52 protein-coding genes (2 of these 52 only partly in view) are annotated in these 56956 nt (G+C 69.7%); 20 read left to right on the top strand and 32 right to left on the bottom strand.

Translation table 11 applies throughout. The annotated features are described in order from the left end of the window. Both IEY63_RS14305 and IEY63_RS14310 read right to left on the bottom strand, forming a co-directional pair. Positions 1–687, bottom strand: the beginning of a protein-coding gene (locus tag IEY63_RS14305; RefSeq protein WP_189069677.1) for a sensor domain-containing diguanylate cyclase. The gene continues 828 nt to the left of window position 1, outside the view; 687 of the gene's 1515 nt are visible here — the first part of the coding sequence; its start codon is at positions 685–687; its stop codon lies off the left edge, out of view. A gap of 147 nt (positions 688–834) precedes the next feature. After that, on the bottom strand, positions 835–1932 hold the full coding sequence (locus tag IEY63_RS14310; protein ID WP_229784728.1) for an EAL domain-containing protein: 1098 nt from the start codon (positions 1930–1932) through the stop codon (positions 835–837). Between the two features lie 890 nt (positions 1933–2822). Here IEY63_RS14310 and IEY63_RS14315 point away from each other — a divergent pair. The 4 genes from IEY63_RS14315 (at position 2823) to IEY63_RS14330 (ending at position 9032) form a co-directional block, all read left to right on the top strand. Beyond that, positions 2823–4322, top strand: coding sequence for a sensor domain-containing diguanylate cyclase (locus tag IEY63_RS14315; protein WP_189069678.1), 1500 nt, complete (start codon positions 2823–2825; stop codon positions 4320–4322). 679 nt (positions 4323–5001) lie between these two features. After that, positions 5002–5967 carry a LysR family transcriptional regulator gene (locus IEY63_RS14320; protein ID WP_189069679.1) on the top strand — a complete coding sequence of 322 codons (966 nt, stop codon included), beginning with the start codon at positions 5002–5004 and terminating at the stop codon, positions 5965–5967. Positions 5968–6602: 635 nt separating this feature from the next. Next, positions 6603–6749 (top strand): hypothetical protein, encoded by a 147-nt coding sequence (locus tag IEY63_RS14325; RefSeq protein WP_189069680.1) that lies wholly within the window; start codon positions 6603–6605, stop codon positions 6747–6749. 279 nt (positions 6750–7028) lie between these two features. After that, positions 7029–9032 (top strand): NHL repeat-containing protein, encoded by a 2004-nt coding sequence (locus IEY63_RS14330; RefSeq protein ID WP_189069681.1) that lies wholly within the window; start codon positions 7029–7031, stop codon positions 9030–9032. Positions 9033–9127: 95 nt separating this feature from the next. On the opposite strand, the gene IEY63_RS14335 is transcribed toward IEY63_RS14330, so the two are convergent. Further along, positions 9128–10312: a hypothetical protein gene (locus tag IEY63_RS14335; protein WP_189069682.1), complete on the bottom strand. Its 1185-nt coding sequence runs from the start codon at positions 10310–10312 to the stop codon at positions 9128–9130. A gap of 383 nt (positions 10313–10695) precedes the next feature. Between IEY63_RS14335 and IEY63_RS14340 the strand changes: the two genes are divergently transcribed. Then, a complete protein-coding gene (locus tag IEY63_RS14340; protein WP_189069683.1) occupies positions 10696–11415 on the top strand; it encodes a VIT1/CCC1 transporter family protein in 720 nt (239 codons plus the stop codon). 38 nt (positions 11416–11453) lie between these two features. Here the strand turns inward: IEY63_RS14340 and IEY63_RS14345 are convergent, their stop codons facing one another. The 3 genes from IEY63_RS14345 to IEY63_RS14355 form a co-directional block, all read right to left on the bottom strand. Continuing rightward, entirely contained in the window at positions 11454–12005 is a 552-nt protein-coding gene (locus IEY63_RS14345) for a phosphatase PAP2 family protein (RefSeq protein WP_189069684.1), read from the bottom strand. A gap of 116 nt (positions 12006–12121) precedes the next feature. Next, complete coding sequence (locus IEY63_RS14350) at positions 12122–12319, bottom strand: hypothetical protein (RefSeq protein ID WP_189069685.1); 198 nt, start codon at positions 12317–12319, stop codon at positions 12122–12124. A gap of 212 nt (positions 12320–12531) precedes the next feature. Further along, entirely contained in the window at positions 12532–14208 is a 1677-nt protein-coding gene (locus IEY63_RS14355; protein WP_189069686.1) for a glycoside hydrolase family 13 protein, read from the bottom strand. Positions 14209–14539: 331 nt separating this feature from the next. On the opposite strand from IEY63_RS14355, the gene IEY63_RS14360 reads away from it, so the two are divergent. Next, a complete protein-coding gene (locus IEY63_RS14360) occupies positions 14540–15985 on the top strand; it encodes an eCIS core domain-containing protein (RefSeq protein ID WP_189069687.1) in 1446 nt (481 codons plus the stop codon). Positions 15986–16051: 66 nt separating this feature from the next. Here IEY63_RS14360 and IEY63_RS14365 read toward each other — a convergent pair whose 3' ends face one another. The 5 genes from IEY63_RS14365 to IEY63_RS14385 form a co-directional block, all read right to left on the bottom strand. Further along, positions 16052–16747: an ankyrin repeat domain-containing protein gene (locus tag IEY63_RS14365; protein WP_189069688.1), complete on the bottom strand. Its 696-nt coding sequence runs from the start codon at positions 16745–16747 to the stop codon at positions 16052–16054. A gap of 17 nt (positions 16748–16764) precedes the next feature. Then, complete coding sequence (locus IEY63_RS14370) at positions 16765–17259, bottom strand: GlcG/HbpS family heme-binding protein (RefSeq protein ID WP_189069689.1); 495 nt, start codon at positions 17257–17259, stop codon at positions 16765–16767. 66 nt (positions 17260–17325) lie between these two features. Beyond that, positions 17326–17961 carry a response regulator transcription factor gene (locus IEY63_RS14375; RefSeq protein ID WP_189069690.1) on the bottom strand — a complete coding sequence of 212 codons (636 nt, stop codon included), beginning with the start codon at positions 17959–17961 and terminating at the stop codon, positions 17326–17328. Further along, a complete protein-coding gene (locus tag IEY63_RS14380) occupies positions 17945–19798 on the bottom strand; it encodes an ATP-binding protein (RefSeq protein ID WP_189069691.1) in 1854 nt (617 codons plus the stop codon). Before IEY63_RS14380 ends, IEY63_RS14375 begins: the two co-directional genes overlap by 17 nt. An 87-nt stretch (positions 19799–19885) precedes the next feature. Further along, positions 19886–21115 carry an MFS transporter gene (locus tag IEY63_RS14385; protein WP_189069692.1) on the bottom strand — a complete coding sequence of 410 codons (1230 nt, stop codon included), beginning with the start codon at positions 21113–21115 and terminating at the stop codon, positions 19886–19888. A 74-nt stretch (positions 21116–21189) separates the two neighbouring features. Here IEY63_RS14385 and IEY63_RS14390 point away from each other — a divergent pair, with 74 nt between their 5' ends. Then, entirely contained in the window at positions 21190–21816 is a 627-nt protein-coding gene (locus IEY63_RS14390) for a helix-turn-helix domain-containing protein (protein ID WP_189069693.1), read from the top strand. Between the two features lie 160 nt (positions 21817–21976). Next, positions 21977–22978 carry an asparaginase gene (locus IEY63_RS14395; protein WP_189069694.1) on the top strand — a complete coding sequence of 334 codons (1002 nt, stop codon included), beginning with the start codon at positions 21977–21979 and terminating at the stop codon, positions 22976–22978. A gap of 188 nt (positions 22979–23166) precedes the next feature. Here the strand turns inward: IEY63_RS14395 and IEY63_RS14400 are convergent, their stop codons facing one another. Beyond that, entirely contained in the window at positions 23167–23922 is a 756-nt protein-coding gene (locus IEY63_RS14400) for an AraC family transcriptional regulator (RefSeq protein WP_189069695.1), read from the bottom strand. A gap of 165 nt (positions 23923–24087) precedes the next feature. Between IEY63_RS14400 and IEY63_RS14405 the strand changes: the two genes are divergently transcribed. The 10 genes from IEY63_RS14405 (at position 24088) to IEY63_RS14450 (ending at position 34696) form a co-directional block, all read left to right on the top strand. Next, positions 24088–25071: a proline racemase family protein gene (locus IEY63_RS14405; RefSeq protein WP_189069696.1), complete on the top strand. Its 984-nt coding sequence runs from the start codon at positions 24088–24090 to the stop codon at positions 25069–25071. Next, the gene (locus IEY63_RS14410; protein ID WP_189069697.1) at positions 25068–26174 is read left to right on the top strand and encodes an NAD(P)/FAD-dependent oxidoreductase; all 1107 of its coding nucleotides are present in this window, start codon (positions 25068–25070) and stop codon (positions 26172–26174) included. Before IEY63_RS14405 ends, IEY63_RS14410 begins: the two co-directional genes overlap by 4 nt. Further along, complete coding sequence (locus IEY63_RS14415; protein ID WP_189069698.1) at positions 26167–26421, top strand: 2Fe-2S iron-sulfur cluster-binding protein; 255 nt, start codon at positions 26167–26169, stop codon at positions 26419–26421. The genes IEY63_RS14410 and IEY63_RS14415 overlap by 8 nt, the downstream gene beginning before the upstream one ends. Then, positions 26411–27751, top strand: coding sequence for an FAD-dependent oxidoreductase (locus tag IEY63_RS14420; protein WP_189069699.1), 1341 nt, complete (start codon positions 26411–26413; stop codon positions 27749–27751). The genes IEY63_RS14415 and IEY63_RS14420 overlap by 11 nt, the downstream gene beginning before the upstream one ends. Then, positions 27748–28653 (top strand): dihydrodipicolinate synthase family protein, encoded by a 906-nt coding sequence (locus tag IEY63_RS14425; protein ID WP_189069700.1) that lies wholly within the window; start codon positions 27748–27750, stop codon positions 28651–28653. The genes IEY63_RS14420 and IEY63_RS14425 overlap by 4 nt, the downstream gene beginning before the upstream one ends. After that, the gene (locus tag IEY63_RS14430) at positions 28650–30203 is read left to right on the top strand and encodes an aldehyde dehydrogenase (NADP(+)) (RefSeq protein ID WP_189069701.1); all 1554 of its coding nucleotides are present in this window, start codon (positions 28650–28652) and stop codon (positions 30201–30203) included. The genes IEY63_RS14425 and IEY63_RS14430 overlap by 4 nt, the downstream gene beginning before the upstream one ends. Further along, positions 30200–31342: a branched-chain amino acid ABC transporter substrate-binding protein gene (locus tag IEY63_RS14435; protein WP_189069702.1), complete on the top strand. Its 1143-nt coding sequence runs from the start codon at positions 30200–30202 to the stop codon at positions 31340–31342. Before IEY63_RS14430 ends, IEY63_RS14435 begins: the two co-directional genes overlap by 4 nt. A 97-nt stretch (positions 31343–31439) precedes the next feature. Continuing rightward, positions 31440–31628, top strand: coding sequence for a hypothetical protein (locus IEY63_RS14440; RefSeq protein ID WP_189069703.1), 189 nt, complete (start codon positions 31440–31442; stop codon positions 31626–31628). A gap of 294 nt (positions 31629–31922) precedes the next feature. After that, the gene (locus IEY63_RS14445) at positions 31923–33323 is read left to right on the top strand and encodes a sensor domain-containing diguanylate cyclase (protein ID WP_189069704.1); all 1401 of its coding nucleotides are present in this window, start codon (positions 31923–31925) and stop codon (positions 33321–33323) included. Positions 33324–33670: 347 nt separating this feature from the next. Beyond that, on the top strand, positions 33671–34696 hold the full coding sequence (locus IEY63_RS14450) for a LacI family DNA-binding transcriptional regulator (protein ID WP_189069705.1): 1026 nt from the start codon (positions 33671–33673) through the stop codon (positions 34694–34696). A 137-nt stretch (positions 34697–34833) separates the two neighbouring features. Here IEY63_RS14450 and IEY63_RS22470 read toward each other — a convergent pair whose 3' ends face one another. The 8 genes from IEY63_RS22470 to IEY63_RS14485 all read right to left on the bottom strand — a co-directional run bounded on the left by IEY63_RS22470 (position 34834) and on the right by IEY63_RS14485 (position 43645). Beyond that, positions 34834–34962, bottom strand: a complete 129-nt coding sequence (locus tag IEY63_RS22470; RefSeq protein ID WP_268239664.1) for a hypothetical protein — start codon at positions 34960–34962, stop codon at positions 34834–34836. A 177-nt stretch (positions 34963–35139) separates the two neighbouring features. Then, the gene (gene araA / locus IEY63_RS14455) at positions 35140–36648 is read right to left on the bottom strand and encodes an L-arabinose isomerase (RefSeq protein ID WP_189069706.1); all 1509 of its coding nucleotides are present in this window, start codon (positions 36646–36648) and stop codon (positions 35140–35142) included. A gap of 12 nt (positions 36649–36660) precedes the next feature. After that, positions 36661–37308 (bottom strand): L-ribulose-5-phosphate 4-epimerase, encoded by a 648-nt coding sequence (locus IEY63_RS14460; protein WP_189069707.1) that lies wholly within the window; start codon positions 37306–37308, stop codon positions 36661–36663. Then, on the bottom strand, positions 37305–38990 hold the full coding sequence (araB, locus tag IEY63_RS14465) for a ribulokinase (RefSeq protein WP_189069708.1): 1686 nt from the start codon (positions 38988–38990) through the stop codon (positions 37305–37307). Before araB ends, IEY63_RS14460 begins: the two co-directional genes overlap by 4 nt. A gap of 83 nt (positions 38991–39073) precedes the next feature. Continuing rightward, complete coding sequence (locus IEY63_RS14470; RefSeq protein ID WP_189069709.1) at positions 39074–40057, bottom strand: ABC transporter permease; 984 nt, start codon at positions 40055–40057, stop codon at positions 39074–39076. A gap of 2 nt (positions 40058–40059) precedes the next feature. Continuing rightward, entirely contained in the window at positions 40060–41034 is a 975-nt protein-coding gene (locus tag IEY63_RS14475) for an ABC transporter permease (protein ID WP_189069710.1), read from the bottom strand. Further along, on the bottom strand, positions 41021–42565 hold the full coding sequence (locus IEY63_RS14480; protein ID WP_189069711.1) for a sugar ABC transporter ATP-binding protein: 1545 nt from the start codon (positions 42563–42565) through the stop codon (positions 41021–41023). Before IEY63_RS14480 ends, IEY63_RS14475 begins: the two co-directional genes overlap by 14 nt. Before the next feature lie 111 nt (positions 42566–42676). Then, positions 42677–43645: an ABC transporter substrate-binding protein gene (locus tag IEY63_RS14485; protein WP_189069712.1), complete on the bottom strand. Its 969-nt coding sequence runs from the start codon at positions 43643–43645 to the stop codon at positions 42677–42679. 865 nt (positions 43646–44510) lie between these two features. On the opposite strand from IEY63_RS14485, the gene IEY63_RS14490 reads away from it, so the two are divergent. After that, positions 44511–45101 carry an HD-GYP domain-containing protein gene (locus IEY63_RS14490; protein WP_189069713.1) on the top strand — a complete coding sequence of 197 codons (591 nt, stop codon included), beginning with the start codon at positions 44511–44513 and terminating at the stop codon, positions 45099–45101. A 377-nt stretch (positions 45102–45478) separates the two neighbouring features. Here the strand turns inward: IEY63_RS14490 and IEY63_RS14495 are convergent, their stop codons facing one another. The 3 genes from IEY63_RS14495 to IEY63_RS14505 all read right to left on the bottom strand — a co-directional run bounded on the left by IEY63_RS14495 (position 45479) and on the right by IEY63_RS14505 (position 47156). Next, the gene (locus IEY63_RS14495; protein WP_189069714.1) at positions 45479–45649 is read right to left on the bottom strand and encodes a hypothetical protein; all 171 of its coding nucleotides are present in this window, start codon (positions 45647–45649) and stop codon (positions 45479–45481) included. A gap of 45 nt (positions 45650–45694) precedes the next feature. Further along, the gene (locus IEY63_RS14500) at positions 45695–46117 is read right to left on the bottom strand and encodes a response regulator (protein WP_189069715.1); all 423 of its coding nucleotides are present in this window, start codon (positions 46115–46117) and stop codon (positions 45695–45697) included. A gap of 586 nt (positions 46118–46703) precedes the next feature. Next, complete coding sequence (locus IEY63_RS14505) at positions 46704–47156, bottom strand: response regulator (RefSeq protein WP_189069716.1); 453 nt, start codon at positions 47154–47156, stop codon at positions 46704–46706. A 129-nt stretch (positions 47157–47285) separates the two neighbouring features. On the opposite strand from IEY63_RS14505, the gene IEY63_RS14510 reads away from it, so the two are divergent. Then, positions 47286–47720 (top strand): response regulator, encoded by a 435-nt coding sequence (locus tag IEY63_RS14510; protein WP_189069717.1) that lies wholly within the window; start codon positions 47286–47288, stop codon positions 47718–47720. 176 nt (positions 47721–47896) lie between these two features. Here IEY63_RS14510 and IEY63_RS14515 read toward each other — a convergent pair whose 3' ends face one another. The 9 genes from IEY63_RS14515 to IEY63_RS22270 form a co-directional block, all read right to left on the bottom strand. After that, complete coding sequence (locus tag IEY63_RS14515; protein WP_189069718.1) at positions 47897–50197, bottom strand: ribonuclease H-like domain-containing protein; 2301 nt, start codon at positions 50195–50197, stop codon at positions 47897–47899. A 364-nt stretch (positions 50198–50561) separates the two neighbouring features. Beyond that, positions 50562–51212, bottom strand: a complete 651-nt coding sequence (locus IEY63_RS14520) for an alpha/beta hydrolase (protein ID WP_189069719.1) — start codon at positions 51210–51212, stop codon at positions 50562–50564. Continuing rightward, on the bottom strand, positions 51209–52084 hold the full coding sequence (locus IEY63_RS14525) for a VOC family protein (RefSeq protein WP_189069720.1): 876 nt from the start codon (positions 52082–52084) through the stop codon (positions 51209–51211). Before IEY63_RS14525 ends, IEY63_RS14520 begins: the two co-directional genes overlap by 4 nt. 81 nt (positions 52085–52165) lie before the next feature. Next, on the bottom strand, positions 52166–52600 hold the full coding sequence (locus IEY63_RS14530) for a DoxX family protein (protein WP_189069721.1): 435 nt from the start codon (positions 52598–52600) through the stop codon (positions 52166–52168). A 66-nt stretch (positions 52601–52666) separates the two neighbouring features. Beyond that, positions 52667–53110, bottom strand: a complete 444-nt coding sequence (locus IEY63_RS14535) for a MarR family winged helix-turn-helix transcriptional regulator (protein ID WP_189069722.1) — start codon at positions 53108–53110, stop codon at positions 52667–52669. A gap of 462 nt (positions 53111–53572) precedes the next feature. Further along, positions 53573–54247, bottom strand: coding sequence for a DUF4956 domain-containing protein (locus tag IEY63_RS14540; protein WP_189069723.1), 675 nt, complete (start codon positions 54245–54247; stop codon positions 53573–53575). Continuing rightward, positions 54220–55059, bottom strand: a complete 840-nt coding sequence (locus tag IEY63_RS14545; protein WP_189069724.1) for a polyphosphate polymerase domain-containing protein — start codon at positions 55057–55059, stop codon at positions 54220–54222. The genes IEY63_RS14540 and IEY63_RS14545 overlap by 28 nt, the downstream gene beginning before the upstream one ends. After that, positions 55056–56378, bottom strand: coding sequence for a CotH kinase family protein (locus IEY63_RS14550; RefSeq protein ID WP_189069725.1), 1323 nt, complete (start codon positions 56376–56378; stop codon positions 55056–55058). The genes IEY63_RS14545 and IEY63_RS14550 overlap by 4 nt, the downstream gene beginning before the upstream one ends. Before the next feature lie 430 nt (positions 56379–56808). Further along, positions 56809–56956 carry the 3' portion of a Rossmann-fold NAD(P)-binding domain-containing protein gene (locus tag IEY63_RS22270; RefSeq protein ID WP_229784729.1) on the bottom strand. The gene runs 116 nt beyond the window's last position, so only the last 148 of its 264 coding nucleotides appear in the window; its start codon lies off the right edge, out of view — the gene reads right to left on this strand; its stop codon occupies positions 56809–56811.

Below are 56956 nucleotides of genomic sequence, written 5' to 3' on the forward strand. Positions count from 1 at the left end.
CCAGGTCAGCAGGAACGTGTAATCCGCTTCCGTGGCTTCACTGATCAGGCTCGCGGCAGAGAGTGTGGCTTGCTCGGGGTCCAGGTCCAGGTCCATCAGGCGGCTGACGCCCTCCAGAATCCGCGCCTGATCCAGGGTGCGGCGTAGTTCCGCCGCCTGCTGCTGCTGCGCGTTGGCGTGCTGCTCTGCGTCCAGCAGCTGCCGCCGCAGTTCCAGCATCTGCATGGCAAGCGCCGCGAGGTCCTGCAGGGCCAGCAGGTCCTCCTGGTCAAGCGTCCGGGGTTCGGGGTCCACCACGCACAGTGAGCCGATGCGCTGCCCGGCCGGGGTGGTCAGGGGCGCGCCCGCGTACAGGCGAATGTGCGGCTCCCCGACGACCATGGGATTGTCCTGGAACCGGGGGTCGGCGGTGGCGTTCTCGATCACCGTGGGTTCGTCCTGAAGGATCGTCCAGGCGCAGAATGACGAGGGACGGGGCGCGGTGCTGTCGGTCATGCCGTACACGGATTTGCCCCACTGTCGGTGCTGATCCACCAGGTTCAGGATGGCCACCGGGGTCCGCAGGACGCGCGCGGCGAGGCGGGTGATACGGTCAAAATCCTCTTCTGGCGCGCTGTCAAGAATCTGGTACCGGGCCAGGTCCAGCAGGCGGCGGTACTCGTCAGGCGGAAGGGGGGCACCCGTCATCCCTGCACGGTACGCTGCGCCATCTGACATGGCCCGTACGAAACCCCACATCAAGGCCCGGCGGTCGGCGCAACCGTCCCGCCATACAGGTGGGTCCCTCAGCACCTTCACCTCTGCCCTGAGGGCCCAGCGATTCGGACCCTCCGCTTAGGTTGACGGCCAGATGGAGCGGCAGTCCGGGTGGAGGCCCTGCGCGGTCGGTGCCGGGCGGCCCAGGAAGTACCCCTGCGCGTAATCGGCGCCCAGTTCCCGCACCAGGTTGAGTTCCCGGGCCGTCTCGACGCCCTCGGCCACCACGCGGATGCCCAGGTCGTGCGCGTACCGGATCAGCGCCAGGATCAGCGCCAGGCGCGGGTCGCCGCCGTGCAGATCGCGGATGAGCATCCGGTCGAGTTTCACCACGTCGGGTCGCAGCTGCGCCAGGAACGTCAGGCTGGTGTGCCCGGCGCCCAGGTCATCCAGCGCGACCTGGGCGCCCTCGGCGCGGTAGCGGTCCAGAATGCGGCCCAGCAGGTGAAGGTCAGGGAAGGCCTCGCTTTCCGTGACCTCGAACAGCAGGTGACTGAAGTCCGCGCCGACCTCCCGGCAGGTCTGGAAGGTGGTCTGCAGGCAGACGTCCGGGTTATATACGACGCCCGGGGCAAAGTTGATGAACAGCACCTCGCCGGGCTGCAGCAGGGGGTACGCCTGCCGGATCGCGCCGCGGCGGGCCAGCGCATCGAACGCGCGCCCCTGCCCGTGCGCGGCGGCGGCGTCCAGCAGGGGTCCAGCGCCGACCAGGGCGCCGTTGTGGTGGGCGCGGACGAGCGCCTCGTAGCCGTAGACCTGTCCACTGCGCAGATCAGCAATAGGTTGTAGGTGGAACTGCAACTGTTCAGAGGCGGGGAAGAACCAGTCGGCGTCAAGCCGCTGCGCCCAGCGCTCTAGTGGCGCGAGCTGCCACACGTCCGGCTGGGCGCCGGGAGCGGCGTAGGGCACGGCGTGCAGTTCGGCGCGCTCGACGGACGAGAACGGTTCAAGCAGGGCGTGCAGGAGGGACGCGGTGACCTGCGGCAGCCAAATGCTGTTCGGAAGCGGCTCGTGAGGAATGGCGCTGGCGGCGAGATGCAGGGCCAGGCGACGGCGCACGTGCACGGACGGTGAATGAATGAGCATCCCACTCAGGTCACCGCCGGGCGCCGGGTGCAGGTTCAGGCACTCGCAGGCGACCGCCGCGCGGGGCGTTGATGGGCGGAAGGTGGACATGACTCTGACTGAACGATAACGGCTGAGCGGCCCAGTCATGAGCTGTATGAAGGAATTCCCTTCATATCGAAGGAAGGCCCGCGGGGGAGGATAGATCTGTCTGGGCTGTGCCCAGCCCCGATTCGACGGTGATCATCCCGTCCTCGCCGACCGTGAGCCCGGTGGTGTCAGTCCAGCGCTGGCCCGTGGACCCCGAGGGCCGCCGGGATGGACCGGCACCACTGGGCTCTCCCGGCTTTTCTCTGCACCGCTCTGCCGCAGCGGGCAGGGTGAAGTGAAAGGCGCTGCCCTGGTCGGGCGCGGACTGCACTTGCATATGGCCGCCGTGGTGTTCCAGATTTTTACAGCCGACGGCCGGGCCGATGTCGTTCCTGTCGTACTGCCCATGGGTATGAGGCCGCTGGAAGATCGTGCAGATGCGCGAGATAGGCGCGTGAGCGGTTCCATCCCGATGCCCGTATCGGACACCTTGAACGGCCCCCGGTCGCCACGGCGGTGACCGCCTGCGCCCGCAGGTCAGTGCGGCCCGTCATGGGTCACCCCTGGAGTGGTCAGGGTGAAGATCAGCTGCTCGTGTCAGAGCCACCGCTCAACGCCGCTGGACGCGGATGGACACACCTGTCGCATGAAGGCCCAGCATCACCCGCCCTTGTCTCTGAGACGGCCACGGGCGCAGCTCAACGCCAGGGGTCAGGGACCGGACCAGCACCGAACGTGCCGCCGCCTGCACAGGAGTGGATCGGTGGGGTCAGGACGTGAATGCGGTCCCGTCCGTCACGCCCATGGGCAGCCCGGTGACCCGGATCCGCAGGGTGGAAATCCACGCGGCCCCAGCTCATCCATGAATCTGCATTCAGCTGAGGGAGCGGCGCAGCGACTATGCTGAACTGGTGTCTTTGACTCCTCCTGCGCAGGATGAAGCGGCGCGCCTCCGTGAACTGGCCCGGTATCAGGTGCTGGACACGGACCGTGAGGAGTCATTCGACCGGTTCACGCGCCTCGCGGCGCGTCTGCTGCGCACGCCAGTCGCCCTCATCAATTTCGTGGACGAGCACCGCCAGTGGAGTAAATCCATGGTCGGCCCAGGGGTCAGTGAGGTGCCCCGGTCACAGTCGTTCTGCGCCTGGACGATCCAGGGCGACGCGCCCTTCGTGGTCGAGGCCGCGCCAACCGACCCGCGTTTCGCGGCCAACCCGCTGGTGCTGGGGGCGCCCCACGTGCACATGTACGCCGGGGCGCCCCTGATCACCCCGTCCGGGTACCGCATTGGCGCGCTGTGCGTCACCGATTCGCGGGCGCATCCGCTGTCCAGTGAGGACCTGCACGCGCTTCAGGATCTCGCAGCGCTGGTCATGCAGGAACTGGAGGCGCGGCGGGAGCGGCTGGACGCCGCGTTCACCGGGGGCGCGCCGCTGGAGGACCTCCCCCAGACGCTCGCCCACCTGCGGGTCGTGGAGGGCATCGGGCGCCTCCTGGACGTGGACCTGCCCTTCGACGATCTCCTTGAGGCGTGCGCGGCGCTGGTCAGCGAGGCCGTCGAGGCGGATTTCACGGCGGTGCTCGTCCCGCACGGTGAAGGGCTCGCCGTGCGGGTCCCGCAGACCGCGCACCTGTTCTCCAGCGAGGTTGAAGAGGCGGCAGCCACGCTGCTGAGCGGGTCAGCGGGGGTGCTGGGCTCAGTAGGCCAGCGGGCGGAGCCCCTGTACCTGGAGGCGTACGCGGATCAGCCGCGCGCCGTCCCCGCACTCGTGGCGGCGGGCGTGCAGCAGGTGGCGTACATACCGCTGGGAGACGGTGCGCAGCGGCCGCTGCTGCTGGTCATGCGCCTGGCCGGGAATCCCGTGACGACGTGGCGCGCGCCGGACCGGGCCCTGCTGGAGGTCACGGCCCGGACCATCGGGCACGCGCTGCGCCGGCAGTCCGCGCTGAACCGGGCGCACGCCCAGGCGCGTGAGGACGGCCTCACCGGCGTCCTGAACCGCCGAGCATTCAGTGAGGACGTCCTGGAAGCCGCCCACCACGGCCCAGGCGTGCATCTGGCCGTGATTGACCTGGACGGCCTCAAGAGCGTAAACGATCACGAAGGGCACGCGCAGGGGGACCGGCTGCTGCAGGTCTTCGCGCAGGCGCTGCACGCTGAGGTTGCCAGCCGCGGGCAGGTCTACCGGCTGGGCGGCGATGAGTTCGCCGTGCTCAGCGGCGTGAGCGTGGACGCCCTGCTGGCGTGCGTGCAGGTGGCCGCGCACGCGGCGCGGCGGGCCGTGCAGAGCGCCGTGAGTGCCAGCGTCGGCGTGGCCTCCTGGGCCGAAGCGGGGAGTGCCGACGCGCTGCTCCGGCTGGCCGACACCCGCATGTATGACATGAAACGCCTGCGGAACCCACCCAGCTGACCGCCAAATCCCACCAGGACCGCCCATGACTTACTGGGTCAACGTGACGTGAGCCCAAGAATGGCCAGTCGGGCCGCCCGGACTCAGGCTGACCAGCGGCGCGTCAGGCTCGGGCATTCCCGCAGGTGACGTCCAGTGGGGCGGCCGTCCGGGCGCTGGTCAGGTGGGACGCTGCCCGGACGGCCGCATTCCCGATCTCGGCGAGCCGGGGCCGGCGCCGCAGCGCGACACCCTGCCCGAGCTTCGCCTCGAACGCCGCGCGTCATGGCCTTAGCCGCGCGCCGTGCTCCTCGAACACCTCGTCCACACTGGGCGTATCCAGCAAACCGGTAGAGCGCAGGCAAGCGCACGCCATGCGGCCCCACCTCCAGCGTGAACTGATGCAGGAAGGTCCCCGTCACCGCGCACGCCAGGCCGCATCCACCATGGCTCGACACAGGCCGCCCCCGGCGTGATCTTTCACGTCACAGCGGAGCGCGCCGGTATCATCCGCCGGGCCGCGGCCGTGGCCGTCACGACCTGCGCGGTCAGGGCACGCCGGAGCGGATACGGGACGTCCGACAGGGGCATCGCGGTGAGCGGCACGCCCTGTGTGTCCTCCAAACCCACCGCACGTCTGCTTTTGCCGCGCTGGCGTGTTCCGTCCCCAAAGAGGTCATCCTGCGCTCTAGGATGACGCATGGACCCCTCCGCGCTCTGGCTGAACGAGCACTCACCGCTACTCCGGACTCCGTTGACGGCGCTGCTCGTCGTGGCAGAGGTCGGCAGCTTCAGTGACGCGGCCGAACGGCTGGGCATGGCACAGTCCACGCTCAGTTACGCCGTCCGGCAGGCCGAGGAGGCCCTCGGCGTCGTGATCTTCGAGCGGGGCAGGCACGGCGCGCGCCTGACACCCGCCGGGCAGGCTGTCATGGTGCAGGCCCGGCACGCGGCGCTGGCCGTGCAGGCCATGCACCTGAGCGCGAACGGCCAGCTCAGCGGGACCCTCCGGATTGCCTCGTGCCGGAGCGTTCTGCGCCACCTGATCACGCCGGCCCTCCAGCCGTTCAGTGCGCGTTACCCGCAGGTCAACGTCGAACTGACCGACACCCGAGGTGAGCATGACGAGGTGGCGCACTTGGTCAGCAGCGGCCAGGTGCACCTCGGCCTGGGCCGCCTGCCGATGCCCGCCAGCCTGGTCACCACACCCGTGCTGGGTGACGAGTACCTGCTGGTCAGCGCTGCGAACTCGGCCCCCATGCGCACCTGGGACGATCTACAGGCCGCCCGATTCATTGTCTGCGAGGAAGACTGCGCGCCACACGTGGCCGCACACATCGCCCGCCACGCCACCGCACCCGTACCCGCCGTGCGGCTCCACGATGCCAACGTCGCCCTCGGCATGGTCGCCGCCGGACAGGGCTACACGATCCTGAGCCGACTGGTGGTCACGCCCCTCCTCAGAGGCCTCAGAACCACGCCCCTTCCCGTTCCACTCTGGCGAACCACCGGTCTGGTCACCACGCCAGCCGGCGCGCAGCACCCCCTGGTGACCGCGTTCCAGGATCAGGTCCTGCATCCTGAGGGGCTCAGGACCCGCCTGGGGCCCCTGGCGCGTCTCCTCACCATTCCGGAGCGCCTGACCGCACGGGTTCCGGTTCCCTGAAACGAGCTGAACCGTACAAGAGTCCGGGACTTGGTGACTGAACCCTCCACGCATCGCCCTTCGGCTGGGTGCAGCGGAGCGGACCGGCCTGACCCTGAGGCGGCGACTTAATTGGACTCCGGTGTGCCGCCTCAGACCGTCACCCGTCCGGTCCATCTCAGCGTGTTGTCGGGGGCCATCCAGACAGGGCACGGCGCGCAGGGTGACATCCTCAGGTGCGTGGGGGTGTCGAGAGCGTGACGGGTTTCCCGTCGCGGCGTAGCCTGAAGCCCTGCCCAAATCGGGGTTTGGGGCCGGTCTGGTCTGCCCAGCCCTGGGGGACTCCCGACCCTGGGTTGGCGTGGGCAGGATGGAGGACTTGAGTAGTGCAGATTGGGCGCCGAAACTGCGTGGCGGGCGCCCGGATATGGACAGAGGTGCGTGCCAGTCAGCCCCGGGCGCAGTACTTGGGGCGAGAGGCTGGAGCAGCCCCGTGGGCCTCAAACCTCATCTTGCGAGGGGGGTGACGCAGACACTCTGGAGAGAAACGCGGTCTGGGAGCGGCGTGACCATCCGGGATAGGCCCCGACCCCCCGTTCATGAATGTGAAGTTTTTGACAAAGGGGTACGCTGCCTGACGTGACCCAACCTCCAACGTGCAGCCCGCCCGCCCGCCCGCCCGCGTCACGCCTCAGCGGTACGTGGCCCCTCAACTGACGCCACTGGGGCGCTGGGCGACCGTCACCCTCATTCAGAGCGTCCCCATCACCGGGCAGTTCTTCACCCCCAGGGACCACCAGTGAACCTGCGCTCCCTCGGTCTGGCCGCCCTCAGCCTCACCCTCTCAGCCTGTTCCCCCGCCCGCTCCACCGCGCCCACGCCCACAGCCCCCGTCGTCACCGCCCCCACCGCGCCCGTCCCCCTGGGCCGCATGGAAGTCAGCTTCACGGGCATCGGCACGCAGCTGTACGCCACCAGCGTCCGCGCCCTTGGCCCTGCCCTGCGCGCGCAGGCGTTCAGCAACGTCGCCCAGGGCCACCAGCAAGAGCAGCTTCGACGTCGGCACCGCCGCCACTGGCGGCATGCGCTACCTCTCCGCCACGTACGACGTCCGCAATGCCAGTGCAGACGGCGCCACCGCCAGCCCGGCGGCGCGCAGCAACCTGACCTTCGTGGCCGTGGACGCCAGCGCGCCCGCGACGATCAGCGGGACCGCGGTGAGTAACTTCAAGCGCTTCGACGGGTCCGCGGCCGACGCGAGCCTCGCGCCGAAGATCGTGCCCACGGTCGGCATGACGCTCACGAACGGCGTGCCCAGCGTGAACGCCTCGCAGGCGGACCTGCAGGCACTCAGCAGCAGCGAGGTCACGGCTCTGGGCGTGCCCAGCGGCGCGCGGGACGTGTTCCAGTACGGGTTCGTGGTGCGGAACAAGAGTGGGACGGGGCGGACGCTGCCGGCCAATCCCGGCCCGAGTCAATTCGACGGGCTGATCACGTTCGCGGTGAAACTGCCGCTGCAGGCGAACGCGGCGAATGACCCGTACAGTTTCTCACTGGTGTTCGAGGTGTACGCGGACAGCGCCAACCGGGTGACGCGGGTGTCGGAGGAGACGGTGGCGGCCGCGCAGAGTCGCGCGGCGGCCCTGGGCGCCACCCTCGTCGACGCCGACACCATCTGCACCGTCCGCACTGCCTCGACGAACACGCTCTATGGCCTGGGCGTCAGTTTGACCGCACCTGGCGGCCGGGACGTCTGCTTCGGAAGCGGGAGTGGCCAGGTGCTCACGGCCGTCACCCCGTTACAGGACGTCATCCGGGCGATGGTGCTGCAGCCGGACGGGAAGATCGTCGTCACCGGCACCAGCAACCAGGGGACTGGGCCCACTGCGCCGAACAACAACACGGACGTCGCTGTCGCGCGTTACCTGCCAGACGGCACCCTGGACGCGACCTTCGGCACCGGCGGCACCTTCTCTACTCCGGTAGGAGCGGGAGCGAGTGTCGATACGCCGCAGGCTATCGTTCGCCAGCCGGACGGGAAGTTCGTGATCGCGGGCTCGACCACCAACGCGGGCGGCACCACCGGTACGGACATGTTCCTCATCCGGCTCCTGCCGAACGGCGGTCTGGACTCCTCCTTCGGCACGGCTGGGAAGGTTGTGATCAATGCCGGGACAGCCGCAATCAACAACTTTGCGTTTGGACTGGATCAGCAGTCGGACGGCAAGCTGATCATCGTGGGCTACACGATGGAAGGTACCGCTGCGACCGGCTACGACATCGTCCTGGGCCGCTATTCGAAGGATGGCGCGCCGGACGCCACATTTGGAAGCAATGGGCTTGTCCTGACCTCTATCACGACGAACGGACCCAGTGGGGACCGGGCGCAGGATCTTCAGGTGCTCCCGGACGACACGATCATCGTGGTCGGCACCACCACCCCGGCGGGCACCACCGGAGATACCAACGGCAACGACACCGTACTCCTGAAATACCGCGCCAACGGAACACTCGACACCAGTTTTGGGGGAAACGGGACGGGGTACTCGGTCACGCCGATTGGACCGAACCGGGACGCCAGTGGCGTGCAGACCGCCAGCAACGACATCGCCAATGCACTGGTGGTCCAGCCGGACGGCTCCACGGTCGTGGTCGGCGGCTCCAACAATCTGGGCACCACGACGGGACAGGACATCAGCGTGGTGAAATTCACGGCCGCTGGCGTTCTGGATACCACCTTCGGGAGCGGCGGCAAAGTCTTCGTGCCCATGGTGGCCGGTAGCGTACTGGACGTCGCCAACGCCGTCCAACGGCAACCGGATGGGAAGCTGGTCGTGAGCGGCACCTCGCAGAACACGGGCAGTTCCACCGGACAGGACTTTGCCCTGCTGCGACTCAACGTGAATGGCACGCTGGACACTACCTTCGCCGGAACCGGCAAAGAACTGCTGGCAGTCGGAGCGGGGACCGCGTCCGACCTCGCGAGCGCACTGGTCATTCAACCCAATGGCCGCATCGTGCTCGGCGGTCAGAGCCTGGAAGCCACCAACAACACCAACTTCGCCCTGGTCCGCGTTCAGCCGTAGGCCCTATAGACCAGGGGACCGGCACTGTGGGCGCCGGTCCCCTGGAGGTCCTAGACAGATAGGACGTCACACTGCGTCGCCGTCCTGTATGACCTTCAGTTCGTGGCTCGGCGGAGTTGCAGGCGGTACGTTCCGCTAATGTCCTCCCGCCAGGCGACGATCAGCTGACCCGCGCGGTCTACGACCACGGCCGGGGACCGCGCGTCCCGGTTCGGGTTCAGATTGAGTGGCCCGGTTTGCGTCCAGCTCTGACCGGTCCAGCGGGCCAGGTGGATCTGGCCGGTGCCAGCGTGATCCTCCACCCACGCGAGGACCGGGCGCCCGGCGCGGTCCAGGGTCAGCGTGGGTGAGGACGCGAAGGCGGTGCTGACCGCGCCGCCTAGGAACACCCAGCGGCTACCAGTCCATGACGCGGCGAACAGCGTGTCCTGCCCGCTCTGGTCTTCCAGCCAGGCCAGCGTCACCTGGTTCGCGGGTCCGAGGGCCAGGCGGGGCGCCGTGACGTACCGCCCGGCGTGCCGGCTGACGGGGGAGCCGAGAATCTCCCAGGTGCCGCCAATGTCCCGCTGGACCACCACCTGACCGCTGTCGATCGGGCCCTGCACCCACGCGGTCGTGACCTGCTGCGCGGCACCCAGCGCCAGGGTGGGTTGCCGGACGTCGCCCCGCGTGCTGTTAAGGACGGGGCTGCGGGACCAGCTGCCGTCCTGCCAGCGGCGCAGCGTGAGGGCCGTGCCGGTGCCCTGGCGGGCGTTCTCCCCCCACAGCAGGACGGGCGCGCCTGCCTGGGCGCCCACGGCGCGCATCTTCGCGGCCTGCGGTGAACTGATCCCCAGGTAACGGTCCTTCCAGTTCGTCCACCCGGTTCCGTTCCAGGCGCGGAAGACGACTACGTCGTTGTCGCCGTAATTTTCATTCCAGGCCAGGACGGGCGTGCCCGCCGCGTCTAACGTGAGGTTCAGGTTCGCGGCCGGGCGGGGCTGATCGTAGTTGAGCACGCCGCCCATGGGCGTCCACTCCTGCGCGTTCCACTGCCAGGCCTGCACTGTGCGGGCCATGAAGGTGCCCCGGCCGCTGCGTGCCGCGCCGGCGTCGGTGATCAGCGCCAATGTCACTGGTCCGGTCGGATCAGCTGCGAGCTGCACGTCGCGGATGGACGCACCGGTCGGGAGGCGCGGGGGCGTGAGGACGTCCAGGCCAGCCCAGCCGCCCGCAGCAGCGCGGGGCAGGCCGATCAGGAGGACGAGGATGAACAGCGGCATGTTTCGGGGTCGTGGCATCGTACCTTCCTTCCGCCGAGTTGAGCGTGCCTGCATTGTCCAGCCTGGGCCTGTGTCCAGCAACGCGGCTGGCCGATGGAAAGCGCCGGTTCAATCGGCCCGGTGAATAGAACTGGGCTGCCCGGACAAGTGAACGGTCCACGACCGGGGCTCAGGCTGTAGCTGCACCGTGTGCTGCCTGAAGATCACCGGCCAGCGCAGCCAGCCGTTCGCATGGGCTGAGCGGTGTGAGTGGTGTTCCTGTGAGGGGTCCGCGCACTTCAGGGTTCTGACCGGCGTCCCTGGATTGAAGCGTGAAGTGGCGCTCCGGGTCGCCTCACCCAGTTCGTGGGCCCGCCGGGTCACGCTCAGGGCGAGACGTCACTGACGTGAAGGAGTGTCACATGTACCGAGCGGTCAGCACGCACAAGGAACTGCACTTTACCGGCTCTGAACGGGTCCAGGACATCGTGATCGGCATGAGTGACGGTCTCACCGTGCCGTTCGCGCTGGCCGCCGGGCTTTCCGGAGCGGTCGCCAGTGGGCACGTGGTCCTCGTGGCCGGCATCGCGGAGATGGCCGCGGGCAGTATCGCCATGGGCCTGGGCGGGTACCTCGCGGCGCGCAGCGAGCACGAATCGTACGTGGCGGAACGCGCCCGCGAGGTGCGGGAAATCACGGAGAAGCGGGAACTTGAGATTGAGGAGGTGCGGGATGTGTTCCGCGCCTATGGCCTGGACGGCGCGGCCGTGGAATCCGCGACGCAGGCCATCATCAGCCGGCCGGACACCTGGGTCAACTTCATGATGAAAGAGGAACTGGGCCTTGAGGAACCGGACCCAAAACGGGCGCTTCAGTCGGCCTTCACCATCGGCTTGGCGTACATCGCGGGGGGTGTTATTCCCCTGGCACCCTACGCGCTTCAGCTGTCCCTGCAACAGGCGCTGCTGGTTTCGGTGGTGCTGACCCTGATCGCGCTGTTCGTGTTCGGGGCGCTGAAAGGTCGGTTCACCGGAGCGCCGGTGTGGCGCAGCGCCGTGCAGACGATGCTGGTGGGTGCCGCGGCGTCCGGCGCGGCTTTCCTGATCGCGCGGGCCGTCTCCGGGCTGGGGCCTGGCGCCTGAAGTTCCGGCCGACCGGAAGCCGTCACCGCGTCAAGTCATCAGCGTGGCATGAGCGTTCCCCGGCGCAGCGGCAGGAGGGGCGCGGTCCACCCGCCACTCAGGGGGACGAGGTGCGCCGCGAGGACACTCAGGCCCGCAATGACGACGCTGCCCAGAACGTCCAGGGTGTGGTGCGCGCCGACTCCCAGGCGGCCAGCAGCAATCGCCACGGTTCCCACGGCGAACCCCGGCCACCACCGGCCGAGCCACGCGGCCCATCCGGTCAGGAGTGCCGCGACCAGCACGTGATCGCTGGGGAAACCATTGTCGGTCGCGGCGTGCGTCAGGGGAACGTAGTGCTCAGCCAGGAAGGGGCGGGGGTCGTGAACGGCGTGCCCCAGCAGGAGCGTCAGCAGGACGGCCAGCGTGCCGGACAGGCCGATGCGCACGGCAGTGCCCCGGGTCAGGTTCGCGCGCCGAACGATGAGCAGCGCGGCGAACGCAGCCGCGAGGAGCGCGATCAGATCCGCGGCCAGCACCACCATCACCTGCCTCAGTACCGGGGATTGAAGGGCGGCGTGATGCGCGGCCTGCTGGATCGGATCGGTCATGACCGGAGTCTGCACCTCCGCGGCGCCCCAGCCCATCCCCTAAAAGGAGCAGGCCAGGCGGACCGGCGAGGGCGCTGGGAAACCAGTGGCGACAGGGCGAAGGCGGCGCGGCCGTGCTACGGGCGACTCATCTCGCCGTACAGGTGATCAATGCAGTCATCGATGCTGACGAAATACCGCCGCTCGCCCCGCGCGCCGTCCTTCACGGATGCCCGCCACTGGTCATGGTGTACGCCGGGTTCATGCCAGATGCGCAGGATGAGCACACGGTCCGGTGCTACAGGGAGGTCGGGGCCGACTGGATTCTGGGTCATCGTGTCTCCTTGGGCACCCCGGAGCCGGGTTGCGCCGGAGTGCCGCTGACGCTACCCGGGCCACCGTGACCCGCCGATGATGCCCGCCCCATGACCCAGGAACCGCGCGGCGCCCGTGCCTGAAGCGTGGGTACCGGGTGGCGTTCCGTCGGTGTGGCGTCAGGCCGGACTGGGCCGGCGAGGTCCGCCTGACTGATGACCTCGGCCAGCGGTCATGACGTGGTGCGCTGCTGGTAGACCCGCGCCTCGAACGGCTGGAGGGCCGCCGTGGCGTCCGCGCCGTAGTTGCTGATGAGCAGCTGCGCGTCACCTCGCAGGGGCAGGCCGCCGGGCCAGGGTCCGGGCTCGTCACTGAAGTGCAGGACGGTCAGGATTTCCGTGTCGCCCAGCGTGCGGGTGTACGCGTACACGGACGGATGATCCTCCAGAAGGACGTCGTACCGGCCGTCCACGAGGGCCGCCTGCGCCCGCCGCAGCCGGATCAGGGCGTGGTAGTACCAGTACACGGACTGCGGGTCGCGCTGCGCGGCCTCGGCGTTGATCTGCGGGAAGTTCGGGTTGAGCGGCATCCAGGGAACGCCCGTGGTGAAACCGCCGTTCGCCGAGGCGTTCCAGGGAAAGGGCGTGCGGGCGTTGTCACGGCTCTTGCGCCAGATCATGCCCATCACGTCCGCCTCGCTCAGGTCCCGCTCGAACCGGGCCTCGCGGTAGAAGTTCAGGGTGTCCACGTCCCGGTAGTCGTCGATGGAGTCAAAGTGCACGTTGGTCATGCCCAGCTCATCACCCTGGTAGATGTACGGCGTGCCCTGCAACGTGAACAACAGCGTGGCCAGCAGCTTGGCGGACTGAACCCGGTACGGGCCGTCGTTCCCGAAGCGCGACACCATGCGCGGCACGTCATGGTTGGAGAGGTACAGGCTGTTCCAGCCCTGCCCGTGCAGTTCACGCTGCCACCGCCCAAGCAGGTCCCGCAGTTCCGTCAGCGTCCAGGGCCGGGACGTCCAGCGGGGCGCCCAGTGGGTCCGGTCGGTGTCCAGGCGCATGTGGTCAAACTGGAAGATCATGCTGAGCGTCCCGCGTTCCGGGTGCGTGAACTCCGTCGCCTGCACGGGATCCACGCCGGGCGTCTCACCGACGGTCAGCAGGTCGTGGTGCGACAGGACCTCGCGTTTCATCTCCTGGAGGTACTGCTGGAGGTCCGGGCCGTTGAGGAAGTGTTCCTCCGCGATGGGGTACGGCGTGTGGGCGCCGGTCACGTCCGGGAAGTCCGGATTCTTGGAGAGCATGTTGATGGTGTCCATGCGGAACCCGTCGACGCCCAGATCCAGCCAGAAGCGCATCATGTCGAACACGGCCTCCCGCACGGGCGGATGCGACCAGTTCAGGTCCGGCTGTTCAGGCGCGAAGAGGTGCAGGTAGTACTGCCCCGTCTGCTCATCCAGCGTCCAGGCGGACCCGCCGAAGTGAGACCCCCAGTTGTTGGGCGGACCGCCGCCCTCCGCCGGGGGCCGCCAGATGTAGTAGTCGCGGTACGGGTTGTCCCTGGAGGAGCGGGCCTGCTGAAACCACGCGTGCTGGTCACTGGTGTGGTTGACCACCAAGTCCATGATCAGCTTCAGGCCGCGCGCGTGCGCGCCGTCCAACAGGGCCCGGAAGTCATCCATCGTGCCGAATTCCGGCATGATCGCGCGGTAGTCGCTGATGTCGTACCCGTTGTCCACGTTCGGCGAGGCGTAGACCGGGCAGAGCCACAGCACGTCCGCGCCAAGTTCGGCGACATAGTCAAGCTGCTCGGTAATGCCGCGCAGGTCGCCGACCCCGTCGCCGGTGGTGTCCTTGAAGCTGCGCGGGTAGATCTGATAGACGACGCTCTGTTTCCACCAGCTCATGGGCTTCCTCCAGAACCGGGTGCTGGTCCGGCCGGCACGTGCGCCGGAACGCGGAGTCCGGCGCACGCCGGTGAGGTGGATCGTAGCAGGTGCGTGCCGCCCGCAGGACCGGACTCAGACTGCACCCTGAGGCTGAGCCGCGCGGGGAAGACAGGGCCGGGTTGTTCAGGCCAACGCGCGCGAGGAGGCCCGAGTGCCCGGGCCAGAATGAATGCTTCACGGGCTGAAGAGCGACGCTCCGGATACCGTCAGGTGAGAGAGACGGCCCCCGACCGGAAGGGGAAGGACACGGACCGCCGATCAGGACGCGCGGCGCTGGGCGCACGCGGCCGTGCAGCGGCAGGTCGCGCAGGAGGAAGCGGCGCTGGCCGCCTCGGCGCATCAGGGTGTGGTGCAGCGCGTCCAGGCCCGGCAGGGACTCGGCGAGCCGTTGCCGGTCGCTGTAAGGCGGCACCTGGAACTGGGTCTGAATGCCGATCTGTCCCGCGTGAGGGTGCACACGGACCGGGAAGCGGCGGCCCTTGCGGCGCGGGTTCAGGCGCGGGCGTTCACCAGCGGCCCGGACATCTACTTCGCGGCGAACACGTACGACCCAGGCAGCCGCGCGGGCCTCACGCTCATCGCGCATGAGGCGGCGCATGTGGTTCAGCAGCAGCAGGGCCGGGTCGCGGCCGGTCTGGACCCGGACGCTGCGCTGGAAACCGAGGCCGAGCAGCAGGGTGAACGCCTGGGCCACGCGGTGAACGCCGCGCCGCCCACTGCGCCGCTGTCGGACGCTGCGCCAGCAGGAGCGTCCGCCCACGCCATTCCGGGCGCCGCCGTCCAGCGCGTGATCGGCAAGAGCCTCAAACCGAAGCCGCCGTTCCCCACCAGACCGCTCCGCGACGCCTTCATGAACCGCCGGACCGTCAAGAGCCGGCCGCCAGGCGCGCCCATGTACTTCAACAGCGAGTACAAGGCGCTGCTGCAGGGCCTGCACCGGAAGCAGACGCGCTACACGGTCATCCAGGCCCTGGCGAAGGCGGACCGGCGGTACGTGGCCAAGCACGGGAACGCGCGCATCAAGGCGCAGAATGCTGGCACGCGCATCACCACGCACCAGGCCCTGATCACCAAGTTCCAGAACAACGGGTACGCGACCGGCACGCTCCAGAACAAACTGGTCACCAAGCAGCACGGCAGCGCCGTCGACGCCCTGCTGGGCATGGTGCCGTTCACGGATCAGGACCTCGTGAACGTCTCCAAGGTGGGCGACATGTACAGCAACTTCACCACGCACTTCAACAAGGTGCACGCCCCGGCCATGATCCGCACCGCCAGCGCCTGCATCGACGTCAACCACGCCATGGTGACTGCTGATACCTCCGCGTCCGGGAAGTTCTCCGTGTCCACCAAGGGATCGGTCTTCGAGAGTTTCGTGGACAAGACCGTGCTCGGCGGGTACGGCCGGGTCAGCATCACCAGGCAGCTCACCATGCACGCCAGTCGCGATTCGGACAGCTATGACGCCGCCACGCGCACCCTGTACGACGCCAAGTTCTACGACTCCGTCATGGGCAAGAGTACCAACAACCACCAGTACGACGACTACGAACTGATCCTCAGTCAAGGTCTCGACGCGGACGGCGGCGAGCCGATCGACCACGTGTGCTACGTCTTTCCCGATCAGGCCGCGGCGCAGCTCAACGTGGGCCTGAATAAGGTCGTGAAGGTGGGCAAGGACATCCAGGTGGCCTACGTCCGCGCGGGCCAGAACCCCGTCCTGGTTCACGTCTGAGGGGCGCTGGCGCGGACGCCTGGACGGGCACCACCTGCCTCTCCCGCGGGCGAGTGGCGTGGCCGCTCAGGGAGCGCTGAGCAGTCGGATCATCTCGCGGTACCCGGCGCGCTGCGCATGCTGGAGTGGCGTCACGCCCTCCGGGTCCGCCAGCGTGCGGTCCGCGCCGTGCGCGAGCAGGGCCCGCACGATGGCCGTATGCGCGGGGCCCCCGTCGCCGAGGATCACGGCTTCCAGCAGGGCCGTCCAGCCCAGGTTGTTCACGTGATTCACGTCGATGCGGGTCGTGGCCAGGAGTTCCCGGACGTAGTCGAGGTGACCACGGTCCGCCGCAGGGATCAGGGCCGTGCCGCCGAAGCGGTTCGTGCGGGTCAGGTCGGGATGGGCCTTCAGGATCTCCCGCAGCATCGCGACGCTGCCGGTTTCCCCGGTGATCAGCAGGGCGTTGTTCCGGGCGTTGTCCTGGCGGTCCGGGTCGGCCCCGGCGGCCACCAGCACGCGCGCTGCGGCCACGTGATCACCGGCGGCTGCGGCGGTCAGGGCGGTGCGGCCGCTGGCGTCGGCCGCGTCGGGACTGGCGCCGGCCGCCAGCAGCGCCGCCACGCGCCGCGCGTCACCCGCCCCGGCCGCCGCGAGCAGTTGAGCGTTCAGATTGGACACGGACTGGACCTCCTTGGGGGGCCGCGTGCCGCCCGCATGAGCGGCGTGGGGCGGTGCGGCCAGGGTGACCAGCAGGACGGTCAGCGCAGCAGCCCTGAACATGACGTGCCGCGCCCCGTTTACTGGCCCAGCAGGGTCTTGAGGGCGTCCGCGGCGCACTTCTCGTCAATCAGGCCGCTGGGAGCGCCGCCGACGCCGATGGCGCCCACCACGGCGCTGTTCACGCGCACCGGCACGCCCCCGGCCAGCAGGAGGTACCCGGGAATGTCCGCCAGGCCCGGATTGGCCGCCAGCCCCTTGGCCATCTCGCTGGTTAGGTTGCGGCCACTGGCGCTGGTGAAGGCCTTGCCGAAGCTCGCGCCGACCGTGTGCGGCCCGGCCAGTTCAGCGCGGGCCACGGCGAGGGTCACGCCGGAGCGGTCCACGACGGTGGCGGTCACGTGGTACCCGGCCGCGGCGCAGTTCGCCACGGTCTGGGTGGCCAGTTTCACGGCCGTGTCCAGGCTCAGGGTCGCGACCTGCACGGTGGGTGTGGTCGCCAGTTGAACCGGCGTGGGCGCCTGCTGAGCGGCGGCGGACGTGACGAGCAGGGCGGCCAGGGTGACGTGTTTCATGCCGTCATGCTGGCAGCCTGACGGCCGGGACGCCATTCGGGCCTTTCCGGAGGGACCTCCGTACAATTACGGAGCTCCGCGGGGTTCAGGGTCCGTGACCGGCAGGTACGTGCGCATCAGGTCCGCCAAGGACTGCACCTCCAGTTTCTCGAACAGGCTCGCGCGGTGCGTTTCGACCGTGCGGGCACCGATGCCCAGCACGCGGGCACTCTGCTTGCTGGTCTGCCCGGCCATCAGGCCGCCCAGCACCTCGCGTTCCCGCTCGGTCAGGCGGGCCAGCCGGGCGCGGGCTGGACCGAGCGCCTCCGCCTGCGCCCGGCGCTGCTGATGCTGATGCAGGGCCCGCTGCACCGCTTCGAGCAGCGCCGTCTCGTCCACGGGTTTCTCCAGGAAGTCCACCGCGCCCTGCTGGAAGGCCCGGCGGCACAGGTCCACGTTGCCGTGCCCGGTCAGAATGATGACGGGCAGGTCCACGCCCCGCGCCACAAGCTGCTCCTGAAGCTGCAGGCCACTCACGTGCGGCATGCGGATATCGAGCAGCAGGCAGCCCACGTCCTGCGGCGTCAGGCTGTCCTGGAGCGCCACGCCGTCCGCGAAGGCCTGCACCGGCAGGCCCACGGTGCTGAGCAGGAAGCTCAGCGCGTCCCGCACACCCGCGTCGTCATCCACGAGGTACACGGTCGGTTCAGGAGTCCGGGTCACCGGTCCATTGTGGCAGCGTGAGCGTGAAGCGCGCGCCGCCCGCCACCGCGTTCTCGCCGCTCAGGTCCCCGCCCATGCCCTGGGCCAGCGTCTGCGAGAGGGACAGGCCCAGCCCCAGCCCCTCCCGCTTGCTCGTCTGGAACGGCTGGAAGAGGTTCGCCAGCGCGGCCCCGGTCAGCCCCGCGCCGCTGTCCTGCACGGTCAGTGCCCAGCTGGTCTCTGCCGACCTGACACGCAGGCTCAGGTGGCGCCTCGGCACCCCCGCCATGGCCTCCAGCGCGTTGCGCACCAGATTGAGCAGGATCTGCTCCACCTGCACCGGGTCACCCGTCACGAACGCCGCGGTGGGCAGCGGGGCGTCCACCTGAACGTCCAGGCGGGTCAGGTCCGCCTGGCAGAGGGTCAGGATGTTCCGCGCCGCCTGCACCAGATCCACCTTCACCCGCTGCGCCGGCGCGCGCCGCACCAGCGTGCGCAGCCGCGCGATGATCTCCGCGGACCGCTGCGCCTGGGTCACCATGCCCTGCACCGCCTGGCGCGCCCGCGTCAGGTCCGGCTCCGCCTGATTCAGCAGCCGCAGGCTGGCCTGACCGTAACTCACGATCGCCGTCAGCGGCTGGTTCAGCTCGTGGGCCAGTCCGGCACTCATCTCCCCGAGCGTCGACAGGCGCGACACGTGTGTCAGCGTCGCCTCGTGCTCCCGCACGCGCCGCTCCCCGGCGTCCAGTTGCGCCAGCATGCGCTGCTGGAGCGGCCCCACCTCGCGCAGCGTCAGCACCCGGCCCAGCAGGTGCCCGCCCTCCCCGGTCAGAGGCGTCAGGCCGCCCTCGACCAGGACCCGCTGCGCGCCGCGTTGCAGGGCCGTGCCGTCTGGCAGGGCCACGGCCGCCCGGGCCTGCCAGAATCCCGCTGCGTCGAACGGCGCCTGCGACAACGTGGCCTGAAACTGGGCCGCGCTCCCGATGGCCTGACCCACCTGCAGGCCATCCAGAATGCGCCGCGCCGCCGGGTTCGCCTGCACGACCACGCCGCCCGCGTCCAGCACCACGATGCCGTCCGTGCTGGCCTGCACGATGCCCTGCGCGCGGCGCCGCTCGTCCAGCAGCGTCCGTTCACTGCGCGCCCGGACGATCAGGGCCCGCGCCAGCCCCCACGCGAGCAGGGCCGTGACGGCCACCCACGCCAGCAGCTCCCCCCAGGGCCAGACGGTCCAGGCGTACGCCCGTTCAAAACGGACCGGGAAGGGCTCGAGTGCCGTCCCGAGCCGCTTGTCCACGCTGAAAGCCCACGCGGCGTGCCGCACCGGCGCGGCCTGCCCCAGCACGAGCGCGCCACCGTCCGGGCGGAACAGCTGAACCGTCAGCGGCTCCTCGGGCAGGTCCCGGGCCGGCAGCAGGGCGCCCGCATTCACCCACACGCGCGCGCGCCCCAGGCTCAGGGCGTACCGCGCGCCGCTGCCCGCAGGCCAGTGCACCGACGGGCCGGGCGACGGTGAGAACGGCAGGAGCGGCAGGGCCGCCCGGCCCGGCGCGACCAGCTGACAGCCGGCCGCCGCGCAGGACTCCACCGCCACGATCTGCCGGTACGGACGGATGAGGGTCTGCACGGACCCCCGGAGCGTCCCAGCCGGCAGGTCCTGAGTCAGAAGGGCCGACACGGCGTGCAGCACCGTTTCCTGCTGCTCCATCCGCTGCGACAGCACCCGGTGCAGAACGCGGGCATCCAGATCGAACGCCGCCCGCAGGGCCGCGCGCTGCCCGCTGACCAGCCCCCAGGCGCCCAGCGCCGTGACCGCCAGCCACAGGGGCAGCGTCCACATCCAGACCGGCCGGGGCATGCCGCCCAGGGTACCGGTTCTTCCAGCGCCGCGCCGATACCGTCCAGGGCTGTCCGGCCCGGGGCGGCGCGTCCAGTCCCCGGTGCATCACGGCCGCAGGTCCAGATGAACACCACGCGCTGGACGTTCCGCACAGGCCGCCCAGAGCCACAGCGCGCAGCCCAGCCCCTGCGCCACCCCGGCCACGCCGAACCACACGGGTAGCGGCGCGCGGTCCAGCAGCGGCGCGACCAGCAGCAGACTCAGCGGCATGCCCACGGTCGACACCATGCCCAGCACACTGAACACCCGCCCCAGGAACGCCTGCGGCACCAGCTCCTGCATCAGCGTCTGAAACGGCGTGTTGATCAGACCAAACCCGAACCCCAGCGCCCCGGCCGCCGGGAGCAGCGCCGCAGGCTGCGGCAACGCCCACATCAGCCCGTACGCGCCCGCCGTCACCGCCAGGCCCACCGTGATCAGCCGCCGCGAGTCCAGGCGCGTGGCCAGCAGCGCCACCAGCGCCCCGGCCGCCATCACGCCCACACTTTCCAGCACCAGGAACGTCCCGTACCCCGCCGCCGTCCCGCCGCCCCCGGCGAACAGCTTCGGCAGGGCCGCCGTGACCGGCGCCAGCCCCGCGTTCAGCAGCAGGGCGATCACCGGCGCCAGCGTCAGCGTGCGCGAGCGGCCCATCACCCGCAAGCCGGCGCTCACCTCCGAGAGCAGGCCCGCTGGCCGCTCCGCCGCGCCCGGCGCCGCCCGGTCCGGCAGGGTCACCAGGCCCATCAGGGCGGCCATCAGCAGGAAACTCACGCCGTCCAGCAGGATCGCCAGCGGCGGGGACCAGCGCGTGACAATCCACCCGCCCGTCAGGCTGCCCAGCAGCCACGCCCCGCGACTCACACTGCTGAGCACCGCATTCGCACGTGCCAGCGCGCCAGCCGGCACCAGCAGGGGCACGGCGGCGCTGCTGGCCGGCGCCGCAAACAGGCCCACCAGGCCCGTCAGGACCGCCACGCCATTGATCAGCGCGAGCGGCACCTCACCCCACCGCAGCGCCGCGGCGCCCACACCCAGTTGCAGCGCCCCACGGATCAGGTCCGACGCGATGACCGGCCCCCGCAGATTCCAGCGGTCCACCAGCGCCCCCGCCAGCGGCATCAGCAGGTTCGGCAGGAGCGAACACGCCAGCGTCACGGCCATCTGCCCGGCCGAACCGGTCTGATGCAGCACCAGGAAACTGAGGGCCAGGCCGGCCACGGCGCTGCCGAACTGAGACTGGGCGGTCCCGATCAGCCAGACGGTGAAACTACGGTTCCAGAGAGAGCTGGGCATGCCGGCCAGTGTGCCGACGCCCCAACCTGAAAAAACACCGCACATTTCAGGTTGACGCGCCCTACAGTGACCGCGTGACACCGCATGAAGTGGCCACGTCCCGTCAGGCAGCCCTGCTGCTGCGCCCAGACCTGCGGCCCCTCCTGAACTACCTGATGCAGGACGCCCGCAGCGCCGCGGACGTCGCCCGGCACCTGAACCTCACGCTGGCGCAGGCGTCCTACCAGGTGAGCAAGCTGCACGCCGCCGACGTGGCCACCATCGAGCGGATCGACGCGCGGGCCGGACGACCCGTGAAACGCTACCGCGTGCAGCCCCGGTGGTTCATTCCCTACGACGTGACCGCCGAGGACACGCTGGACGGCTTCTGGCTCACGCAGATCAGCCCGCGCATGGAACGCATCTCCAGTTTCGCAGCCGCACAGCTGCGCGCCCACTCGCCCTCCTGGGGCCTGTGGCTCTCCGGGCACAGCGGTCAGAGTCACCTCGAAATCGGTGACGCCGGCGGACCCGCCCGCAGCATCTTCGAAGGAGACGAACCCCTGATGCTGACCATCGCAGGCCTGCGCCTGACCGAACCGAACGCCCGGCGCCTGAAACGCCTGCTGCTGGACCTGCTCGCCGAGGGCAGCGCCCTCGAAACGCCCGGCGCCACCCCCTACACCCTCAGCCTGATGCTCGTCCAGGGCAGCGCGGAGTAAGCAGAGACGCAGGATTATGAGGCAAACCGGCTGGACAGGGTGAACGCCGCACTTCACCACAGCAGCCTGTGCCGTATGTAAAGCCATCTCGGCCCTGCTGAACGCGCGGCGGGCCTCTGCATCTGAGGTGCGGCGGGTGCGTGGGCCGTAGGCTGAGGGCATGATTCAACTTGATCACGCTGGGACGCCCGGCGCAGTGACCTACCGCCGCGGGGGCCTGGACGAGAGCCGGCACGAGATTCATGTGGCCGTGGTGACCCCGGGCGGGCAGCTGCTCGGAGCCTGCGGTGACCCTGCGCTGGTCACGTTCCCGCGCAGTACGAGTAAGCCGGTGCAGGCCCTGCCGCTGGCCCTGGCCGCCCCGGACCTGCCGGCGGATGAACTGGCGATCGCGTGCGCCAGTCACGCCGGAACCCCGGCGCACCTGGAGGTGGTGACGCGCCTGCTGGCCCGTTCGGGCAGTCGCGTGGAGGACCTGCGCTGCGGCACTCACCCGCCCTTCGACGCCCATGCCGCGGCCGAGTTGATCTGTGCGGGGCAGTCACCCACGCCCCTGCATCACAACTGCTCAGGTAAGCACGCCGGGATGCTGCTGAGCTGCGTGCTGAACGGCTGGTCCCGTGAAGGGTACGCGGCGCCCGATCATCCGCTGCAGGTGCGGATCCGTCAGGCTCATGCGGAGCTGGCTGGGGTCGAGCCGGGCGAGGTGCAGGCGGGGACGGACGGATGCAGCGTGCCGGCGTTCGCGCTGCCGCTGACCGGCATGGCCCGGGTGTTCGCCCGGCTGGCCGACCCGGATGCGGCGCCCGCCCTGCGCCGGATCGCCGCGGCCATGACCGCCCACCCTGATCTGGTCGCCGGTCCAGGGCGACTGGACACCACCCTGATGCCGCAGGTGGACGGCCTGGTGACCAAGATGGGCGCCGAGGGCTTTTTCGGTCTGGGCCTGCGGGAGAGTCGCCGCGGTCCGGTGGGCGTGGCGTTCAAGATCGTCGACGGTGGCGAGCGGGCGCGGCCTCACGTGGCGCTGGCGGTGCTTGAGGCGCTCGGCGTGCCCCTGACCCCGGCGGCGCGGGCGCTGGCGCCCGTCACGCAGCACAACTGGGCCGGGCGGGAGGTGGGGGAGGTGCGGGTCACGTTGCCTTGGACGTGGCACGCCTGACGGGTGGGCGCCCGGCTGAATATGGTGGCCGCGTGATTAGGGGTGCAGGGCTGGGTTCGTGGCGTCACCGACAGTTCAGCGGACCGTGCGCGACGGGTCTCGCGGGCTGAAGAGGCCCTGGCGTTCAGGCGCCGGACGGGCGCGGGGTGAGGCGGGCGTACCCTGGACCGGTGCTCTGCCGGGTCGGGTCACCGCCTGACCTTTGAAGGGGTCGCGGGTTCCGGTGGGAACAGCTCCCTGAACTGGCGGGGCGTGACGCCGACCGCGGCCTTGAACACCCGGCTGAAGGCGCTGTGGTCGAAGTAGCCGCATTCCACGGCGACGCGCGCCACGGGCCAGGCGGTCGTCTGCAGGAGCCGGGTGGCCGCCTCGACCCTCGCGCGCATCAGCAGCTGGCTGGGCGTGACGCCGTACACGCGTTTGATCTGGCGTTCGAAGGTGACCAGGCTCATCTGGTTGCGCGCGGCGAGGTCCGCGATGGAGAGCGGGCGCGCGTAGTGCTCCTGGATGTGCGCCACGGCGTCGGCCAGGGCGGTGCCGCTGCCGGGGGACATAGCGAGGTCCCGTGAGATGCCGATCAGGCCCAGGGTCGCGCCGCCCGGGTCGTGCACGGCGCGCTTGGTGGTCAGGCACCAGCCGGACCGCCCGCCGGTGTACAGGTGCCGTTCCAGGTGCTCGGTGAGGGGTTTGCCCGCCAGGACTTTCAGGTCCTGCTGGGTGTAGCGGTCGCCCAGCGCGGCGGGGAAGAGGTCACTGGCCTGCCGCCCGGTCAGGGCTTCGGGGCTGCGCAGGTGCAGGCGCCGAAGGAGGGTGTCGTTGCCGTACACGTAGCGGCCCTGGTCGTCCTTGATGAACGCGACGGTGTCCGGCAGGAAGTGCAGCAGGTCCAGGAGGGCCAGCAGGCCGGGGCTGCTGAAAGCGTCAGGGAGTGGAATCGGGCGCACAGGGTCCTCCGGGTTCACTATGCCGCCCCGCGCCGGTCCCGGGCGGCACCTGATCCGTGTGGGGGCGGCGCCCTGATCCGGCGGGGTGAGGACTGTGCAGAATGCGTCGCGTCAGGCCGGGATTCTGTACAAGACGGGCCGGGCGCCGCTGCCTATCGTGAAGGCATGGTTCAATTCAGTCCGGCGCGCGCCACGCGGCGTGTGCGCTTCATCGATTCTCACACGGCGGGCGAGCCGACCCGGGTCGTGCTGGACGGCTTCCCCTCGCTGCCCGGCGCGACGCTGGCCGAGCAGCGTCAGGCCCTGGGGGGCGACTTCGACGCGTGGCGCGGCCTCGTGAACCTCGAGCCGCGCGGGAATGACGTGCTGGTCAGCGCGCTACGCGTGCCCGCCCGGGCGCCGGGCTGCGTGGCGGGCGTCATCTTCTTCAACAATGTGGGCCCGCTGGGCATGTGCGGGCACGGCACCATCGGCCTGGTGACCACGCTGGCGTACCTGGGTGAGATCGGGCCGGGCGCGCACCGCATCGAGACGCCGGTGGGTGTGGTCGCGGCCACGCTGCGTGACGACGGCCGCGTGAGTGTACAGAACGTCCCGGCCCACCGCGCCCGGCGGGACGTCACGGTGAGCGTGCCGGGCCTGGGGGACGTGCGCGGGGACGTCGCCTGGGGCGGCAACTGGTTTTTCATCACGGAGGTGGACGGCCGCGGGCTTCACGTGGACCACGTGGCGGACCTCACCGACCGGGCCGCCCGGATCCGGCAGGCGCTCTGCGCGGCGGGCGTGACGGGTGACGGCGGCTCGGAGATCGACCACATCGAACTGTCCGGCCTGGTGGGTGGCGTCTCCCGGAATTTCGTGCTCTGCCCCGGGAACGCGTACGACCGCAGCCCCTGCGGAACCGGCACGAGCGCCAAGATCGCGTGCCTGGCCGCGGACGGTCAGCTCGCCCCGGGCGAGCGGTGGGTGCAGCAGAGCGTGATCGGCACAGAATTTGAAGGCGAGTACCGCTGGGCGGACGGTCAGGTGCAGCCCACGATCACGGGCCGCGCCTACGTCACCGCCGAAGGTGAACTGATCGTGCAGCCCGGCGATCCGTTCGCCTGGGGCATCCGGCCCGGGGCTGAGCCGCAGGCGGCCTCCCGGTGACGGGACAGGCCGTGGTGGTGGGCGGCGGTATGGTCGGCGCGGCCTGCACGGACGTCCTGGCCCGCCTGGGCTGGCAGGTCACGGTCGTGGAGTCCGGCGCGGTCGGGGGAGGGGCAACCGCGGCCGGCATGGGTCACTTGGTGGTCATGGATGACAGTCCGGCGCAGCTGGCGCTGACCAGTTTAAGCCTGACCCTGTGGGACGCCCTGGCGCCGCAGCTGCCCGCCCAGGCGGAGTACCGCCGGTGCGGCACCCTCTGGATTGCCAGTGATGAGACCGAGGTGCGGGGCGCGCAGCCCAAGCAGCGGCAGTACCACGCCGCTGGCCGGGACGCGACCCTGCTGGACGCGGCGGAACTCGCGCGGCTGGAACCGGCGCTGCGGGGGGGGCTGGCGGGCGCGCTGCGCGTGCCGGGCGACGCGGTGGTGTACGCCCCGGTCGTCGCCCGGTTCCTGATCGAGCGGGCCGGCGCGCAGGTGCGCCGCGACGAGGTGACCGCCCTGGAGGACGGGTGCGTGCGCCTGCACCGCGGCGGACCGCTGCGGGCTGATCTGACCGTGGTGGCGGGCGGTGCGGAAGCGGCCCGGCTGCTGCCCGAGGTGCCGCTGCGTCCCCGGCGGGGCCAGCTGGTGATCACCGAGCGCACCGACCTGCCCGTGCGGCATCAACTGGTGGAACTCGGGTACCTCCGGAGCGCGCACGGCAGTGACGAGGACAGCGTGGCGTTCAACGTGCAGCCGCGCCCCACCGGGCAACTGCTGATCGGGTCCAGCCGGCAGTTCGGTCCGGCCGGCCGCGACATTGACTGGGCCCTGCTGCGCCGCATGCTGGGCCGCGCCGCGGAGTTCCTGCCGGCCCTGGCTGACCTGTCGGCGCTGCGCATCTGGACGGGGCTGCGCAGCGCCACCCCCGATCACCTGCCGGTGGTGGGATTCCACCCGGACCGGCCCGGCCTGTACCTCGCCGTGGGGCACGAGGGCCTGGGCATCACCACGGCCCTGGGCACCGCGGCGCTGCTGGGCGCGGACATCACGGGCGGGGCGTCCCCGCTGCCCGGCGTGGATCTCGGCCTCGGGCGTTTTACTGGAGCCCTTCATGCCTGAACTGACCGTAGAGGGCCGCGCGGTCACCGTGGCGGACGGCGTGACGGTCCTGGCAGCACTGCAGAACCTGGGCTTGCACGTCACGCGCCGCAGCGGGCGCGGTGAGGCGCGCGGCGCGCTGTGCGGCATGGGCGTGTGCGCCGAGTGCCGCGCGCTGGTGAACGGCGTGCTGGTCCGCACCTGCCTCACCACCGCGCAGGCGGGCCTGACCGTCGAGCGGGTGGCGGAGGTGCGCGGTGACCGCTGAGCGCGCCGACGTCGTGGTCGTGGGGGCCGGACCCGCTGGCCTGCAGGCGGCCCGGACCGCCGCGCAGGGCGGCGCGGCCGTCCTGCTGCTCGACGCCGGGCCCGGTCCGGGCGGGCAGATCTGGCGTGGCCTGAGCCCCGCGCAGGCCGGCGTAGCCGGGGCGCTCCTGCGGGACGTGCAGGCCCTAAAGGTCACGCACCTGAGCCGCGCCGAGGTGAGCCTGGCCACCGCCGGGCCCGCCGGAGGCTACGACCTCGTCGTGGTCACGCCGGGCGGCCTGCGCCACATTCACGCGCCGAAACTCATCCTGGCCACGGGCGCCACGGAACGGTTCCTGCCGTTCCCCGGCTGGACCCTGCCGGGCGTGGTGGGCGCCGGCGGCCTGCAAGCCATGACCAAGAGCGGCCTGGTCATCCGGGGCCAGCGGGTTGTGGTGGCCGGCACCGGGCCGCTGCTGCTCGCGGTGGCGGCCAGTCTCCGGGATAGGGGCGCGCAGGTGGTGGCGGTGGCCGAACAGGCCCGCTGGCCCGACCTGGCCCGCTTCAGCCTGCGCGCCAGCCGCCTGCCCGGCAAGGGGCGCGAGACGCTGGCCCTCGCCACGCGCCTGCGCGGCGTGCCCGTCTGGCCCGGCACGTACCCCCTGCGGGCCGCCGGTGAGGACCGCGTGACGTCCGTGACCCTGCGCCGCGGCCAGCGGACCGTGACGCTGGACTGTGACTGGCTGGCCGTGGGTTTCGGCCTGGTGCCGGACACGCGCCTGGCGGTCCTCCTGGGGTGCGAATTGCAGCGCGGCGCCGTGCAGGTCGGGGATCAGCAGCAGACCAGCCGCCCGGACCTCTACGCCGCCGGCGAGCTCACCGGGGTGGGCGGGGTCGACCAGGCGCTCTTGGAGGGCTTCACGGCAGGCTGCGCCGCCACGGGTCAGCAGGAGCGGCTGGCGGCGGTCGCTGACCGCGCCGCGGCCCTGCGCGCCTTTCAGGGCACGCTGGAGCGCTCCTTTGCCCTGCGGCCCGAACTGCGGGCGCTGCCTGAACCGGACACGGTCGTCTGCCGCTGCGAGGACGTTCCCTTCAGCGCGCTGCACCGCTGCGCCTCCTGGACGGACGCGAAGATCCAGACGCGCTGCGGCATGGGCGCCTGCCAGGGCCGCGTGTGCGGCCCGGCCACCACGGCCCTCTTCGACTGGATCTTCACCGGCGTGCGGCCCCCCCTGACGCCCCTGCGGCTCTCGGATCTCTTGCAGGCTGCCGAGCCCCGGGCTGAACCGCCCCGCCCGGCCGCTCCCACCCCCCCCGCCCCCACTCCATTTCCCGAGGAGGAAATCGCATGACCCAGCCCACACTGTTTGAAGGTGTTTTTCCCGCCATCACCACCCCGTTCCAGGCGGACGGGACGGTCGATCACGACTTCCTGAGTGAACACGCCCGGTGGATGATGCGCGCCGGCAGCCGCGGCATCGTGCCCCTGGGGTCCCTCGGTGAGGGCAACACCCTGGAAGAAGCCGAGAAGACGGCCGTGCTGCGCACCCTGGTCAGCGCGCTGGGGAGCGCCCCGGTGATCCCGGGTATCGGCAGCCTCAGCACGGCCGGCGCGGTGCGGCTCGCCCAGGCCGCCCAGGACGCCGGCTGCCAGGGTCTGATGGTTCTGCCGCCCTACGTGTACACCAGCGACTGGCGCGAGATGAAAGCGCACATGGCGGCCGTGATCAGCGCCACCGACCTGCCCGTCATCCTGTACAACAATCCCATCGCGTACCGCACGGACTTCCAGCCGGCCCACATCCTGGAACTCGCGCAGGAGCACGCCAACGTGCGCGCCGTGAAGGAATCCAGCGCGGACGTCCGCCGCGTGACCGCGCTCGCCGCCACGCTCCCCGCGCACGTGGAACTGATGGTCGGCGTTGACGACCTGCTGCTCGAAGGCGTGGCGGCCGGCGCGACCGGTTGGATCGCCGGCCTCGTCAACGCCTACCCCGCCGAGAGCGTGCAGCTGTTCAACTTGGCCAGGGGCGGCCAGCTGAAGGAGGCCGCTGACCTGTACCGCTGGTTCCTGCCGCTGCTGCGCCTGGACACCGGCATCAAGTTCGTGCAGCTGATCAAGCAGGTGCAGGCTGAGGTGGGGCGCGGCAGCGCCCAGGTCCGCGCGCCCCGCCTGCCGCTGACGCCCGACGAGGTCCGCGAGGTGCAGGGCTTGGTCGCGCAGGCCTCGGCCCGGCAGCCCGCGCTGGTATGACCGCCCCACGCACCTTCCACGCGGTGAACCCGGCCACGGGACGCCCCCTGGAGCCCGGCTTCCCCGTGACCTCCCCGGCCGAACTGGACCGGTTGGTGGGCGCCGCCGGGCAGGCCGCCCGGCCGTACGCCCGCTGCCCTGGCGCGCGCCGGGCCGAGTTCCTGCGGGCCGCGGCCGATCAGCTCACCGCGCGCACCGAGGACCTCGTCCGGTGCGCGGCGCAGGAGACTGCGCTGCCCGAAGCCCGCCTGCGCGGCGAAGTGCAGCGCACCGCGCATCAACTGCGGCTCTTCGCCGACACGGCCGAGGAGGGCTCCTGGGTGGACGCGCGGCTGGACCGGCCCGACCCGCAGCGCACGCCCCCCAGACCGGACCTGCGCAGCCTGCGGGTGCCGCTGGGCCCGGTCGCGGTGTTCGCCGCCAGCAACTTCCCCCTGGCATTCAGCGTCGCGGGCGGCGACACGGCGTCCGCGCTGGCGGCAGGCTGCCCGGTCGTGGTCAAGGCCCACCCGGCGCATCCCGGCACGTCTGCCCTGGCCGCCCGCGCCCTGATGGACGCAGCGGAGGCCACCGGCATGCCCCGGGGCGTTTTCGGCGTGGTATACGACGACGGCTTCGACCTCGGGCTCGCCCTGGTCCGCCACCCACTCATCCGCGCCGTGGGGTTCACTGGCTCGCGCGCCGGGGGCCTGGCCCTGCTGGCCGCCGCCCAGGCGCGCCCCGTGCCGATTCCGGTCTTCGCAGAGATGAGCAGCGTCAACCCCGTGATCCTGAGCGAGTCGGCCCTCACCGCCGGCGGTGACGCCCTCGTCCAGGGGCTGGCCGGCAGCGTCAGCGGCTCGGGCGGCCAACTCTGCACCCAGCCGGGCCTGATCTTCGTGCCCGCCGGCCCGGCCGGCGATCACTTCCTGCGCCAGCTGGCCGCGCGTCTGGACGCCACGCCCGGGTGCACCCTGCTCTCAGGCGGCATTCACGCGGCCTTCACCGCCGGCACGGCCGCCCTGGCCACGCAGGCGGACGTCCGGCCCCTGCACGCAGCTGTCCGTGACAGCCCAGCAGCGCACAGTCAGCTGTTCGAAGTGGACCTCCCGGGTCTCCGCGCGGCCCCAGAGCTGACCCGTGAGGTCTTCGGTCCGGTCAGCCTCGCTGTGCGCTACGGGCACCTCACCGACCTGCCCCCGGTCCTGCAGGCCATGGAGGGCCAGCTGACCGCCACCCTGCACGCTCGCCCCGACGAACTGCCCGCGTGGCAGCCCGTCCTGGACGTCCTGACGGACCGGGCCGGGCGCGTCATTCTTAACGGCTTCCCCACCGGCGTCGAGGTCGGGCACGCAGTGGTGCACGGCGGGCCCTTCCCCGCCACCAGCGACGGCGCCAGCACCAGCGTCGGCACGCGCGCCACCGACCGCTTCACCCGGCCCTTCGCCTACCAGGATTTCCCCGACCACACGCTGCCGCCAGAACTGCAAGACGCCAACCCCCTCGGCCTCTGGCGCCTCGTGGACGGCGTCCGGACCCAGCGCCCCCTGACCCCGGAGTGTTCACCATGAAAACTGCCGCCCTGCTGCTCCTGACCGCCGCGCTGACCGGCACCGCCAGCGCCCAGACGACCATCAAGCTCGCCACCATCTCCCCCCTGTCCGGCCCGCAGTCCGACATGGGCCTCCAGCTGCGCAACGGCACGCAACTGGCCGTGAACGCCTACAAGGCCAAATTCAAGGCGCTCGGCTTCGACCTGCAACTCGTCGCGTACGACGACCAGGCCGATCCCGCCACCGGCACGGCCGCCGCGCGCAAACTGGTGGCCGACCGGGACATCCTCGCCGTCGTCGGCACGCTGAACAGCGGCGTGGCCATTCCCGTCAGCAGCGTCCTGGCCAGCAGTCACGTGACCATGGTGTCTCCCCTGAACACCGCCAACGAGGTCACCGACCGCGGCCTGAAGAACGTCAACCGTATCGTCGCCCGCGTGGACGCCCAGGGACCCGCCGCCGCGAGATTCATGATCAACTCCCTCAAGGTCCGCAAGGTGTACCTCCTGAACGACAAGACCACGTTCGGCGAGGGCCTCGCCGGGGAAGTCGAGCGGGCCCTCCAGGCCGGCGGCGTGCAGATCCTGGCGAACGAAGGGACCGAGGAGAAAACGGACTTCTTCAGCGTCGTCGCCAAGATCAAGTTGCAGAAACCGGACGCCATCTACTTCGGCGGCATGTACAGCCAGGCGGGCGTCTTCGCCAAGCAGCTGCGCGAGGCGGGCATCCTCACGCCCATCGTCGGCGGCGACGGCTTCGACAGTGCCGACCTGCTGACCATCGCCGGCGCCGGCGCCGAACGGATCTACTTCACGACCATCGCCGCGCCGCCCGCCTCGCTGCCCGCCGCGGCCACCCTGGCCACGCAGTACCAGAAGACGTTCAGCCGTCCCCTCCAGGGCTTCGGGATGTTCTCCTACGACGCCGCCAGCGTGGCCCTACAGGGCATCCTCGCGGCCATGCCCGCCAAAGGCACCCGGCCAAGCCGGGAACAGGTCGAGCGGGCCACGCGGAACCTGACGGTCACCGGCCTCATCTCCGGCACGGTCAGCTTCAACAGCGTCGGCGACCGCAGGAACGTCAAGCTGTACGTCCTCCAGGTCACCAACAAGACCTTCAAGCTGGACACCACAGTCGACGTGGTCTCGCGGCCCTGAACGCCAGCGGGCAGCCACGCCGAGTCCCGAGTCACGCCGCGCCCGCCCGCTGCGCCGGTCAAGTCCCCGGCCCGCTGATCGGCCCCAGGAGGAGTGAATGTCCGCGACGTACCCCCCGACCACCGGTGCATCCAGCCGCGCCGCCCTGCTGACCACCTGCGCCACCTGCACGCGGCAGGCCTGGCGCCGCCTCACCGCCTGCACCTCCGTCCTGTGGCGGCGGACCTGGCCCGACCACGAGGTCCTCGCCGAACGCTGGGACCTCTGGGCCATCCACAACCACTGATGTAAAAACCCGGCACTTGGGGTTACCGCGCCCGGCCGGGACATCAGCACCAGCGGCCCGGAACGCTTCCTGTGGGGGCCGCTGGCCGACATCAGTACCCGAGCCTGCACGCCCTCCAGCCAACTGCGGGGTCTCCAGGCTCCTTCTGGGCTGGCCCGGCGGGCCGGGAAGGGCAGCTCCACCCTTCCCTTGACTTGGCACCGCGTGACAGCTCCGACGGCCTGGGCGCCCGCGCACGTTCAGCGCGGGAGAACGCGCACTTCACAGCCCGGCGATCGCACATACTGCGGAGCGATGACCCCCGCAGACCTCACCCACCGGCTGCGTCGCCTCGGCCTTCAGGGGCCGCCGGCCACCCTGGACGATCCGCAGGGCCTGCTCCGGCAACTGGAACAGACCGTCCAGCTGCTTGAGGACGCCACGGAGACCCTGACGGCCGTGCAGGTCGCCTACGATCACACGGCGAGCCTGCTGGCCGTGCTCAGCGTCGACGGGCGGCTCCTGAACGTGAACCGCGCCGCTCTCGACCTGATTCAGGCCGCGCGGGAGGACCTGATCGGCCAGCCCTTCTGGACCACGCCCTGGTGGCGCAGCTCGCCCGCCGCGCAGCAGCAGCTTCAACAGGACATCGGCCGGGCCGCCGGTGGCGCCGTCATCAGCGGCGTCCTGCACCTGCACCTCGCGGACCGGACCGTGACCGTCGAGTACCACCTGATCCCCGTGCGCCGTCAGGGGCAGTTCACTGGCCTGCTGGTCGAGGGCCGGAACGTGACCGAACACGCCCGGCTCGTCGAGACCCTGCACCAGGAGCGGGCCTTCCTGAACGCCGTGCTGGACCACATGCAGGACGGCGTTGTGGCCTGCGACGCGCACGGCACCCTGACCGTCTTCAACCGGGCCACGCAGGACATGCACGGCCTGCCGCAGCGGCCCCTGTCCCCCGAGGACTGGAGTGGCGCGTACGACCTCTTCCAGGCGGACGGCCACACGCCGCTGCGGCCGGAACAGATTCCGCTGTACCGGGCGCTGCACGGAGAAGCCGTTCAGGACAGCCTGATGGTGATCCGCCCGGCGGCGCGCGCGCCACTCCTGATCAGTGCGTCCGGGCAACCCCTGCGCGGCGAGGACGGTTCACTGCTCGGCGCGGCGGTCGTGATGCGGGACGTCACTGACGAGCAGGCCAGTCGCGCGCAACTGGAGCATGCCGCCACGCACGACGCCCTGACGGGCCTGCTCAACCGCGCCGCATTGACCGGCGCCCTGCACAGCAGCCAGAAACCGGGGCGGCACCGGGACGTAGCTGCGCTGCTCTTCCTCGACCTGGACGGCTTCAAATCCATCAACGACGCGCACGGGCATCACGTGGGTGACGAGGTGCTGCAGGTGGTGGCCCGGCGCCTGACCAGCAACCTGTACGGGGGCGACCTGGTCGCCCGGCTCGGCGGGGACGAATTCGTGGCGGTCCTGGCCGGTCCGTGCACCGCCACTCAGGCGCAGATGGCCGCCGAGCGAGTCCTGGCGGGCCTCCGGGCGCCGGTGATGAGCAGTGCCGGCACGCTGCACCTCTCGGCGTCCATTGGCCTCGTCACGGACCTCCGCGGCGCCTCCCCAGACGAACTGCTGGACCGCGCCGACCGGGTGATGTACCAGGCCAAGAAGGCGGGGAAGAACCGGGTCGTGCCCGAGGAGCCCTGAGGCGGGCGGCGGGGCCAGCGGAGCGCCAGCAGGGGGAGGGATGGCAGGTCCATCCTGCATGCAACTCGCTGGGCCCACGGCGTCCAGCCGTAAAGAGAATGCTACGGAACGCCCCCTCCATCCGTTGAAGGACTGCTGCGGTCCGCATCGCTCGTGCTCGCCCCGTCCCCTAGGTCGGGTGGAGTCCAGGCGGCCTAGGTGGACTCCTGCCAATGTGTTCAGTCCCTCCTCGAATGGAGGCTGACCCGGCCCGATCTGCTCGGAAGCTCGGCTGCACGGTCTGTCCGGGTTGACGCTTGCACCCGATCAACGGATCGCCTATCGTGTGAACGATCACAGGAGAAGGTATGTCTGCTACCGCCGCACCACCACGCGTCACCATCCACGATGTCGCCCGGCACGCTGGTGTGTCACATCAGACGGTGTCCCGGGTGCTCAATGAACACCCCAGCGTTGCCCCCACCACGCGGCACAGGGTGCTGGAGGCCATTCAGGTCCTGCGCTACCACCCGAACCTCGCCGCGAGAAGTCTGGTCACGCAGCGGTCCGGCACGCTGGGCATCGTCGGACATGGCCTGCCGCACTACGGCCCGGCCCAGATGATGGTCAATATCGAGCAGGCCGCCCGCAGCCGCGGCTACAGCGTCACCCTGGCCAGCATTCCCGAACTGCGGGAAGTTGAAATCGAGCGCGCCATCATGGAACTGCGCCGTCAGAACGTCGACGGCATGATCCTCATCACCAACCTGCTCGGCGTGGACATCACCCGCATTCAGCGGCTTTGCGGAACGGTGCCGTTCGTGCTGGTCGATCTTCCGGACTCCGGCACGGCCGCCGGAGCCACCATTGACCAGGAGGCTGGGGCGCGGCTGGCGGCCGAGCATCTCATCGCACTCGGGCATGAGCGGATCGCGCTGCTCCTCGGGCCTCAGCGCTGGCACGACGCGCGGCTGCGCCTGGACGGCTGGCACTCAGCCCTGAAGCGCGCGAACCTCAGCCCGGTGGCCACCCTGGAAGGCGACTGGAGTGCCGCCAGCGGCTTCGGCCTGACGCAGGAACTCCTGGCCGGGCGCGTGCCGTTTACGGCCCTGCTGGTCAGCAACGATCAGATGGCCCTGGGCGCTCTGTGGGCCCTGCACGAGCGGGGCATCTCCGTACCGGACGACGTGTCGATCGTCGGCTTCGACGACATTCCGGAAAGCCGCTTTTTCCACCCGCCGCTGACCACCGTGAGGCAGGACTTTGCGGCCCTCGGCGCGCTGAGCCTGGCGGCCCTCGTGAAAGCCATCGAGGAACCGGACGTTCCGGCCACCCCCGCCGTGATCCAGCCCGAGTTGATCGTCCGCGCCAGCAGCGCCCGCGCGCGGTCCTGACCACCTCGCGCGCCACAGCCTGGTCTGGTGGCCCGCTGCTGGTGTGAGCGGCTCTGGATTCTTCGGCGTTCGGACCTCAGCGCACCCTGAGCGTGCTGAATGTGTGGCGTGGTGCGGCCGGTAGGAGCGCAGGCGGGTCAGGAGGGTAGCAGCCCCGCCAGACCGCCGCGTTCACGCACCAGGTGCCGGGCCTGTTCACCGCGCCCGCGCCCCACCTTGAGGCCGTGCAGGTCCGGCAGCAGTTCCTCAGGGATCAGCTGCGCCATCAGACTGTCATCCAGCGGGCTGTGGGGCAGGTTCTTGGCCTGCGCTCGGACCTGAGTTGTCTGAAGGCGCAGCTGAAGTGCCCCCTCTGAGCCCTCCGGGAGCCCCGGTCGTGCGTGGGCAGCGGGGCAGGACCCTCGGCACACCGGACGACGGGGGGCCCCTGCGCCTTCTGTGGTTCAGGCGCGCAGGCCCTGGCCCAGCACGTAGTACAGGTCATTGAACCGCAGGTCCTGCCGGAAGTCCCGCAGCGTCGTGCGGCCGTCGATGACCGCGCATTCCACGCAGGCGATGGCGGCGAAGTCCTCGATGTGCTCGGCGGTCACGGCGTAGCTGTACCCGGTGTGGTGCGCGCCGCCCGCGTAGATCCACGCGGCGCACGCGGTCTTGAAGTCCGGCTGGCATTCCCACACGGTTCGCGCGACCGGCAACCTGGGCAGTTCGGGATGCTCGACCGCTTCGACCTCGTTGACAATCAGCCGGAAGCGGCTGCCCAGGTCGACCAGGGACACGTTGATGGCGCGGCCCGTGTGCGCGTCGAACACGAGGCGCGCCGGGTCTTCTTTGCCGCCGATGCCCAGCGGGTGCACCTCGATGCGGGGCCGGTGGGCGGCAATGCTGGGGCAGATTTCGAGCATGTGCGAGCCGAGCACCTGATGCTGGCCGGGCGCGAGGTGGTAGGTGTAGTCCTCCATGAAGGACGTGCCGCCCGGGAGGCCGTGCGCCATGACCTTCATCGCGCGGACCAGCGCGGCCGTCTTCCAGTCGCCCTCACCGCCGAAGCCGTACCCGTCGGCCATGAGGCGTTGCGTGGCCAGGCCCGGCAGCTGGCGCAGCCCGTGCAGGTCCTCAAAGGTGTCGGTGAAGCCCTTGAAGCCGCCCTCGCTCAGGAACGCCCGCAGGCCCAGCTCGATGCGGGCCGCTTCGCGCAGTGAGCCCGCGCGGGCGCCATCGGGGCGCAGGTCAGCGGGCACGTCATATTCATCCTGGTAGGTGGCCAGCAGGTCCGAGAGGTCCTGGTCGCGCACGGCGTTCACGCGCTGGACGAGGTCACCGACGGCGTAGGTGTTCACCTCGAAGCCGAAGCGCAGCTCGGCGCTGACCTTGTCGCCTTCGGTGACGGCGACAAAGCGCATGTTGTCGCCAAAGCGGGCAAATTTTGCACCCTGAAGGTCGTGCCAGGCCCACGCGGCGCGCGCCCACACGCCCAGCCGGGCCTGCACCTCGGGGTCCTGCCAGTGCCCGACGACGACCTTGCGCTCCAGGCGCATGCGGGTGTGCAGGAAGCCAGCCTCGCGGTCGCCGTGGGCGGCCTGGTTGAGGTTCATGAAGCCCATGTCGATGTCGTTCCAGGGCAGGTCGCGGTTGAACTGCGTGTGCAGGTGGCAGAAGGGTTTGCGCAGGTGGCTGAGCCCGCCAATCCACATCTTCGCGGGGGAGAAGGTGTGCATCCAGAGGATCAGGCCCGCACACGCCGGGTCGCGGTCCGCTTCCAGGCAGAGTGACCGGATCTCGTCCGGGGTGGTCATGACGCCCTTGAAGGCCACGGGGAGGGGCAGGTCGCTGCTGGCGTCCAGCACCTGGGCGACCTGGCGGGCGTTGTGGTCGACCTGCGCGAGGGTGTCGGGGCCGTACAGGTGCTGTGAGCCGCAGACGAACCAGAGGTGGGGGTGGGTGAGGTGCTGCATGGTGGGGTCCTTTCAGCGCTGGCCGTACACGGTGGTGTACCGGTCGTAGAGGCGGTTGATGTCGGCGGGGCTCAGCGGCTGGGGCTGGCCAAGCTGGTGGGCCAGGTAGGCGGTGCGGGCGACGTCCTCGGCCATCACGGCGGCCTTCAGGGCGGCGCGGGGCGTGGGGCCGATGGTGAAGACCCCGTGGTTTTGCAGGATGATCGCGGGGCTGCGGTGCCCGGCGAGGACCCGCACGACTTCCGCGCCGATCTCCTCCCCGCCGATCAGGGCGAAGCCGCCGCAGGGGATCGGGCCGCCGAACTCGTCGGCCATGGCGGTCAGGATGCAGGGGATCTCGCGGGCGTTGGCGGCCCAGGCGGTCGCGTAGGGGCTGTGCGTGTGCACGACGCCGCCCACGTGCGGCAGGTGCCGGTAGATGTACGCGTGCGTGGCGGCGTCCGAGGAGGGACTGAGGCGGCCCTCGGTGCGCTGGCCGTGCAGGTCGGTGCGGACCATGGACTCCGGCGTGAGATCCTCGAAGGTGACGCCGCTGGGCTTGATCAGGAGGCCCTCCCCGTCGCGGGCGCTGATGTTCCCGCTCGTCCACGTCACCAGGCCCTGCCGGGGCAGTTCGAGGTGCAGGGCGGTGAGTTCGGCGCGCAGATCGGCGCCGCTCATGCGGGCACCTCCAGCCGCGCGGCCGGCTGGGGCTGGGCGAGCGCCTCGTCCCGCAGGCGCTTGAGGGTGATCATGGTGGGGTGCGTGCGGCCAAACAGGTCGTGCACGGTACGGTACTCGGCGTACAGGCGGGTGTAGCGGCGGTGCCGTTCCGGGTCCGGCTGGTAGGCGTGGCGGCGCACCTGGCTCATGTGCGCCGCGGCCGCGTGGATGTCCGGGTAGGTGCCGGCGGCCACCGCGGCGTGCATGGCGCTGCCCAGGGCGGGCGCCTCGCTGCTGGCCGCGACGCTGATGGGCCGGCCCAGCACGTCCGCGTACAGTTGCATCAGGGTGGCGTTCCTGATGAGGCCGCCGGCGGCCGTGAAGTCACGCACGGGCACGCCGGCGGCTTCAAAGGTGTCGATGATCAGGCGCGTGCCGAACGCGGTGGCCTCAATCAGGGCGCGGTAGAGGTCCTCCGGGCGGGTGGCGAGGGTCAGGCCCAGGATCAGGCCGCTCAGGTCGGCGTTCACGAGCACCGAGCGGTTGCCGCTCAGCCAGTCCAGCGCCAGCAGGCCGTGCGCGCCGACCGGCTGGTCCTGCCCGAGGTCGGTGAGCAGTTCGTGCAGCGTCTGCCCGCGTTCCTCGGCCAGGTCGTGGTAGCGGGGCGGCACGGCGTGCGCCACGAACCACGCGAAGATGTCACCCACGCCGCTCTGCCCCGCCTCGTACCCGTACGCGCCGGGCGTGATGCCGCCCTCGACGACGCCGCACATGCCGGGCACGTTCACGAGCACGTCACTGTTCATCACGTGGCAGGTGGACGTGCCCATGATCGCCACGAGCTCCCCGTCGCCGGTGGCGCCCACGGCGGGCGCCGTGACGTGCGCATCGACGTTCCCGACCGCCACGGCAATCCCGGGCCGCAGGCCGGTGCGCCGCGCAGCGTCCTCAGTCAGGCCACCGGCCAGCGCGCCCAGCGGATGCAGCTCAGCGGCGAACTTGTCAGCTACCTCCGCGAAGGCCGGGTTCAGCGCCGCGAAGAATTCACGCGTGGGGTACGCGCCGCCCTGGTAGATGGCCTTATACCCGGCGGTGCAGACGTTGCGCCGCTCGGCGCCGCACAGCTGCCACACGATCCAGTCGGCCGCCTCGATGAAGCGCTCGGCGGCGTGGTACACCTCGGGCGCCTCCTCGAGCAGTTGGAGGGCCTTGGCGACGGCCCACTCGCTGGAGATCTTCCCGCCGTAGCGGGCCAGCCACGGCTCGCCCCGCGCCGCGGCGGCGGCATTGATGCGGTCCGCCTGTGGCTGCGCGGCGTGATGCTTCCAGAGCTTGACGTACGCGTGCGGTTCGGCCGCGTAGCGCGGCAGGAAGCACAGAGGCGTGCCGCTGGCCGTGGTGGGCAGGACCGTGCAGGCGGTGAAGTCAATCCCGATGCCCACCACGTCGTCCGGGTGAACGCCGCTGCCCCGCAGCAGGGCCGGCACGGTGACGTCCAGCACGTCCAGGTAGTCCTGCGGGTGCTGCAGCGCCCACTCGGGCGGCAGGGGCCGCGCCAGGCCGGGCAGGTGATCGGTGATCACGGCGTGCAGGTAGGGGTGGGCGGCGCTGGCGATCTGGGCGCCGTCGCGGGTGCGGACCAGCACCGCCCGGCCGGACAGCGTGCCGTAGTCCACGCCGATGGTGTACGTGTCGTTCATGGCCTTGCTCCTTGAGTATGGGGGCGTGACGGGCCGGCCGGGGCGGGCAGACGCCCGCGCCGGAGGAGGTCACGGAAGAGGGTCTAGGGGCGCCCGGCCCGCGTGCGGTTGGATTGCCAGATGACCACGAGCAGCAGGAACACGCCGCGGATCACGTTCTGCCAGAACACGTCGATGGAGATGACGCCCTTACCGTTTTCGAAGTTCAGCACGTTGAAGATCAGGCCCAGCAGGATCACGCCGGTCATGCTGCCCGCCAGTGACCCGCGCCCGCCAGTGAGGAGCGTGCCGCCCACCACGACGCCCGCGATGGCGGTCAGTTCCCACCCGACGCCCTCGACCGGCTGGCCCGCGCCGAACTGCGACGCGAGAATCACGCCCGCCAAGCCGGCCAGCAGCCCGGAGATCACGTACACGCCCAGCTTCACGCGGTCGACGTTGAAGCCCATCAGGCGCGAGGCGTCCTCGTTGTCCCCGATGCTCAGGGCCGAGCGGCCGAAGCGGGTGAAGCGCAGCAGCACCGAGCCGGCGCCCAGGACGACCAGGGTCAGGATGAGAGGGATGGGCACGCCCAGCAGGTCGCCCTGCCCCAGGCGGGTGAACGCGCCGGCCTGATCGACGGACACGGCATTCTGGCCGGAGAGCAGCTGCGCCGCGCCGCGCGCCGCCAGGAAGGTGCCCAGCGTCGCCACGAACGGCTCGACGCGCAGGCGCGTGATCACCAGCCCGTTGATCCATCCTGCCGCGGCGCCGGCCAGGGCGCCCGCGAGCAGACCCGCGAGCAGCCCGTGCGGGCTGGCCAGCGCCGCGACGACGCTGGCCATGGCCGCGACGCTGCCCACCGAGAGGTCAATGCCACCCGTGACGATCACGAAGGTCATGCCGATGGCGATCAGCATGAACATGGCGTTGTACCGGAAGAAACTGCTGACGTTATAGGCGCTCAGGAAGCCGTCGTACCGGAAGGCCGCGAACAGGACGAGCGCCACCAGGGCGATCAGGGCCCCGTGGCCGAACAAGGGCCGGGCCAGGCTGAGGAGCGTTCTGGACGGATGCGTGACGGCCATACTCAGCTCCTCCTGCGGGCCTGCAGGGCCACCGCGCCGACGATAATGGCTGCCTTGACGATCAGTGCGGCGGCGTCCGGCACGCCCTTGACGAGCAGCGTGTAGCGCAGCAGCTGAATGAACAGCGCCCCGATGAGCGTGCCGACCAGCGAGACCTTCCCGCCACTGAGCGCCGTGCCGCCCACCGCGACGGCCGCAATGGCGTCGAGTTCCATGTTCTGCCCGACCAGGTTCGCGTCCGACGAGTTGTTCACGGCGATGGTGATCAGGCCCGCCAGGCCGGCCAGCATGCCGCTGAGGGTGTACACGAGCACCTTCGTGCGCGTGACGGGCACCCCGGCGAGCCGCGCCGCTTCCGGGTTGCCGCCCACGGCGATGACGTACCGGCCGAACAGCGTGGCGCGCAGCGCCCATATGGCGGCGGCCACGATGACCAGCATCAGGACCACCTGAATGTTGAGGCCGAATACCACGCTGCTGCCCAGGAACTTGAAGCGCGCGTCCGGGAAGTTGATCAGCTGACCGCCGCTGATCACCTGCGCGATGCCCCGCCCGGCGATGAACAACACCAGCGTCGCAATGATCGGCTGAATCCGGAAGCGCGTGACCAGCAGGCCATTGAACGCGCCGCACAGTCCGGCCGCGAGGACCGGCAGGATCACCGCCAGCGGAATGCCGATACCCGCAGGCAGGCCGCTCTGCAGGAACAGCAGCGGCGCCAGGGCGCCACTGATCGCCATGATGGACCCCACGGACAGGTCGATGCCGCCCGTGGCGATCACGTACGTCATGCCCACCGCCACGATCAGGATGGTCGCGGTCTGGGTCATGTTGATGTTCAGGGCGGTGAGTGTCAGGAAGTTCGGCGTGGTCAGCGCATTCAGGGCGATCAGCGCGAGCAGGGCCAGCAGGGCGCTGTACTGGGTGAGCAGCAGGGCGGGGCGCGGCGCGGGCGGCCGGGCGTCAACGGCGGTCATGGTGTCCTCCGGCAGGTGCGGCAAGTGCGTCCCCCTGGGCCATGGCGTGCAGGAGGCGCTCCTCGCTCAGGTCGTCTTCGTTCAGGGTGGCGACCGCGCGGCCGTCGCGCAGCACGGTGACGCGGTGGCAGCCCTCGATGAGTTCCTCCAGGTCCGAGGAGATCATCAGGACGCTCAGGCCGTCCTCGGCCAGTTCACTGATCAGCCCCTGAATCTCGGCCTTGGCGCCCACGTCAATGCCGCGGGTGGGTTCATCGAGGATCAGCAGGTCCGGTTTCAGGCACAGCCAGCGGGCCAGCAGGACTTTCTGCTGGTTGCCGCCGGACAGTTCCCGGATGGGCTGGTCGAGGCTGGCGCAGCGGACGTTCAGGCGCCGCGCGAAGGTCTCCACGACGCGCTGCTGCGCCGCGCGGTCCACGACGCCCGCGCGGGTCAGGCGCGGCAGCAGCGCCAGCGTCAGGTTCTCCCGCACGGACCAGTCCGGGATGATGCCGTCGTGCTTGCGGTCCTCACCGCAGAACGCCACGCCCGCGGCGATGGCGTCGCCCGGCGCGCGCCACTGGGCCGGCTGGTCCTTGAAGCGCACCGTGCCCGAGAGGGCGGGTTCAGCGCCGAACAGCGCGCGCACGGTCTCCGTGCGGCCGGAGCCCAGCAGGCCCGCCAGGCCGACCACTTCCTTGCGGCGCACCTGCACGCCCACGTCCTGGAGGCGTGGCGCGCGGCGCAGCGCCTGAGCGTCGAGCAGGACAGCATCCTCGTGCTGGTGACGGGTGAAGCCCGTCTGACCCTGCGTGGTCACGTCCTGCAGGTTCCGGCCGAGCATGCTGGAAACCAGTTGCATCTTCGTGAGGTTCAGGGGCCCCTCGTACACGGTCTGCCCGTCCCGGAGGACGGTGATGTCACTGCACGCGCGGTACAGCTCATCCAGACGGTGCGACACGAGGATCGCCGAGACGCCGCTGGCGCTCAGCTGCGCCACCACCTGGAACAGGGTGTCCACCTCGCGCTCGTCCAGCGAGGACGTGGGTTCGTCCATCACGACCAGCTGGGCGTTCAGCGCCAGGGCGCGTGCAATGGCGACCATCTGCTGGACGGCGAGGCTGTACTCGGCCAGGGGCCGGGTCACGTCAATGTCGACGCCAATGCGCGCCAGCTGCTCTCGCGCCTGCGCGTTCATGGCCTTCCAGTCGATCAGGCCGAACCGGCGAGGCTCGTGCCCCAGCAGGACGTTCTCCGCGACCGTCTGGAGGCGCACCAGGTTCACTTCCTGGTAGATCGTCGCGATGCCCGCCAGTTGCGACTGCTTCGGGGACGTGAAATCGACCGCCCGCCCGGCGAACTGGACAGTACCGCTGTCCCTGCGGTAGGCGCCGGTCAGCACCTTGAGCAGGGTGGATTTCCCGGCGCCGTTCTGCCCGATCAGGGCGTGGACCGCGCCGCGCCGCACGTGGAGGTGTGCGCCGCGCAGGGCGCTCACGCCGCCGAACGCCTTGTGAATGCCGGTCATGTGGAGCAGGACATCGTCAGTCATGATTCCTCGGTGGAGCGGGGCCCGGGTTGGGCGCGGTCAAGCGTCCCGCCTGGGCCCCGCTGGGGTTGCGGCTTCAGGGCCGCGTGCCGGATCTGGGCGCGCCGCGTGCGCTCAGAAGGCGGAGTTCAGCATCTGCTTGGCGTTCATGCTGTCGAAGAAACGGTCGTCGTTCACGAGTCTCGCCGCGATCTTTTTCCCCGCGGCGTAATCCATGAGCGTCTGGAAGGCCTTCACGCCAAAGCGGGGGTTGCATTCGACCGTCGCGCCGAGCTTGCCCGCGATAATTGCTTCCAGGGCAGATTTCTGCCCGTCGATGCTGACCAGGGTGATGTCTTTGCCGGGCTTGCGGCCCGCCGTTTCCAGTGCGGTGATCGCGCCGAGGGCCATCTCGTCGTTGTGGGCGTACACGGCGGTCGCTTCGGGGTGCGCCTGAATGAGGGCCTCCATGACCTTGCGTCCCTCGTCGCGCGTGAAGTTCCCCGTCTGGGACGCCACGATCTGAATGCCCGGGTACTTCTTGATGTAATCCGCGAAGCCGCGCTGCCGGTCAATGGCGGGGGAGGAGCCCGTGGACCCCTGAAGCTCGATGATCTTGGCGTTGCCTTTGGTCTGCTTGACGAGCCACTCGGCGGCGCGGCGGCCCTCGGCGTAGAAGTCCGAGCCGATGAACGCCACGAAGTCCCGGCCGGGCTTGGCGACCGTCTCGTCCACTTTGCGGTCGATGACGAACAGGGGAATGCCCGCGCGTTTGGCTTCCAGCACGATCGGCGTGAGCGGCTTTTCCTCGCGGGGCGTCAGGAAGATGGCGTCGACCCGCTGCGCGATGCAGGAGCGCACGTCGGCGACCTGTTTGGCGGCGCTGCCGTTGGCGTTCGTGAAGATCAGGGTCCAGCCGAGGCGTTTGGCTTCGTCCTGCATGGATTTGGTCTGCGCGAGGCGCCAGGGGTTGTCCATTTCCGACTGGTTGAAGCACACGCGGTATTTCGGCTTGACTGCGAGTTTCGGCAGGCTGCCCCCCTGGGCAAGGGCGAGGGTGAGGGTGGCGGCAACAGCGGACAGCAGGACACTCTGAATCTTCATATGGGCCTCCGAACGTGTGGCGGTGACGCGCTGGCCGGGCAGAGGAACACGCTGCCGGAACGCCCGGAATCGGGCGCCGCTGCGGTGAGACTGCTGACCCAAACGGTCACTGAGTTGTTCAATGTGAACGATCACAGAGTAAGCTGACACCCCTTACTTGTCAACGACATGACCAGTCGAAGAGTCCTGGGACACCCCCCTCTCTGGCTCGGCTGATTCTTCTCCACGTCCTCTAAATCGCCAATTCTTCCGTTTACTTTGAGATTTCGGGCAGAGAGTCAACGCTGGCGCTACACCGGCTGCCCTCCTGTTGTCAACCGCTGTGCGCGAGATCAACCCATTCGCGTCGCGTTCAGATGTTCACGGGAGGTGGAACGGCTGGCTGATCCTCTGCTGTAGATATTTATCGTCCAGAACGTCATTCTTCTGGAACTGATGCCCACAGGGCAGTTGAGGCGGAATGGTGTTACCGATAACATAGTGAGCTGGCTCCTGAAGCGCGCACCCTCGAGTCTCCTTGGCGATAGGACACACGTGGCCACACCCCCCCGTTCCCAGGTGTGATCGGATGTGGCCGCAGAGATAAGACAGGAGACCGCCCATTACCAGCTCCCGCACCGCCCTCGGCGGGCCGACCCAACCTGCCCTGAGCGCAGAACCGACCGAACCCCATGGATGCACGTGCCCCCGATCAGGGGAAGAAGCCGTGATCGCAACGGCCGCTCGCCGCAGTTGAGCCTGGAAATCTGCCGTCTCAGCAGTGACGTTGCAGTCTGCTGCCTGTTGCTGCGCGGCTGGGTCCAGTCAACCCATCAGGACAAGCCAAGACGGGCCACACGGTCGCCCCGCGTACTGTGGACGCACGATGAAGTTCGGCGCCCGCGCGGCCGACCCAGCTGCGCCTCCCTGCTGGGCGCAACTGCGGCGCCTCGCACGCCGCGCCGAGGGACCGCCGATCGAACTCGACCTCCACATGGACCGGGTCGCGCGCCTCGCCGCTTTGATCGCGCAGGCGTACGGCTGCCCACCTGCGGACGTGCAGCGCCTCCGGCAGGCCGCTGCGCTGCACGACATCGGGAAGATCACCCTCCCGGTCCGTCTGCTGCACAAACCTGGCCCTCTCTCCGCCGACGAGTTCAGGTTCGTGCAGACCCACTGCCTCGCTGGTGCGAACCTGCTCCTCGGTCCCTCGCTCCTGCAGCGGCTTGCGGCGGAAATCGCCCTGACCCACCACGAACGCTGGGATGGGCAGGGATACCCCCACGGGTGGGCGGGGGTGACGATTCCCCTCTCCGGCCGGATTGTGGCCGTGGCAGACGTATTCGACGCCCTGACCCGGGACCGGCCGTACAAAACTGCCTGGACCCGCTCAGAGGCCGCGCGCGAGGTGCACCAGCAGGCGGGACACCATTTCGATCCAGACGTGGTTGACGCGTTCGAACGCGCCCTTCTCTAGACGCTGGCCGCCCCATGAATGGTGTGCCCTCCAGCAGAGTGCGAACACCTGAGCGGCACGGCCCCTGCCGGGTGCGCCCGCCGCGCGGAGAGCGGTGGTCGGCGTCCACTGCATGTCCTGTGAAGCGAGGCAGAGGTGCTTTGGCCTGCCCGGTCCTGTGGGCTGGTCGGTAGGCAGCAGACTTGACGGCCGCCCCTCAGACGGAGGCGGCGCGCGTGCCGCTGACTGGACTGATCGCGCCACTCCTGGCGTGGCAGGTGGCGGGTCCGCTGCTCTGGCGCGGGCGACTTCTGAACGGTCAGCGCCTACTAGGTTCACAATACCCGGATGCCATGGTGAGCAGAGGCTCGCGTTCAGGTGCCCACGTCGGTGAAGTTCTACAGGGCTTCAGCGAGCAGGCCCTGCACCCGGGCGCGGACCACGGGTGCTTTCTCGGGAAATGAGCCGAGCTGATCGTCCGGGGGCAGGTCACCCGGCAGGGCCGCGCTGTTACAGTCCGGGTTGAGACGCTCGCGGAACTCCCGCTCCAGCCAGCGGGAACGGGACAAGCGGCCGATTGACCGGATGCCGGGTGTTGCCCTGGGCGTGTGGCGTCAGCTGGGCACCGGTGAGGTCAGCTTGCAGTGCCGCCAGTACGCCAGGAAACTCTCGATCTGTTCCAGGAACTCGCTGAACACGTTCGCTTTGATCAGGTAGGAGCTGGCGTGCAGGGTGTAGGCCGCGGTGATGTCGTCGCTGGCGCCTGATGTGCTCAGCATCACGACGGGGATCAAGCTCAGGCGTGGGTCCGCCTTGAGTGCCTGTAACACTTCGAAACCGTTCATGCCGGGCATGTTCACGTCTAGCAGGATCACTTCGGGCAGGTCATCGGCGAGGCTGAGCATGGTCAGGGCGTCGCGCCCGCTGCTGGCGCTGGTGAGGTGGCAGTCGGGGCAGAGTTCCGCGAAGGCTTCCTGGGCGAGGAGCTGATCGTGGGCGTTGTCGTCGATCAGGAAGAATCGGTGAGGGGGTGTCACGTGAGCATCTTAAAGACTCCGTGAAGATGAATTGATCAGTCCTTACGTTTCGCTGCTCACGTCCCCGGAGGTTCTACCTGGGTTCAACGCACTCAGGAGTCGCCCAGCCAAGCGAGTATCAATCCAGTAATCCGTACCTGCGCGGTCAGGACTGGGATTACCGGATGTGAGGCAACGAGTGCCAGCTCATCGTGCTGGACGCGTTCGACAAGACGACCCTGTTGGGCACAGTGCGCGCCGCCGGGTTCAATCAAGCTAACGCCAGCGTCGGACTGGCCTGATGCCCGACCGAGGGGCTGGCCGCTGACAGTCAGCTGAGAACCAGTGAAGCCCGCACGTACGAGCAGAAGGCCAGCAGGCAGGAGAGCGGGCAGCGAGACCAGACCTCACCGGCAGTAGCCGGCGTGGTCCGGCAGGCGACGGTCTGGGACAGACTGATAGCGGGCGCAGGCCGCCTGAAGATCGCGCCGGACCACACCGGGTTTCTGGCAGGGGTCAGCTGCGTGCTCATCCCGCGCCGCACGCCGTTCCAGGCGCTCTCAGCGTGGCCGGCGGGGTGCCTCCCTGAGCATCTGGGTGGGATGGATCAGTTGGGCGGATTGAGGCGCTGGCGGTAGCGGACCTCACTCCAGAACCGGACGAAGTCCTCCACCTGTACCACGAACCCCGAAAATTCCGGCTGCTTGACTAGGTACGAACTGACGATCAATTCGTACGCCTGATCAATGTCCTGCGGACGGTCGGAGGTGGTGAGCATCACGACAGGCAGGTGCCGCAGGGTCAAGTCCGCGCGGATGGCGGCCAGCACCTCGAAGCCGCTGAGGCCCGGCATGTTGATGTCCAGCAGGATCACGTCCGGCAGGGCGTGCCGCGCCCCCTGCGCCCGCAGCCAGGTCAGGGCGGCCGCGCCGTCCTGGATGATCTTGACGCTGACCTGCGCGGCCTGCAGCTCGAAGGCTTCCTGGGCCAGGAGGCAGTCGGCTGGATTGTCGTCGACCATCAGGGCGTGCAGGTGACGGTGGGGGAGGTGAGCGGTCATCTTCGCGTAGCCTCGCACACGGCGGCGCCAGTCACCACTGCCGGGCAGAGACTGAACAAATGTTTAAGGTTTGTTCAGGTCAGGGTGGGTGGCGCCCACAAGTTGACCGGTCGCCTGCATACTGGCGGGATGGAACCGTTCCGACTCCTGCTGGTGGACGACCAGATGACCGAAATCCTGCTGGTGGAAGCTATGCTGGACGGCGGGCCAGACCAGGTGGACCTGGTCGGAGTGTGCTCGGGGGACGCGGCGCTGGACTATCTGGACAGCAGTCTGGTGCTGCCGCACCTGATTCTGCTGGACCTGAATCTGGCGGGCATGTGTGGGCTGGCGGTGCTGCGGGCGGTGCGGGCGTCGGAGCGGTTACGGGACCTGCCCGTGGTGATGCGCAGCGGCAGCCAGGACCCAGCGGACTGGGAGGCGGCGGTGGCTGCCGGCGCGAGCGGGTACCTCGTGAAGCCCGTCCTGTTTGACGCGTTGGAGGCGCAGGTGCAGAAGCTGCTGGCGGACTGGCAGCACCTGCGGCGCCGGAGTCCGCAGGCCGGGCTGGCCACCGCCGGCTGAGCGCCTGACTCAGGAGCGGACCAGACGGCACTGAGGTCAGCAGATACCCTGTCTGCTGCTGGGTATGTGGATGACAGGCAACCTGGCCTGAATACGTGGGTCTCGTGTTGGGTTGAAGGAGCTCGCAGGTTAGGGGCGGAGGGAAGCCCAGTCGACGGGATCACGCGCTCGCCTGCTCATGAGTCTTCAGCCACTGGTCGCCAGCGCACCTGCATCTCGTGAACGTCCCGGTCGAACAGGCCGCCTCCCCGACCACTGAACAGCTGCGCCCAGTCTGCCGGGTCCAGCGCTTTGCGCAGCCGCGTCGCGTAGTTCTGCACGAGGGCCGCCCGGTAGTGCCCCGCGTCGTAATCCCGTCCGTCTGGGTCGGTGACGACGGTCAGGCCCTGCCCGGCCCGCACGTACAGGTCCAGCCGGTCCCCCACGCGGAAGTCCAGCCCGGCGTGCCACGCCGCTTCCAGATGCGCCTCCCGGCGCTGCGCCCGGGTCTGCGTGTAGTCGGCGCGGGCCTTCCCGATCCGCACGCGGGTGCTGACGTCGGCGTTCGTGAGGACGCGACCGGCCAGTCGGGCCGACGTGTCCTCGAAGGCCGCTTGCACGCCCGGCACGTCTGCGCGCAGCAGCGCGTGCAGCGCCGACCGGAGAAACTGGGTGCCGTACCGCTCGGACCGGCTGGACTCGAACGACGTGCCACTGAGTTCCAGGGAGCCGTCGTGGCGGAGCAGCACGTAGTTCTTCACCTGATGGCTCAGCATGGCCTGCGCGCGCCCATCGAACTCCAGCGTGATGCCCTCCGGCAGGTCCGCCGCGACCTCGCGGATCAGCGCCCGCTCCGCCGCTTCCCCCAGGTCCACCTGGGTGCTGAAGTACACGCCGTCCGTGTCTGATTCGATCAGCTGCACGCCCCGCGCCTCCAGCGCGGCCGTCACCCGCTGAAGCAGCGCCCGCCCCCGCGCCGTCACCCGGTCCGCGGCTTCCCGGTCACCCAGCCGCGCCAGCCGCCCGGCCCCCAGGTACCCGTAGGCGGCGTTCACGACCAGTTTCATAGCGTCCTGCATGGCGTGGTGCTCCCGGCGCTCGGCGCCGCTAAGCGCCGGGTGGCGCGCCTGCTGCTTGTGCGTCAGCCGCTGGCTCGTCAGGTCGCTCACGATCCGGTGGAAGGCCCCCAGTTCGTCCTGCCGCGGGCCGATCCCCTCGGCCCGGATGATGCTGGGGTACATGCTCGCCACGTCCGCCTTGACGACATGCGGCAGCACACCCTCCGCGTGCAGCTGGACGTGCCCGCCCCGGTGCGGGTCGCGCGGGCGTTCCTCCGGCGCGGGGAACGGCCGCCCCGCTTCAACGTAGGCGCGGATCAGCATCGGCTCCAGGACGCCCTTGGCCGGGCCGGCCCGCGGCAGGCGGTGGTACGGGCGCGGGGTCAGGCGGGCCAGCGCGAAACTCGGGGCCAGCACGATCCGGGCCAGGGCGTCCACCTCCTGCACGTCCTGCCGCGCGTACGCCCGGACCAGCTTCGGCTGATCCCGGTAGGTCTGGACGATCTCCGCGCCTTCCAGGTACACCCGGTCCTCTGGCGCGATGCCGAAGTGCCGCGCGGCAGCTTTCAGACCGCTGGACGGCAGGTTCAGGCGGCGCACGGCGTCGAGTGTGTCGAGGATCTCCCGGCCTGGGCACACCCACAGCGGTGTGCGGCTCCCGTCGTCCACCGTCCAGGGCACGCCGTCTCCCGCCCGGCCGAGCCGGAAGGGAATTCCGTGCCGGCGGGCGCGGGCGGTGATGAACGGCAGGTCGAAGCCGTGAATGAAGTGATTCTCGATGACGTCCGGGTCACGCCCGTGCACGAGCGCCAGGAACGCCTCGATGATTGCAGCTTCCTGCGCGGGGCGGCGCGCCTCAAGCAGCGTCTCCAGGCCGCGGTTGTCCCGCACGGCAATCAGGAAGATCCGCCCCTCGTCGGGGCTCAGGGCGGTGGTTTCCAGGTCGAACTGCATCCGGACCGGCTGATCGAACGTGAGGCCCTGATGGTACGTCTGCCGGGTCGCGATGAGGTACTGCTCGGCGTACCCCAGGCGGATGTACCCGCTCAGGTCACCCAGCGCGGGCCGCGTACTCAGCCCCCGCGCCCGCAGGGCGCCGCGCTGGATCTCGCCCTCCAGCTGCCGGGGTGAGGGGCCACTCAGCAGGTACCGGTACGCGCGGGCGTGCACCGGACCGTCCGGCGCGAGGTCCTGCGCGTGATAGGCGGCGTCAGCCGGGGCGGGTCCGGGCGACACGGCAAGCTGATCACCGAGGTGCCCGAGGTCACCCAGGTGCCGGGCATACAGCCAGCCCCGCTGCTGGGCGCGGTGCACGTGACCTTCGCCCGTGACCGCGTCACGCTGCCAGACGTGCACCGCCCCATCCGCGGAAGCGTGCACCGACACGATGCCCGCGTGGGGAGAGGCATCAGCGGTCAGGCCAGGAACGGGGTCAGACATCCCTGACATCATCCCCCGTCCCGCTCTGGAGAAGGCCTGAACGGTCACCGGGTCGGCCCTGCCGGGGCTCCGGGAAGGGACCTGGGCAGGTGGTCTCTCCGCGATCAGCTTGCCGCGTGAACTCTGGAGTGAACCGCGGTGCCTGGGCCTCGGTGCGGGTGGGACAGCCCGGGCGCTCGCGTGGCGTCGGCCAGGTCAGACCAGTGAGGGCAACATCGGCGGTCCCATCTGCATGCCCCACCGGCTGACCTACTGCACTCTGGCCGCGTGAGTCAGCCGATGCCGGCCGCCCCGGTGCGAACCGGACCCCGGGGCTGCTGGCAGAAGTGGGTCCACACCCGCGGTCTCCTCCCTCAAACCCCGGTCAGGGTCTGAGCAGCGGGGTCAGCCAGGCGTTCACGTCGGCCACTTCCGGCGCGGCGATCTCGTGACCCAGGTCGTACTCGCGGTAGGTCAGCTGGGTGCCCAGGTCGCGGAGCAGGGCGTGGCTGGCGCGGCCGTGGTGGATGCCGAGTTTCGCGTCGTGTACGCCGTGCGCCACGAAGACGTTCGTGCCGCGCACCTGCTCTGTGGGGGCGAAGGTCGGCTGCGCTTCAGGCAGGATGCGGCCGGACAGCATGACGAGGCCAGCCACCAGGTCCGGCCGGGACAGCGTGACGCTCGCGCCGATAATCGCGCCCTGCGAGAAGCCCAGGAGGAACACCTGTTCCGGGTCGAATCCGTGAGCCTGGATGAGCTGCGGGATGAATTCGGTCAGGGCGGCGCGGCTGGCTTCCGCCTGCGCGGCGTCCGGCACGGGCTCTGGCGTGAAGCGCACGTTGAAGAACGCGAAGCCGTCCGGGCTGATCTGCAGAGGAGCGCGCACGCTGACGACCGCGAACCTCGGGTCGAGCTGCCCGGCGAGCGGCAGCAGGTTGCGTTCATTGCCGCCCACGCCGTGGAGCAGGACCAGGACGGGCGCGCCGTGCAGCGGGCCGGAGCGGGGTGGGCGCAGGTCGTACGTCAGGGCGCTCACGCGGCGGACCCGGCCGCGAAGCGCAGGACGTTCCCAGCCGGGTCCTGCACATCAAGGAGCGCCCCCGAGCGTATGAAGGGGATATCTGCGGCCTGAAGGCGGCGTTCAAGGGCGTCCAGGTCACTCTGGTAAGGGAGCAGCGCATTCACCCGCAGCAGCTGGCTGCGGTTCTGTGGTGCGGGCGGGTTGCCGGCGCTCTGCCAGGTGTTCAGCCCAAGGTGGTGGTGGTAGCCGCCGACCGATACGAACAGCGCGCCCGGCCACCGCGAGACCACGTCGAAGCCCAGGACGTCCCGGTAGAAGGTATGCGTGGCGGCGAGGTCCGCGACGCGCAGGTGCACGTGTCCCATGACCGTGCCGGCGGGCAGGTCCGTGAACGGCGTGTCCGCGCCAGGTTCGGTCAGCAGGCTGTCCAGGTCGATGGGGTCGCCCGCCATCTGCACTTCGCCGCCGTGCCAGCGCCATTCGTGGCTGGGCCGGTCGCGGTAGACCTCGATGCCGTGCCCGTCGGGGTCGTTGAGGTAGAACGCTTCGCTGACCATGTGGTCACTCTGTCCGACGCGGACGCCGAGACGCGCGGCGTGCTGCACCCAGCGGGCCAGGTCCGCCCGGGTGGGCAGCAGGACCGCGAGGTGGTACAGCCCCGGAGCTGCTGGATGAACCGGCTGATGGCCGGCCCGCGCGGCGAGCCTCACCAGGGGGCGGTCCGGTCGGCCCAGCGTGGCGTCCTCGCCCCGCTCGAGGAGGGTCATGCCGAGGACCTGCGTGTAGAAGGCGACGCTGCGGTTCAGGTCCGCTACGGTCAGTTCAACCGGGCCCAGGGTCAGGGGTCCAGAGGTCAGCAGGGAGGAGGGAGAGGTGGGCTGGGTCATGGGGGCACTCCTTGGGGGTGGGCAGGCATGGAGGTCGTGCGGGCGTTGGGTCGGCGGGCGGTCAGCGGCGCTGCCGGTGCGTCAGTTCCGGGCGCGGCTGGGGCGGCGGGCGTCGAGGGCGTAGGCGCCGGCGCCTGTCAGGGCCAGGGTGAGGCTGGCGGCAAGCAGGGCTAGGGGGAACTCGGCGCCGTCCGGGTTGAAGAAACCGGCCTTGAGGTGCACGAGGATGAGGGCGCCGACCATGTCGGTGGCGAGCAGCGCGGCGGCCACGCGGGTGAAGAGCCCGGCGGCGAGCGCGGCGCCGCCGATGAGTTCGGACAGGGCGATCAGCGGCGCCATGAGGGCCGGGAGGGGAACGCCCATCTGCGTGAAGGCGCCGGTGGTCCCGGGGAGGGTGTAGATGGCGAGCTTCTGGTAGCCGTGAGCGATGAAGATCAGGCCGATGGTGACGCGTAGCATGGTCAAGGCGAGGTCGGTACGCTGAAGGGTGGTGCGGGTAGGGCTATGGGTGGTCATCTCAACTCCTTGGTGTGGTCACGATAGACGTGATAACGAGTATTTGTACGATTGAGAAAGATGGTTTCAGTCCGTGTCCTGCTGCGCTATTTCTTGAAGAAGGTCGAGCAGCAGGGCCAGACGGTCGGGCGTCAGCTGCCGGAACTGCTGGCGGTGCAGCGCTGCCACCGGCGCATCGAACTGGTCCACGGTGGCGCGGCCCTGAGGAGTCAGGCGGGTCAGGAGCACGCGGCGGTCCTGTTCACTGCGCAGGCGCTCCACGAGACCCTGCTTCTGCATGCGGTCAAGCAGCCGGGTGACGTCCGGGTCTTTGTTGAGGAGCTGGGACGCGACCTCTCCGCAGGTCAGGGCCTGTGCCCCGGCGCCGCGCAGGATCCGCAACACGTTGTACTGCGTCACGCTTAGGCCCTCAGGCTTGAGCAGAAGCTCCACCTCGTCTTTCAGCCGCAGGGCCAGCACCTGCAGGGTGAGGTACGTGGACTGTTCGAGGTGGCGTGGGTCTGTGGTCATCATCCGCTGCTTCCACCGAAAATATATTCGTTATAACGAGTAATGTCAATCCGGGCATCTGCGGTGCTCAGAGGTTGACAACAGCACTTCACCAGGACCAGAGGCCATCCAGGTTGCACGCCGGGCATGGACGCATCGGCACCAGGCACAGTGCCCCCCGCCTGCACAACGCCATCGGGGCGCGCCGCAGTTCAGAAGGCCAACCCAGCGCCAGCCTTCACCCTGTTCACTTGACAGACTGATCCACTCCAACCCTCGAACACCCAATGTCCGGCCTGCACAATAGGGCGTTCCAGCGGCGCTTCAGCACACAGCGCACTCGCAGATCTTCCTGATGGAGCCCACGGGCTCACAGCGGTGACGGAGAGGGCCGCACTTGCGCTGTCAACCAGTCGACCTGAAGCTGAGCAAACCGCACTCATGCGTCTGGAGGGCAGTCTGCGCGGAAATCCCAGGTGATCGTCAGTCCTCAGCAGCCCAGGTTGGTAATGGCCGCGGGCCCCTATCTGCTGAATCCGCAGGCTCCTGTGGTTGGCGGTAGACCCGCAGGGTCGCGACGTCCTTGACGAAATCGACCTCCGTCACGTCGACGCGCGTGATCATCCAGCCGGTTCTGGCGCTCAGGTCGGCCAGCAGGTCGGCCCGGCGCTCCGGGCGGATCAGGTCGACCCGTTCGTACTGCACGGTCTGCCGCACCTCGCGGGCTTGTGCAGGGAGACCGAGCAGTCGGCCCTGCTCAGCCAGCCCGGTGATCAGGAGCACCGCTCCGTTGACCACAGCGAAATCCAGCAGGGTGAAGCGCCCCAGGGCGTTGAGCATCGCCAGGGCCGTCACAATGAACAGGTACGTCAGGGCCTTGTTGGAGATCCCCTCGGTGCGGTAGCGCAGCAGTCCGAACACGGCAAACAACCCGAACCCGAAACTGGCCGGGAGGTCCAGGGTCTTGAGCACGTACGCGACGAGGAAGATCGTCAGTCCGAACATGAACAGGCTGAACGACAGGTCACGGTCCCGCTGCGCCGGGTAGTACAGCCAGCGGACCAGCACGAGAGTGGCCGCGAAATTCAGTGCTAGCCGGATCAGGAAATCGTGTGGGAGGCTGGAGAGCATCAGTTTGAACCAGCGGTCGCCTGCCACTGCACCTGGGCGAGTCGTGTCAGGCTCAGCAGCGCCGGTTTGAACGCGTTGCGTTTGAGGTGCGGGTAGAGGAGGGCGCAGCCGACTCCGTACTTGCTGAACCCCTGCTCACGTAGGCCCAGGTGCCGCGCCACTGCTCGGAAGGGGGAAACGCTACTCGACGCGGCGCGTTTGAGTTCAATGACGACCAGTCCGTCGAGGCTGCAGGCGCCGCGCGCCGCGCTGAGGGTGAGGTGCAGGTCGAACGTCAGCCGTTCGTCGTGCGTGCGCCCCACCAGCGTGAGCCGGTCGCACTGCACGGCCAGGGTGGGGGCCAGTGAAGTAGGCGTCAGGCGGGGCAGGTGCGCCTGCACGAAGGGCGTCTGGCGAATCACGGCGCTGCCGGCGTCGCCGGTCACTGCGACGCGTTCTTTACGGGTGCGCCCAGTGACGTCACGCAGTTTCAGCTCCAGGAAGGTCTGGCCGGTCTGGCCGTACTGGCGGGTCCGGACCTTGCACCGCCGGGCGCGGCCGTTGTGATGCGCGAGGTACATCGCGAAGTCGGTGGTGTCATGGTAGACGCTCACGTAGTGCTGGAGCCGTTCCCCCTCGATTTCCAGCGCCTGGTAGTGTGCCGGCAGCAGGCGCAGCACTTCACCCAGGCTGGCCAGACTGGTGAGGTACTTCTGTTCGACGCGGTCCATCAGCGCGGCGCGCTGCGTATCCGCCAGTGAGATGCTGAGGAAATGAGCCGCGAGGTCTCGGATCGCCGGTCCAGGCGGCCAGTGCGTCGCCAACGGCAGCGTCGAGTGCGGGGCGCCAATCGCGGTCACGGTGCAGGCCACCCTGGCTGGATGAGGCTGCTGATGTTGGCGTCCATCCACTGCGCGCGGAGGATCAGCCAGGAGCGCAGCCGCTCGACCTCTTCCGGGAAGCGGCGCGCGGTGGGCGTGCCAGGAAGAACGACTGTTCCCTCGACCGGCCAGCGCGCAAAGTTCCGGCTGGCCGGGTCGGTCAGCCGGCGGGCGTCCCGGTCGAGGTCGGCCAGCACGCTGTCGATCACGCCTGATCGGCGCAGGTCCTGCCAGCGGGCCACGAACCGCCGCACGAAGGTCGGGTTGTCATACAGCACCTCGGTAAATAGGGCCGTCCGGAAGGTCCAGCCGGCGGGGGCGTCGAGCGCCGCGGTGCCACTGTTGCCCAGGCCGCGGTCCAGGTCCCAGACCGGACCGAAGACCAGTTTGCCGCCACCCTGCGCGCCGGGGGAGGTGTCGCGGGTGACGTACGTGCTGGCGTAGAGGGCGTCGGCGTTTTTCAGGTACTCGTTGAGGAGCATGTAGTCCACCATGGCGTCGACGTCCAGGTAGTCGAGGTAGGAGCGGCCGGGCGCGGCGGTATCAGGATGGTACAGCTGCGCCGCGAAGGCGGTGGTGAACCGCTGAATGTCCAGCAGCGCCGCTGCGCTGAGGTTCTTCCCTTTGGGCCACTCCACGATGAAGACGGTGCCGGACTCGGGCAGTTTGAAGCTGATGTCGCCAGGCTTGACGCGGTCTGCGGGGGTGAGCTGCAGCAGCACGCCGTCCGGCCCGAGGGTGATGCGGCCCGGGGCGACTTCTGGCTTCTCCTCAAGTAGGTACACGCCCAGGTACTGGCCGTTCAGCATGACCTCGACTGGCACGGTGCGGCTGGCGTTGCGGCCCATGCGGCGTGACAGGTTGTAGCCCACGGCGTCCCGGAGCAGACTGGGATCGGCGTAAGCGGCGTTCAGGACCCAGCGGCTGCCCGCGGGCAGGCCCAGCAGAGGTACGTCGAGGGCTTTACCGCTCGCGTTCCGCGTTTCGAACAGGTACGACTTTTTTGGGAAGGCCTGCGAGCTGCTGCCCCGCACCTCAATCCCGATGGGTCCCTGGTAGGCATTGGGCGGGTCGGTCGGGGTGTTGAGGTGCGCGGAGGGTTGGCTGATCACGCCAAGCCGAGCCGACGTTTTCGGTTCGTTGACGATAGTCCGGCCGGCCGTGTCGAGCGTCAGGATGGGCAGAGCAGAATTGAACTGCGTGGAGGTGACCTGCTGAGCGGCCAGGGTGGTCTGCCCCTGAGCGCCGCAGCCCAGGCCCACGAGTAGACCCAGAAGAAGGACGCAGTGACAGTTCATTGTTCTCAGAATAGAGGCCAGGTGGCCGTCAGGGCTGACATGACCTTGACCGAACACCTGCTGCTTCTTGAGAAGTTCTTCACAGTGGCAGAAACGGAGCGCCCTGAAGGCGGTGTGATCAACGCAGCTGTGTCCAGCACCCCGGTGGGGGGGTGGCCGGAGTGCTCATGGAGAGGGGGTCGGGACGGATGATTGAACTGCCTGAGGGCCCGGGAAACGGCTCTCCAAAGTGGCCTGTCTTCCGCCCTGCCTGATTGAGAGATTCACGCCACCGCTCCGCGGCGACGTCAGGCGTGCACAGACCATCCGTACCTTCCGGTTCCACCGCGTGGCCCCCGGGCCGATGAAGCGAGCTCAGCGCGAATCCGGCGCCCAATGCGGCGGCCGATGTCAGGCGACGCCGGTCAGGCCCGCGTCCTGGGTCATGAGCTCAGTTCCCGACGGCCCGTTCGCTCAGTGTCCAGAGTTGCTGCGCTGCGGCGGCGTCCAGTGCCGGCCGGGCCGGCCGGGCGAGCCGTTCATCCGCGAAGTACCCCCCGCTGACCGCCAGGCTGGGATCGGTGGCAACGCGCAGACTC

The sequence above is a fragment of the Deinococcus radiotolerans genome (assembly GCF_014647435.1).
Classification (GTDB): domain Bacteria; phylum Deinococcota; class Deinococci; order Deinococcales; family Deinococcaceae; genus Deinococcus; species Deinococcus radiotolerans.

Bases quoted from the DNA above. Each gene is read 5' to 3' on its own strand.
- IEY63_RS14310 (WP_229784728.1), bottom strand. From the start codon at position 1,932: ATGTCCACCTTCCGCCCATCAACGCCCCGCGCGGCGGTCGCCTGCGAG.
- IEY63_RS14320 (WP_189069679.1), top strand. From the start codon at position 5,002: ATGGACCCCTCCGCGCTCTGGCTGAACGAGCACTCACCGCTACTCCGG.
- IEY63_RS14330 (WP_189069681.1), top strand. From the start codon at position 7,029: ATGCGCTACCTCTCCGCCACGTACGACGTCCGCAATGCCAGTGCAGAC.
- IEY63_RS14335 (WP_189069682.1), bottom strand. From the start codon at position 10,312: ATGCCACGACCCCGAAACATGCCGCTGTTCATCCTCGTCCTCCTGATC.
- IEY63_RS14340 (WP_189069683.1), top strand. From the start codon at position 10,696: ATGTACCGAGCGGTCAGCACGCACAAGGAACTGCACTTTACCGGCTCT.
- IEY63_RS14345 (WP_189069684.1), bottom strand. From the start codon at position 12,005: ATGACCGATCCGATCCAGCAGGCCGCGCATCACGCCGCCCTTCAATCC.
- IEY63_RS14350 (WP_189069685.1), bottom strand. From the start codon at position 12,319: ATGACCCAGAATCCAGTCGGCCCCGACCTCCCTGTAGCACCGGACCGT.
- IEY63_RS14355 (WP_189069686.1), bottom strand. From the start codon at position 14,208: ATGAGCTGGTGGAAACAGAGCGTCGTCTATCAGATCTACCCGCGCAGC.
- IEY63_RS14365 (WP_189069688.1), bottom strand. From the start codon at position 16,747: ATGTTCAGGGCTGCTGCGCTGACCGTCCTGCTGGTCACCCTGGCCGCA.
- IEY63_RS14370 (WP_189069689.1), bottom strand. From the start codon at position 17,259: ATGAAACACGTCACCCTGGCCGCCCTGCTCGTCACGTCCGCCGCCGCT.
- IEY63_RS14380 (WP_189069691.1), bottom strand. From the start codon at position 19,798: ATGCCCCGGCCGGTCTGGATGTGGACGCTGCCCCTGTGGCTGGCGGTC.
- IEY63_RS14385 (WP_189069692.1), bottom strand. From the start codon at position 21,115: ATGCCCAGCTCTCTCTGGAACCGTAGTTTCACCGTCTGGCTGATCGGG.
- IEY63_RS14395 (WP_189069694.1), top strand. From the start codon at position 21,977: ATGATTCAACTTGATCACGCTGGGACGCCCGGCGCAGTGACCTACCGC.
- IEY63_RS14405 (WP_189069696.1), top strand. From the start codon at position 24,088: ATGGTTCAATTCAGTCCGGCGCGCGCCACGCGGCGTGTGCGCTTCATC.
- IEY63_RS14415 (WP_189069698.1), top strand. From the start codon at position 26,167: ATGCCTGAACTGACCGTAGAGGGCCGCGCGGTCACCGTGGCGGACGGC.
- IEY63_RS14425 (WP_189069700.1), top strand. From the start codon at position 27,748: ATGACCCAGCCCACACTGTTTGAAGGTGTTTTTCCCGCCATCACCACC.
- IEY63_RS14430 (WP_189069701.1), top strand. From the start codon at position 28,650: ATGACCGCCCCACGCACCTTCCACGCGGTGAACCCGGCCACGGGACGC.
- IEY63_RS14435 (WP_189069702.1), top strand. From the start codon at position 30,200: ATGAAAACTGCCGCCCTGCTGCTCCTGACCGCCGCGCTGACCGGCACC.
- IEY63_RS14440 (WP_189069703.1), top strand. From the start codon at position 31,440: ATGTCCGCGACGTACCCCCCGACCACCGGTGCATCCAGCCGCGCCGCC.
- IEY63_RS14445 (WP_189069704.1), top strand. From the start codon at position 31,923: ATGACCCCCGCAGACCTCACCCACCGGCTGCGTCGCCTCGGCCTTCAG.
- IEY63_RS14450 (WP_189069705.1), top strand. From the start codon at position 33,671: ATGTCTGCTACCGCCGCACCACCACGCGTCACCATCCACGATGTCGCC.
- IEY63_RS22470 (WP_268239664.1), bottom strand. From the start codon at position 34,962: ATGGCGCAGCTGATCCCTGAGGAACTGCTGCCGGACCTGCACGGCCTC.
- araA (WP_189069706.1), bottom strand. From the start codon at position 36,648: ATGCAGCACCTCACCCACCCCCACCTCTGGTTCGTCTGCGGCTCACAG.
- IEY63_RS14460 (WP_189069707.1), bottom strand. From the start codon at position 37,308: ATGAGCGGCGCCGATCTGCGCGCCGAACTCACCGCCCTGCACCTCGAA.
- araB (WP_189069708.1), bottom strand. From the start codon at position 38,990: ATGAACGACACGTACACCATCGGCGTGGACTACGGCACGCTGTCCGGC.
- IEY63_RS14470 (WP_189069709.1), bottom strand. From the start codon at position 40,057: ATGGCCGTCACGCATCCGTCCAGAACGCTCCTCAGCCTGGCCCGGCCC.
- IEY63_RS14475 (WP_189069710.1), bottom strand. From the start codon at position 41,034: ATGACCGCCGTTGACGCCCGGCCGCCCGCGCCGCGCCCCGCCCTGCTG.
- IEY63_RS14480 (WP_189069711.1), bottom strand. From the start codon at position 42,565: ATGACTGACGATGTCCTGCTCCACATGACCGGCATTCACAAGGCGTTC.
- IEY63_RS14485 (WP_189069712.1), bottom strand. From the start codon at position 43,645: ATGAAGATTCAGAGTGTCCTGCTGTCCGCTGTTGCCGCCACCCTCACC.
- IEY63_RS14490 (WP_189069713.1), top strand. From the start codon at position 44,511: ATGAAGTTCGGCGCCCGCGCGGCCGACCCAGCTGCGCCTCCCTGCTGG.
- IEY63_RS14505 (WP_189069716.1), bottom strand. From the start codon at position 47,156: ATGACCGCTCACCTCCCCCACCGTCACCTGCACGCCCTGATGGTCGAC.
- IEY63_RS14510 (WP_189069717.1), top strand. From the start codon at position 47,286: ATGGAACCGTTCCGACTCCTGCTGGTGGACGACCAGATGACCGAAATC.
- IEY63_RS14515 (WP_189069718.1), bottom strand. From the start codon at position 50,197: ATGTCTGACCCCGTTCCTGGCCTGACCGCTGATGCCTCTCCCCACGCG.
- IEY63_RS14525 (WP_189069720.1), bottom strand. From the start codon at position 52,084: ATGACCCAGCCCACCTCTCCCTCCTCCCTGCTGACCTCTGGACCCCTG.
- IEY63_RS14530 (WP_189069721.1), bottom strand. From the start codon at position 52,600: ATGACCACCCATAGCCCTACCCGCACCACCCTTCAGCGTACCGACCTC.
- IEY63_RS14535 (WP_189069722.1), bottom strand. From the start codon at position 53,110: ATGACCACAGACCCACGCCACCTCGAACAGTCCACGTACCTCACCCTG.
- IEY63_RS14550 (WP_189069725.1), bottom strand. From the start codon at position 56,378: ATGAACTGTCACTGCGTCCTTCTTCTGGGTCTACTCGTGGGCCTGGGC.